This is a genomic window from Streptomyces sp. NPDC057963 (genome assembly GCF_042887155.1).
Classification (GTDB): domain Bacteria; phylum Actinomycetota; class Actinomycetes; order Streptomycetales; family Streptomycetaceae; genus Streptomyces.
In genome coordinates, this window is the sequence record NZ_JBHVPX010000002.1 from 115,024 (window position 1) to 172,694 (window position 57,671).

The following is a 57,671-nucleotide window of genomic DNA, read 5'->3' on the forward strand; positions in this document are numbered from 1 at the left end:
GCGCCTCCAGTGCCGAACCGACGTGGCCCAGCATCCGGTTGAGCGCCGCGCCCACCTGGCCGACCTCGGTCCGGGGGTCGGCCTCGGCCTCCGGAACCCGTTCCAGGGGGGCCACCTCGCCGCTGTGCAACGGGAGTTCGGAGACCAGGGTCGCGGTCGCGGCGACCCGGCGCAGCGGGCGCAGTGCGACGCCGACGATGGCGGCGCCCGCGAGCCCGGCCGCGATCAGACCGGCGCCGGTGACGCAGACCTCGACGAGGATCAGGGTGGTGAGGGCGGAGCTCACCTCGGTGGCGGGGATGCCGACGAGGACGGTCCTGCCGTGCGGGTCCGTGACCGCCTCCACCCGGCTGGAGCCGAGCCCGGGCAGATCGACGGTGCGCGGTTCCTCCCCGGCGGAGAGCTCCGCCGCCTCCAGTGCCGTGCCCTGGGCCGCGGTCATCGGCTGCCCGGCGTCCTCGGCCCAGGGCCCCGGCGTGGTGGTCTCCACGACGACGCGCGAGTCGGTGACCGCGCCGTCCGCCACCACGGCCCCGAAGGCGTCGACGGGCAGCCCGCGCGCGTCCACGAAGGCCAGCGGGTCGAGGCTCTGCGGGACACCGCCGCCGGGCATCGGTCCCCCGCCGGGCGGCTTCGCGGCCCGTACGGCGATGGCGGCCAGCTGGTCGTCGAGCTTGCCGTACATGTAGCTGCGGTAGGCGATGGTGGTGACCGTCCCGATGACCGCGGCGACGACGGCGATCAGCGTGACCGCCGAGACCACCAGCCGGGTCCGCAGCGTCCACGGCCCCCGCCACCCGCGGGGGTGCCTACTCACCGGGCTTGATGAGATATCCCGCCCCGCGCCGGGTGTGGATCATCGACGACCGTCCCGCGTCGATCTTCTTGCGCAGGTACGAGATGTACAGCTCGACGACGTTCGCCTGCCCGCCGAAGTCGTAGTTCCAGACCCGGTCGAGGATCTGCGCCTTGCTCAGCACCCGCCGCGGATTGCGCATCAGGAAGCGCAGCAGCTCGAACTCGGTCGCGGTGAGGTGGATGGACGTCCCGCCCCGGCTCACCTCGTGGCTGTCCTCGTCCAGGGTCAGATCGCCGACCACGAGCGTCGACTCGCTGCGTACGGCCGTCGTGCCGGAGCGCCGGATCAGCCCGCGCAGCCGCGCCACGACCTCCTCCAGGCTGAACGGCTTGGTGACGTAGTCGTCGCCGCCCGCCGTCAGCCCCGCGATCCGGTCCTCCACCGCGTCGCGCGCGGTCAGGAAGAGGACGGGGACCTCGGAGAGCTCCCGCCGGAGTCTGCCGAGCACGGCGAACCCGTCCGTGTCGGGCAGCATCACGTCGAGGACCACCGCGTCGGGCCGGAAGTCGCGCGCCATCCGTACGGCCCCGGCACCGTCCCCGGCGCTGCGCACCTCCCAGCCCTCGTAACGCAGCGCCATGGACAGCAGCTCGGCGAGCGGGGCCTCGTCGTCCACCACCAGCACACGGACGGGGGTGCGGTCCGCCCTCAGCAGTTCGGTACGCCCCTGGGGCGAGGTCGTCGTCGTCATGCCCCAACCCTGTGAGGCTCCCCTGAAAGGGCCCTTACCCGAATCTGTGAATTCCCTGAGAAAGTGACACCCCCGACGGGCCGTCAGCCGGCCGCGAACAGGGCGCGCGCATTCCCGTGACAGACCGCCCGCAGCCAGTCGTCGCCCAGCTCCAGCCGTTCCAGCGCGTGCAGTTGGTGCGCGTACGGATACGGGATGTTCGGGAAGTCCGTGCCCAGCAGGATCCGGTCCCCGAGCGCGGCGAGCCGCCCCCGCTCGGCCACCGGGAACGGGGAGAAGTCCTCCGTGAAGTCCGTGAACGCCATCGTCGTGTCGAGCCGTACCTCGGGGTACGTCTCCGCCAGCGCCAGGAACTCCGCGTACTCCGGCATCCCCAGGTGCGCCACGATCAGCCGCAGCCGCGGGTGCCGGGCGAGCAGCCGGCCGACCGGTTCGGGCCCCGTGTACTTGCCGGGCGCCGGCCCCGAACCGCAGTGCATCACCACCGGGATCCCGGCCTCCGCGAGCAGCCCCCAGACGGGTTCGAGCAGCGGGTCATTCGGGTCGTACGCGCCGACCTGGAGGTGCGACTTGAAGACCCGCGCCCCCGCCTCGACGGCCTCGCGCACATACCGTTCCACGCCCTCCTCCGGGAAGAACGTCGCGGTGTGCAGGCAGTCCGGCACCCGGCGCGCGAAGTCGGCCGCCCAGCCGTTCAGCCAGGCGGCCATCCCCGCCTTGTGCGGGTAGAGCATCGAGGTGAACCGGAGCACGCCGAACGACCGCAGCAGCCCCAGCCGTTCGTCCTCGTCGTGCCGGTACTCGATCGGCCACTCCATCCCGGTCAGCGGCCCCGCGGAGTCGAAGTACGCCCAGACCTTGGCCAGCACCCGCTCCGGCATGAAGTGCGTATGGACATCGATGATCCCGGGCAGCCCCAGCCGCTCCCAAAACCGCACGACGTCATCGGCGTCACCGCTCATCCCACGTCCCTCTCACCGTTCACCACCCGGCCGGTCCGACGATCGACGATCTCAGAACAACCCGTCCTGCACGCCACCGCCCCCGATGTCCGCCACCGGCACCCCCACCCCGGCCCGCGGGTCCGCGGCCACCAGCCCCCACCCGGTCATCAGCCGGGTGTCCAGCACCACCACCCCCGCCGTCTCCGTCGCCAGATGCAGATCCGGCCCGGCCGCCGCCACCAGCCGCCCCGCGACCGTGCCCCCGGCCACCAACTCGGTCACCGCCGAGGCCACCTCGACCACCCCGTCGAGCCCGAACAGCCCGGCATGATCGACCGCCTCGAACGGCAGCCGCTCCAGCGACTCCGGCCACCCGGCCCCCTCCAGCGCCACGGCCCGCCCGTAGAGCTCCGCCACCTCGGCACGCCGCTCCGCCGCCCCCGGCAGCGCCCCGCGCACCGCCCGCTTCCTCGCGTACGGAATCCGGTCCGGCACCCCGAGTGCCGACCGCAGCAGCTCCTCGGTCCGCCGGCACGCCATCAACGGCCCCCGCCCCAGCCAGCTGAACACCACGGCCCCCTGCTCACGCAGCCGCGCCGCCTCCCGCTCCTCGGCGGTGATCCCGACCTTCACCATCCCCGGCCCGAACCAGGCCAGATACACGCGGTACGTCCTCGGGTCGTCGGCGATCGTGTCGGCGGCCACCGAATGCGCCCGGTCCAGCCGCGCGCACTCCGGACACCGCGCCCCCGTGCTCCGCCCCGACACCACGGCCCCCACCGGACACGCATTCCCGCGCGCCCCGACGCACCGCCGCGCCCCCTCGGCCCGGAACCCGAACTCCGTCCCGTACGCCTGCGCACTCACCCGCACGACCGCGCCCCGCCGCCAGCCCAGCACGGGCGGCCCCTGCGCGTCGGGCCACCGCAGCCCGGTGCACTGCCATCCCATAGCCATGAACACCCCTCAGAAAGACGTTGGCGGACGGCAGTGACAGCCCCGCCCCGAGACGGCGGCTCCGCCGCAGCGGTCACGGTCCCGGAGGGCAGCGTCCATTCGGGCCGGCAGCAGTCGCTCGAAGTCAGCGGCCCGGACAGCAGCAGGCCCACCGGCACCCGTCCACGCAGAAGCGTCCTCAGTCGGATGCGAGGAACTCGGCCAGCCGAAGGGTGTCTTCGAGGTAGCGCTCGTAGGGAAACCCGGCCGCGACCAGCCCGGCGCGGAGCTCGTCGTAGAGCGGCTTTCCGGCGGTGTGGAAGGCTTTCCGGCCGGCCTCGGTGAGGCGGACCAGCCGCCGCCGCGCGTGTTCGGGGTCGACGGTGATCTGCACCAGGCCACCCGCTTCGAGCGGTCGTAGCGCCCGGCTGATCGCCGGGTCCGACACCGACAGCGCCTGCGCCAGCCGATGCTGCGTCGCCGGCTCGATGTCCTCCAGCGTGCCCAGAAGTCGTATCTGGCTGTAGGTCAAGCCGTCGGGGTCATCCGTGCGCTGCCGGGCGGCCTCGCCCAGCAGCATGACCACGCGGTGCAGCAGGTCTGCGAGTCCATCATCCACACCACCACTATACCTAACTCTTGACCGGTTAATATTAACTAGGTAAGACTGAGGCATGGATACCTTCTCCTATCTCGCCCAGTCCGCGTTCCCCCTGGTCTGGATCGTGGTGCCGGCCGTCGGAGCCTTCGTACGGACCCGCCGCGCCCAGTCACCCCAGCAGGCGCTGGAAACCTGGCAGCGCTGGTGGGCCATCGGCGCCTTCGGCTGCGGCAGCCTGTGGATGACGGTCGCGTTCCTCGCCTTCCCGGACGTCATGGCCACCGCGATCGGCTTCGACCGGACGCCTTTCATGTTCGAGATCGCCTTCGCCAACCTCGGGCTGGCCGTCATGGGCTTCCGGGCCGCCTCGGCATCCGCGCGCGAGCGCATCACCATCGGGCTCGGCGGCGGGATGTTCCTCTGGGGAGCCGCGGCCGGCCACGTCCACCAGTGGTTCGCCCACGGTGACCACGCCCCCGGCAACACCGGCGGAGTCCTCGTCAACGACCTCCTGATCCCGGCGGTCATGATCATCCTGGCCATGCGATCCCGACGCCTGGCGGCCACACCCCGGCCGACCGCGGACATCGCCACCTGACCGACCTCACCCCCGGCACGGCTGTTCACACGGGCACGGCTGTTCATGCGGGCCCTGGCCCTGTAGCCGCCACCAGCAAACAGCTCTCGCCGCCGCCCAGGCATGGCCAGACGCTCGCCAACGCACAATCCGGCTTGGCCAGGTGGCAATTCCACCCTGTCAGCGATGCTGGAGGTCGATCGGGAGGGGCCACAGCGATGCGGTGGAAGATCCAACGGGGAACGTCCGATCTACGAGAACAGCCGGGTGAACCGGTGGCTCACCGACGTCGAGACGCCGGACGGAAACCGCTGGGAGCACCACGTCGTCAAGCTCCGGCACCTGGCCGTGGCCGCCGTGATCAACGAGCGGCGCGAGGTTCTGACGACGCCGGCACCTGGCGGGCCCGCCACCACCCCCGCTTCGTCGCCGACATCACCGGTGACGGACGCGTCGACGTCATCGGCTACGGCGGCCCCGGAGTGAACGTAGCCCGAAACCTCTACCGCCGCTTCAGCACCCGATAGCCCAGGCCACGGACTCCTGGTCCGAAAACCACCACCCCGGCACGGCAGAGCACCTTCATCTGTCTTCCCGACCGCCTCGGCGGCAGGACGGGGTCGGCTGGCGGGCTCTCGTACTCAACTGTCGCCAGTCCTCAGAGGCGTCCGGCCGACTGGTTACCTTGCGTGATCGTCAGCGGCGTACGGCCCCGGGCCCCGCCGCTCTCCTTGAGGGGCGGCCGGTGTGCGCGACCAGGTCGGGCCCCGTCGTCCCGGGTCAGCGTCTGACGATCCGGTCGAGGACGGTGGCAATGCCGGACTTGATCGCGTCGCGGTGGTGGAGGGGTTCCGCGGGCAGTTCGCTGGTGGGGCGCACGCCCCGGTCGGCGAGGATGTAGAGCAGGCGCAGGGTGCGCAGGCAGTTGCTGATGTGGGCGGGCACCGGGGTGCTGATGCGGTCGGCCCCGAAGCGGTCGGCGATTGGATCGAGCCAGCCGACGGCGTCGCGTTCACTCAGGTCGGTGCGGGTGAGGACGCGCGCGATCGCCCGGGCCAGGCGGTCGTCCTCCAGTTGGTCGTAGACGTGGTCGGTGTGCGCCGTCAGCCTCGCGGTGGCGAGGTTCAGCATCCGCACCGGCGCCACCTCAAGGTGGCAGCCGAAGGCGGCGAGCAGGTCCGCGCCGTGCGCCACCGCGTGAAGCCAGCCGAGGGTCTCGTCGTGACCGCGCAGATCCCGCTCGGCCGGGTACCAGCGCTCGAACGCGTCGACCCAGCCGGCCTTGAAGTCCCCCGCGGCCACCAGCATGTCGAGCACGAGGGGCGCGAAGGTGCGGGCCTCGACCCGCGGGTCGGTGAAACGGGCGGCCATCTGGTCCCCCAGTTCCAGCCGCCGTGACTTCTCGATCGTGCCGCGGGCGATCCAGGTAGCGAGGACGGCGTAGGGCGCGCCGTCCCGGACCAGCGGATCGGGATCTGCCAGCGCACGGGACAATTCCCGGACGAGGTCGTCCATGGGGCGGTCGAAGGGCACGGCGCAGTCGGCGGCCTCGACACTCTTCCAGTCGGTCATGACGGGCAGAATAGGTTCTCGTTGTCGTCGTACGCCTGCGAATTATGTCCGGGCACCCGCTTTGACCTGGCAACTTCCGTGCTGGACCACGTAGTTCTGGCGACAAGGAACGGGCCGCCCTCGAAAGGCCGGCCGGATCGTTCATGAGGTCGGCCGCCAGGACGACGCAGGCCCGGCAGATCGCCCCGGTCCAGCACGCGGACACGGCGGATCGCCTCGGCCCGCGACCCCTCAAGTGGATCCGCGTAACACTCCACCGACTGCAGAACCCGCCGCGGTATCCAGTACGTCCGCCCCTCCTCAGCCCCCTTGACGCACTTCGCCGCCAGCCGTGCTTCCCCCATCCGCGCGCTCCCCGATGCCGGGAGCTCGACGTCCAGGACGCCGGCCCACTCACGGACGCGCAGCCCGGTCCCGCACAGCCCGTCGACGAAGGCGCAGTCCCGGTCCTCGTTGAAGCCCCGCCAGCCTGCCCCGCGCACCACGATGGAGGTCTATGCCGAGGCGAGCGAGGAAGAAGTACGCGACGCAATCGGCAAGCTGTCCGACGCGATGGGCGGCACCGGCTGACAGGGTTGCTGTACTTCGCAGCTGTACGGGTAACGCGAGAGGCCCCCGGGATTTCTCCTGGGGGCCTCTCGCCTGTGTGCACTCGGCAGGATTCGAACCTGCAACCTTCTGATCCGTAGTCAGATGCTCTATCCGTTAAGCTACGAGTGCTTGTGCTTCCCGGTTTTTTCTCCCCGGTCGGCGTTGCGAGAACAACATTACATGACCTGTGCCGTAGCGCGAAATCCATTAGCCAGACCCGCCCCGGCCTGCGGAAACACCATGATCGGCGGGGTGCGTGGGCGGGGTGCCGCGCCCCCTGCGGGGCGGTCGGCGGACAGGGTGGGTCCGCATGCGGCCGGAGCCCCGCGCCGAGGGCTGCGGCACGGGGGCGCGCGTCAGCGGCCCCCTCTCCACGGACGTTCACGCGGTCGCCGCCACGGCGCCCGAGGCGTCAATTTCGACGGTGCCCGATTCACCCTGAGCAGGGGTGGGTGCGGGAGGCGCAGCGGAGGCTTCCGGCCATGACGGGGCGGGCGGGAGTGAACCAGGAGGCGGGTGCGACGGGCGCGGCGCACCGGTAGGCGGTGCGGGTGGCGGTGCGGCGGGAGTCGTCCGGGGGCGGGGTCGGCAAACCTGCCGCGCGGGGTTGGCCGAACCATCCGGCCCCTCGCTTTACGCGATCACGCGGATGCATTGCGCTACGGAGTGTCACGGCTCCGCCGCGGCGCGCAGCTGCGCGGCCCGACGGCGGTGCGTTCCAGCAGCGTCGACCTGAGGAGAAGAACCTTGTCCACACCTCCTGCTCCGCTCCGGGTTGCCCTGGCCAACGGCAGCTTCGAACAGCCCGTTGTCACCGGTGTGGAGATCCTGCCGGACTCCTCACAGACGCAGGCACCCAAGCGGGTCCCGGGCTGGCTCACCACCGCCACCGACCACATGATCGAGCTGTGGCACTCGGGCTTCAACGGAGTACCGGCGGCCGAAGGCGCCCAGTTCGCCGAGCTCAACGCCAATCAGGTCTCCACGCTCTACCAGGACCTGCCCACCACACCGGGTACGAAGCTGTACTGGCGGCTGTACCACCGCGGCCGCCAGGGGGACGACACCATGGCGCTGGACATCGGCGCGCCGGGCGCCGCGGTGCAGCAGAGACGCTTCACCGACGGCAACACCGCCTGGGGCTACTACACCGGCACCTACACCGTCCCGGCAGGCCAGACGCTGACGCGCTTCGCCTTCCGTTCCGTCTCCGCCGCCGGGGGCAACCAGAGCATCGGCAACTTCCTGGACGGCATCTTCTTCGGCACCGCCCCCTACCTGGTGCTCACCAAGACCGCCGCTCCCACGGGACCGCTGGAGGTGGGCGACGTCGTCACCTACCGCATCAATGCCAGGAACGAGGGCGGCGGCGCGGCCGAGAACCTCGTCCTGACCGACGTCATCCCGCAGGGCACGACGTATCTGCCCGGTTCCCTGCGCATCGTCGACGGCCCGAACGCTGGCGCGAAGACCGACGCGCGCGACGGCGACCAGGCGTACTACGACGCCGGGGCCGGCAAGGTCGTCTTCATGCTCGGCAACATCACCACGGCCGGGGAGGGCGGCAGCCTGCCCAACACCGAGACCCTCCCGGCGGGGACCACGGCCGAATACCGGGTCACCATCGACCGGGCCGCCGGCGGCAAGCAGATCAGGAACACCGCCACCGCCTCCTACGAGAACCGGCTCGGCGAGACCCCGGAGCCGCTGACGTCCACCTCCAACGAGCAGCTCACACAGGTCAACCCGGCCGCCGACCTGAGCGTGGTCAAGGCAGCCGACGCGACCACCGTCACCGTCGGCCAGACCGTGACCTACCGCGTCACCGTCCACAACTCGGGCCCGAACCGGGCCACCGGCGTCACCGTCACCGACCGGCTCCCGGACGGTCTCGCCTTCCTGTCCGCCGACGGCCCCGGAAGCTACGACCCGGCCACCGGACGGTGGACCGTGGGCACCCTGGCCGACGGCGCCGGAGCCACCCTCGTGCTGCGGGCCAAGGCCACCGAGGCCGGTCCGATCAGCAACACCGCCACCGTCACCGGCAACGAAAAGGATCCCGACCCCACCGACAACACCGACACCGTCACCATCTGCGTCGAGCCGGCCCCCTCCTGCTGCGACCCCTGCGCCACCCGGAAGTAGCCGGGGACCGGCCCTTGGTCACGTCACCCGTGCGATCAGGCGGGTGAGAACGACTCTGAGAACGGCTCTGAAAACGACTCAGGGAGTTCAGCCAAGATGGGCTGAACTCCCTGGTCAGAGAGCGGAGGCGGAGGGATTTGAACCCTCGATGGGCTTTAAGACCCAAACCGCATTAGCAGTGCGGCGCCATAGACCGGACTAGGCGACGCCTCCAGCACACCTCGCGCGAGCGCGAGTGGTGCGTGCAGATGATGTCACAGCTGAGCACTGCGCCACCAATCGCTGCCTACGGTACTAGGCAGTCGGGCACGAGGGCAAAGCGCCTGCCGTTGCGCAACGCCGTGGCGCGCGAAGCGTTAGTGAGGGCGGAGGCCGTTCGTCCCGCCGAGTCAGTGAGGGCGGAGGCCATTCGTCCCGCCGAAGTGCCCGAGCACAGGAGCCCGTATGTTGCGCCGTCTCGCCCTCACCGCCGCCGCGTCCCTCGCCGCGCTGACCGCCGCCGCGCCGGCCGCGACCGCGGCCGGCGGATCCTTTCCGCTGCCGCTGCCGCTGCCGCTGCTGTCCGGGGACGACGCCCGTACCCGGCTGACGGTGACGGTCTCGGGTTCGGGGGACCCCGCGGCCGAGGGCGTCTTCGAGCTGGAGTGCGGGCCGACGGGCGGCAGCCACCCGGCGGCACAGCCGGCCTGCGACCGGCTGGAGGAGCTGGCGCGGGAGGGCGCGGCCCCGTTCGCGCCGGTGTCCCGGGGCGCGATGTGCACCCAGCAGTTCGGGGGTCCGGCGACCGCCCGGGTCACCGGTACCTGGCGGGGACGGAGCATCGACACGGTCTTCGCCCGGAGCAACGGCTGCGAGATCTCGCGCTGGAACAATCTGCGGCCCGTGCTCCCCAACGTCCGATGAACGGGGGTCCGTACCCCTGTCCGGAGCACCGTATGCACAGAACCTTGGTGAGAGCTCCCCCGCATCCGCCGTCCCACGCCCCGCTCCTGCCTTTAGACTCCTTCCGTGACAGCCCGCGGCCCGAGGGGCAAGATGGGGCCCGCTGTCGGCAAGGTGCGGTAACCAGGGAGGAAGCGTCGTCGTGAGCAGCAGGCCATCCCGAGGCGCTGCTCGCCTCGCAGCCATACTCGATGCACTCCCCGACGGGCTGCTGCTCGTCAACTGCAACGGCACGGTCGTCAACGCCAACACGATCGCCCTCGAAATGTTCGAGACGCCGGGCACCGCACTCGTCGGGCGCGGGCTCCTCGACCTGGTGCCGGAGTTCGACTCCAAACTGATTCCGGGATCGATGCGCCGTCCCGAGTCCGCCGACGACCGGGTCCGCACGAAGCCGACGCGGATGACCGCGCGGCGCACCGACGGCACCGAGTACCCGGTCGAGGTCACCAGCGCCAGCCTGGAAGACGGGCAGGCCGCGTACAAGGACTTCCAGAGCAGCTACAGCGGCAGCTACACGGGTGACGAGCTGCTGATGCTCGTCGTACGGGACCTGTCGGGCACCGTCGACACCGAGGCCGAACTGGCCCGTTCGCAGCGGCAGACCGAGATGATTCTGCGAGCCGCGGCCGAGGGCGTCGTCGGTACGGACACCGACGGCCGGGTCGTCCTGGTCAACCCCGCCGCCGCGCAGATCCTCGGCTTCCGCGCCAGCGATCTGGGCGGCCAGGAGCTGCATCCGCTGATCCTGCACTCGCGGGCGGAGGGCGAACCGTTCCCGTACGAGGAGTCGCCCCTCGCCGACACCCTCAGGTCCGGCCGCAAGCACCGGGTGCGCGGACAGGTGCTGTGGTCCAAGAGCGGTGCGCAGGTGCCGGTCGACCTGACCACCGCCCCGGTCCGGGACGGGGACCAGCTGGTCGGCGCGGTCATGACGTTCACCGACCGCAGGCCGTACGAGGAGCTCGGCGAGCAGCACACGGCCGAGGTCGCCGAACTGACCGCGGGCCACACCACCGAGGTCACGGAACTGACGGAACGGCACAGCGCGGAACTGGCCGACCGGGCCGAGCGCTACACCGCCGAACTGGAAGCACAGGCCGAGCAGCTGGCCGCGCTGACCGCCCGGCACGCCCAGCTCACCGCCGTTCTCGGCGAGTCGCTGCGCGGGCCACTGGAGGAGCTGCGCGGCGAACTCTCCACGCTCGCCGCCGACCCGGCCGGCCAGCTGTGGCCGGAGGCCAACCAGATCCTGCACCACCTGGCCGCGGGCTATGCCCGGATGACCACGCTCGTCGACAACGTGCTCGGCTACCAGCGCCTGGACGCCGGCTCGGAGGACCTGGTCAAGGCGAACGTGCTGCTCGACTCGGTCGTGACGGCCGGTATCGACGCGTCCGTCGAGCTGATCGGTCCCGGGCGCGCCCAGTTCGCGGTGCACGCGCCGCCGATCGAGGCCGAGGTGGACGCGGCCCGGCTGGTGACCGCGCTCGCCCATCTGGTCGCGGACGTCGCCGGGGTCGACTCGACCGGCAAGGCCCGCGTGGTGCCCGGCGGCGGCTACGTCGACTCGACGGTCGTCGTCGCGGCGGCGCAGCGCGGTGAGGTCGTACGGATCGAGGTGCGTGGGCCGTTCGCCGGGGGAGACCCGGTGCACGAGCCGATCGTGCGCGGGATCGTGCGGGCGCACGGCGGCGTGCTCCAGACGCACGAGGTGCCGGGGATGAGCGGCAGCGCGTACGTGCTCGAAGTGCCGTTGGGCGCGGGCTCGGGAACGGTGATGCCACCGGCGCCCGGGGCGGAGCCCGAACCGGAGCCGGGGCCGGAGTCGGAGCCGGTGGCCGGTCAGGGCGGTCCAGGCGGCGGACGGCGGCGGGCGCGGCGGGCGTCCACGGACGCGTTCCTGGAGAGCCCCGTGGGCGGTTCCGGGGCGGGGGCCGACGACGGTTCCGGTGACCGTTCCGGTGACGGTGACACCGCGGCGGCCGAGCCGACGGGGCGGCGCCGGGCGCGCCGTGACCCCGCGGCGCAGGGCGCGCAGGAGACGCAGGGCGCGCACGACATGATTCCCGTCCAGCAGGGCGAGGGCTCGGGGCGCAGGCGGGGGCGGCCGAGCCCGGCCGAGACCGGTGCTCAGCATGCGCTTCCGGCTCAGCTGTCCCAGCTGTCCCAGCTGCCCGAGCAGGGCCGGGGACAGGGCCAGGGGCCCGGAGAACCCGCTGCCGAGCAGCAGCGGCAGGCGCTGGCGCTCCCCGCGGCTTCCGCACCGTCCGAGGGGGCGGTGGTGACGGCTGCCGAGGGCGCTCAGGGTGGCGGTGGCCGTGCGCAGCGTGGCCAGACCGTGCCGCCGCAGGGTGTTCCGGTCGAGGCGCCGGCGCCGGTGCCGACGGGTGGGCACCGGGCGCGCCAGGGCGGCGAGAACCAGTTGGCCCTGCCGGCTTCTCCCGCTGCTTCTTCCGCTGCTTCTTCCGCTGCTTCTTCTGCGGCTTCCCCCGCCGCTTCTCCCTCCCCCTCTCCCTCCGCTTCCGAGGGCCTCCCACAGGCCGGGGACAGGGACAGGGCCGGTGCCGGTGCCGCCGCGGCGCCCCAGCCGACCGGGCGGCGGGCGCGGCGGGCCCTGGCGGCCGCGCAGGAGCGGTCGGCCCAGGCCGAGCCGACCGGGCCCCGTACCCCGTTCGCCCTCCCGCCGGCGGATGCCGACCGGACCCCGGCCCCGGCCGCCGACGCGGACGCCTCGCTGCCCGGACGCCACGACGCCGTTCGCATCGCGCCGGACGAGGACCACACCCCGCCCCAGGCGCACCCCGTACCGACCGGGCGGCGCCGGGCGCGTCATGCGGACGCTCCCCAGCAGGCCGACGCCCCTCAGCAGGCCGACGTTCCCCAGCAGGCCGTGCGGGCCGACGACCTGCCCGGCGCCCGGACCGGCGAGCAGGCCGTCGATCAGCCCACCGCCCGGCCGGGCGGCGAACCGGACTGGCCCGAGGCCGGACACACGACGCACACCACCGGCACCACGGCCGTCGCGGGCGCCGCCGACGCCACCGGCATCGCGGAGAGCCGTCCCCGGAACGCCGCGCCCGGCCCGGACGCGCGCAGGCAGCCACTGCCCGCGGAGGCTCCGGTGCCCGGCGGTTCGTCGGACTCGACGCAGGGCCGCGCGTTCAGCGTGCGGACGCTCGGTCAGGGCGTGCCGTTCGCCCAGCACATCGCGCATCAGCAGAACCAGACGCTCGGCGGAGCCGGACGGCGCCGCAAGCTCGCCGCCCCGCCGGAGGACGAACCCACCCCGCAGGCCGCACTGCCGCAGTCCGCGCCGTCGCCGTCCGCGCCGTCCTCGTCCGGCGCCGGGCAGGGCCCGAACCCGGGTTCGGGGCAGTTGCTCTCCACGCCGGAGGCCGAAGGACGCTCGTACGCCATAGGCGCGCCCGACGAGGGCGCCGAGGGGCCGGAGCCGCTGGACGGTCCGGGTGGCGCGGTCGAGGTCGCCAACCGCCCGTTGCCGCAGCCGGTCGACGACGAGCTGCCCCCCGAGCCGCTGGACAACCCGCGGCGGCTGCTCGTCTGGCCCGCGCCCGACGTCTCCACCCAGCAGGCGCTGAGCGACCGCGGCTACCGGCCGGTGATCGTGCATTCGCGCGAGGAGGTCGACGCCCAGATCGCGGCGTTCCCCGCCGCGCTCTTCGTCGACCCGCTCACCGGTCCCATCACCCGCAAGGCGCTCCAGTCGCTGCGTCAGGCGGCGGTGGCGGCCGAGGTCCCCGTACTGGTGACGGCCGGTCTGGGGCAGGCGTCGCGGGAGGCGGCGTACGGTGCCGACCCGGCCGTGCTCCTCAAGGCGCTCGCCCCGCGCGACAGCGAACAGCACCCGCCGCGGGTGCTGTTGATCGAGGAGCACGAGGAGATCGCGCTGGCGCTGACGGAGACGTTGGAGCGCCGCGGCATGCAGGTCGCGCGGGCCTCCACGGACAACGAGGCGGTGGCGCTCGCCACCCGGATGCGGCCCAATCTGGTGGTGATGGACCTGATGCAGGTCCGCCGCCGCCGGGCCGGGATCGTCGACTGGCTGCGAGCCAACGGCCAGTTGAACCGGACCCCGCTGGTCGTCTACACCTCCGCCGACATGGCCGGGACGGAGCTGCCGAAGCTCAGCTCGGGCGAGACCGTGCTCTTCCTGGCCGAGCGCTCCACCAGCGACGAGGTGCAGTCGCGCATCGTCGACCTGCTCGCGAAGATCGGCACGAACTGACCGGCGGACAAAGGCGGAGTACGACGAGGGCGGTACGGGAGATCCCGTACCGCCCTCGTCGTACTCCCCGGCCCGACCCGCCCTGGCCCGACCCGACGCGACCCGCCCTGGCCCGACCCGACGCGACCCGCCCTGGCCCGACCCGGCCCGATCAGAGCCGGCCCGGCCCGATCAGAGCCGGGTGATGTCCAGCTCGCCCTCCGCGTACTGCTTGCGGATCACCTTCTTGTCGAACTTGCCGACGCTCGTCTTCGGCACCGCCGGAATGATCGTCCAGCGCTCCGGCAGCTGCCACTTGGCGATGCCGGACTCGGCGAGGAAGCCCTTCAGCGCCTCGTAGTCGGCCATGGCCCCGTCCTTCAGCACGACGGTGGCGAGCGGACGCTCGCCCCACTTCTCGTCCGGGACGGCGACGACCGCCGCCTCGGCCACGTCCGGGTGCGCCATGAGGGCGTTCTCCAGCTCGACACTGGAGATCCATTCGCCGCCGGACTTGATGACGTCCTTGGCCCGGTCGGTCAGCGTGAGGAATCCGTCGTCGCTGATCACACCGACGTCACCGGTCTTCAGCCAGCCGTCCTCGCTGAACTTGTCCCCGGGGCGCAGGGCCTCGCCGTCCGCACCCCCGTAGTACGACCCGGCGATCCAGGGGCCGCGCACCTCCAGCTCTCCGGCCGACTCGTTGTCCCACGGCAGCAGCTCGCCGCCGGGGCCGACCAGACGTGCCTCCACGCCGGCCGGGAAGCGGCCCTGGGTGACGCGGTAGGGCCACTCCTCTTCCCCGGTCAGCCCGGCGGGCGGGTTGGCCATGGTGCCGAGCGGTGAGGTCTCCGTCATACCCCAGGCGTGGCAGAGGCGGACGCCGAGCTTGTCGTACGCCTCCATGAGGGAGGGCGGGCAGGCGGCGCCGCCGATGGTGACGCGGGCCATGGAGCTGAGGTCGCGCGGGTTGGCGATGACCTCGGCGAGCAGCCCCTGCCAGATGGTGGGCACCGCGGCGGCGTGGGTCGGCTTCTCGCGCTCGATCATGTCGGCGAGCGGGACGGGCTGCAGGAACCGGTCCGGCATGAGCATGTTGATGCCGGACATGAACGTCGCGTGCGGCAGACCCCATGCGTTCACGTGGAACTGCGGGACGACCACCAGCGTGGTGTCCTTGTCGGTCAGGCCCATCGACTCGGCCATGTTGACCTGCATGGAGTGCAGGTAGATGGAGCGGTGGGAGTAGACGACGCCCTTGGGATCGCCGGTTGTCCCGGAGGTATAGCACATGGCGGCGGCCTGGCGTTCGTCGAGCTCGGGCCAGTCGTAGCTGGTCGGACGGCCGGCGATCAGTTCCTCGTACTCGTGCACCCGGGGCGCCGCGCCGTCCAGGACGGAACGGTCGCCCGGCCCCGTGACGATCACGTGCTCGATCGACGTCAGATGGGGAAGGAGCGGCGCGAGCAGCGGCAGCAGGGAGCCGTTGACGATGACGACCTTGTCGTCGGCGTGCTTGACGATCCAGATCAGCTGCTCGGCGGGGAGGCGGAGGTTGAGGGTGTGGAGGACCGCGCCCATCGAGGGGATCGCGAGATACGCCTCGATGTGTTCGGCGTTGTTCCACATAAGGGTGCTTATGCGCTGGTCGCCGTCGACACCGAGCTCGTCGCGCAGCGCGTTCGCCAGCTGGGTGGCCCGCCGGCCGATCTCGGCGAAGCTGCGCCGCTGCGGCTCGGGCTCGCCGGTCCAGGTCGTGACCTGCGACTTCCCGTGAATGGTCATCCCATGTTCGAGGATGCGGGTGACAGTCAGCGGTACGTCCTGCATGGTGCTCAGCACGGCGTCCTCCCGGTGGGCGCTACGCGGCAGTAGAGTTCCGCTGATTCTGCTCACATACCATTCGGTATGTCACTACTCCGGGCGTACGAATCGGCGCCGATCGGCAACATCACATCCCCTGGCACCGTCACACCCCCCGGCACCGTCACACCGGCGGCACGGTCACATCGGCCGACGCCCTCACATCCGCCGGCGCCCTCACACCGGCCGACACCCTCACCCCCGCCGGCACCATCCCACCGGCCGACACCTCACACCCGCCCGGCGCCCTCACACCCGCCCGGCCCGGCGTCAGCGGACCGGAGCCAGCTCCGGATCCTCCCTGAGCTTGCCGAGCGCGCGCGACACCGCGCTCTTCACGGTACCGACGGACACCCCGAGCACCTCGGCCGTCTGGGCCTCGCTCAGGTCCTCGTAGTACCGCAGGACCACCATCGCCCGCTGCCGGTCGGGAAGCTTCAGCACGGCACGCCACATCGCGTCGTGCAGCGTCTGATGCTCGGCCGGGTCGGGGGCCCCGGGGGCCTCCTGCTCGGGCAGTTCGTCGCAGGCGAACTCGTCGATCTTGCGCTTGCGCCACTGCGAGGTCCGGGTGTTCAGCAGTGCTCGGCGGACATAGCCGTCGAGCGCCCGGTGGTCCTCGATCCGTTCCCAGGCGACATACGTCTTGGTGAGCGCGGTCTGCAGCAGGTCCTCGGCGTCGCTCGGGTTCGCGGTGAGCGAGCGGGCGGCGCGCAGCAGTACGGGTCCCCGTGCCCGTACGAACGAGGAGAACGACGGATACGGGGCGTACGGAGCCCGTGAGGCGTACGAAGGGCGCGAGGCGAACGGCGCGTGCGCTACCTGCGCTGCGTGCGACGTGTGCGTCCCGTGCGCCGTGTACGTCCCGTGCGAGCTGTGCGGGATGTGTCCGGTGATGGCAGCTCCCCCGGAGGTGCCCGTGCAGACTGGCGTGGTCATGGCTCCACGCTAGGAGCGGGCACCGCCCCGGGGATCGGCCCCAGGTCCCGAAACGGCGTCCGCCTCAGGGTGTAGGGGTAGGGCCTGTTCCACCTCCTGTAGGTGGAGTCGTCGTCGTCAGGGCTCAGGGTCGGCCGCCGGGTCAGTCGTCCGCGCCCAGTATCAGCCCCGAGGTGGGCACGCCGGTTCCTGCCGTGACCAAAGTGCGGGCCACCCCGGAGACCTGGTTCACCGACGAGCCCCGGATCTGCCGGACCGCCTCCGCGATGCCGTTCATCCCGTGCAGGTACGCCTCCCCCAGCTGACCGCCGTGCGTGTTCAGGGGCAGCGCGTCGGCCGCGACGAAATCGGCCGCCTCGCCCGGTGCGCAGAAGCCGAACTCCTCCAGCTGCATCAGGACGAACGGGGTGAAGTGGTCGTAGAGGATGCCCACATCGATGTCGGCGGGGGAGAGGCCGGAGTTCCGCCACAGCTGCCGGGCGACCACCCCCGTCTCCGGCAGCCCGGTGAGACCGTCGCGGTAGAAGCTGGTCATCTGCTCCTGCGCCCGCCCGGCCCCCTGGGCGGCGGCGACGATCACGGCGGGCGGCTGCGGCAGATCCCGGGCCCGCTCGGCGCTGGTGACGACGATCGCCTGCCCGCCGTCGGTCTCCTGGCAGCAGTCGAGCAGCCGCAGCGGTTCGACAATCCACCGCGACGCGGCATGGTCGGCCAGGGTGATCGGCTTCCCGTAGAAGTACGCCGCGGGGTTCCGGGCGGCATGGCGGCGGTCGGTGACGGCGACATGGCCGAAGGCGTCCGGCGTCAGGTTGTACGCGTGCAGATAGCGCTGGGCGGCCATGGCGACCCAGGAGGCCGGCGTGAGCAGCCCGAAGGGGAGGTTCCAGCCGAGCGCCGTGCCCTCCGCGGTGGGCTCCCGCTGCTGCACTCCGGAGCCGAATCTGCGCCCGGAGCGTTCGTTGAACGCGCGGTAGCAGACCACGACGTCCGCCGCCCCGCTCGCCACGGCCAGGGCCGCCTGCTGGACGGTGGCGCAGGCCGCCCCGCCGCCGTAGTGGATGCGGGAGAAGAACGACAGCTCACCGATACCGGCCGCCTGGGCGACGGTGATCTCGGGGCTGGTGTCCATGGTGAAGGTGACCAGGCCGTCGACGTCGGCGGGCGTCAGTCCGGCGTCGTCGAGGGCGGCCCGCACCGCCTCGACGGCCAGTTTGAGCTCGCTGCGCCCGGAGTCCTTGGAGAACTCGGTCGCTCCGATCCCCACGACCGCCGCCCTGCCGCCGAGCGAGTCGGCCCTGTGCAGACTCATGCCGCCCCCTCCGGAACGCCGACGGTCACGGTGCCGGTGACATGCCTGCCGAGACCGTTGGTCCCGACGATCTTCACCTCGGCCGTCCCGTCCTCTCCGAGGGCGGTGACCGTGCCGCTCAGGACCATGGTGTCCCCCGGGTAGTTGGGCGCGCCCAGCCTGATGGCGACCTTGCGGAGCACGGCCGACGGGCCGAAGCGGTCGGTGACGTACCGGCCGACCAGGCCGTTGGTCGTCAAAATGTTCATGAAGATGTCCGGGGAGCCCTTCTCCCGGGCGAGTTCCGCGTCGTGGTGCACGTCCTGGTAGTCGCGGGAGGCGAGGGCGCCCGCCACGATCAGGGTGCGGGTCACCGCGATCTCCAGCGGCGCCAGCTCCTCACCGACCTTCACTCCGACCCCTCCTTCACCACCGGCCTTCACTCCGATCCCTCCTTCACCAGCAACCCGCCGAGTTCCTGGAGCACTTCGCTGCCGCATCCCAGGTAGGCGTCGAGCTGACGGCCCCAGAGGAAGTGGCGGTGTACGGGGTGGTCGAGGTCCGCGCCCGTTCCGCCGTGCAGATGCTGTCCGGCGTGCACCACCCGCTTTCCGGCCTCCGACGCCCACCAGGCGGCGGTCAGCGCCTGAGGTCCGTACGGCAGTCCCGTGTCGTACCGCCAGGCCGCCTCGTACGCGGTGACGCGGATCGCCTCGGTGTCCATATGGGCGTCGGCGGCGCGCAGCAGTACCGCCTGCTTGGTGGAGAGCGGGCGCCCGAACTGCTCCCGGGTAGTGGTGTGGGCGACGGCACGGGCGAGCGAACCGGCGCACACCCCGGCCTGCATTCCGGCGAACGCGATCCGGCTCGCGGCCAGCACTGCCTCGTACGCCCCGACGCCCGATTCCCCGCGCGCCCCGGCGCGTGACTCTTCGTGCGCTCCAGCACCCGCGATGCGTGACTCTTCGTGCGCCCCGGCGCCCACGACGCCCGGCTCCCCGCGTGCTCCGGCGCCGACGATGCCCGTACGCCACTCTTCAGGCGCCCCTTCACCACCGAGCCACTCCTCAGGCGGCCCTTCACCACCGAGCCGCTCCCCTCTCGCCCGGTCCAGGACGAGCCGCGCGGCCGACCACGGCGCCGTGGTCTCGACCGGCTCGGTCCCCACCCCCGGATCACCGGTCCGTACGATCCACAGCCCCCGGTCCGAGTCCGCGACGAGGACGAGGGACGCGTCCCGCAGCCACGGCACGTACGGCACGCTGCCGCTCAGCCGTCCCTCGTCGTCCGCCCGCATCCCCCCGCGCGCCGGGAACGCCCCGGTGGCGACGGCCGTGCCGTCCCGCAGCGGAGGCAGCAGCCGCTCCCGCTGCTCGTCCGTACCGTGCGCGGTGACGGCGAGCAGCCCGTACACACAGCTCGCCGCGAACGGCACCTGCGCCGTCGTCCGGCCCTGCTCCTCCAGCAGGAGCACCAGACCCAGCAGCCCGATCTCCTCGACCGCCGCGGTCAGTCCGGCCGTGCACAGCTCCTTCCACAACTCGGCGTCCGTCCCCGTGCCGGCCCCGGCCAGCCGCTCGTGCGTCGACAGATCCCCGAAGATCCGCGCGGCCAGCCCCTGCGCCGCGGTCTGTTCCTCAGTGGGCGCGAAATCCATGTCAGCCCTCGCCTCCCCGGAAGACCGGAAGCTCCAACTCCGGGTCCGTACGGAGGAATTCCAGCCGCACCGGCATTCCCGCCCGCACCTTGTCGTACGGCACCCCGATCACATTGCTCACCATCCGCACCCCCTCCGCCAGCTCGATCAGCGCCACCGCGTACGGGCCGCCCCCGTCAAGGGCGCTGAAGGCGGGAAAGGGCGGGTGGTGCATCACCACATGGCTGAAGACGGTGCCCTCGCCACTCGCCTCGACCGTGTCCCATTCCTGGCTGCCGCACCCGTTGCAGCCGGGCAGCCAGGGAAAGCGCAGCGTCGCGCACGTGCCGCACCGCTGGATCAGCAGCCTGTGCTCGGCGACGCCCTGCCAGAACCCGGCGTTGTCCCGGTTGATCACCGGCCTCGGGCGCAGGCTCCGGCCGCCGGTCCGGGCCGCCCGCTTCACCCCTGCCGGCGCGTACTTGAGGATCCGGAAGCGGTGCGTCCCGGCGGGCTCCCCCTCCGCGCGGACATCCATCCGGGTCGTCACGAAGTAGCCCGTCCCCAGCTTGGTCGTCTTGCACTCCGAGACGGACTCGATCACCGCGTCGAACGTGATCCGGTCGCCCGGCCGCAGCGGACGCAGGTACTCCTGCTCGCAGTCGGTCGCGACCACCGAGGTGCAGCCCGCGCCGTCGAGCAGCCCGAACAGTTCCTCGTACGCCTCGGAGCGGTCGGTGTGCCCCGACAGACCGCCCATCGTCCACGCCTGCAGCATCGTCGGCGGAGCGATCGCATCCGGACCCGTGTAGGCGGGGGCGGTGTCTCCCATCGCCTCGCACCAGTGCCTGATCATCGGCTCGTTGACCGGATCCTTGCCGACGCCCGCGGTCGCGGCGGGCCGCCCTTCGAACTCCTTGAGCCGCTCATACAACTCGTCGCCCTCTTCCCGCCCCTCCAACTGTTCCCGCCCCTCCCATTCCTCCAACTCTTCCCGCCGTTCCCGCGCGCCCGTCACCGCTTGCCCCTCTTCATCCCGAGCCGCATGGTCGCGACGATCTCCCGCTGCACCTCGCTCACTCCGCCCCCAAAGGTGTTGATCTGCGCCGCCCTGTTCATGCGCTCCAGCTCCCCGTCCCCGAAGGAGCCGGGCGAACAGCCCCGGATCGTTCCGGCCTCACCCGTGATCTCCTGGCAGATCCGGTACACCTCGACGGCGCTCTCGGTTCCCACGAACTTCACGCCGCTCGCCTCGCCGGGGGCCAGTGCACCCGCGCCGACATCCCCCACCAGGCGCCAGTTGAGCAGGCGCGTCGCCGCCAGCCGGGCGTACGCCTCGGCCAGCCGGCTCCGCACCCAGGGCTCGTCGACCGGGCGCCGGCCCGTGACCGGGTCGGGGGTGCGGGCGAAGGCGCGTGCCGCCTCGTAGAAGTCCTCGGCCTGCATTCCTATGGCGGCGAGAGCCACCCGCTCATGGTTCAGCTGGTTGGTGATCAGGCCCCAGCCGCCGTTCTCCGCACCGACCAGACGGGTCAGGGGCACCCGTATGCCGTCGTAGTACGTGGACGTCGTGGTCAGCCCGCCCACGGTCTCGATCGGCGTCCAGGAGAACCCGGGGGCGTCCGTCGGGACCAGGATGATCGAGATGCCCTGATGCTTGGGCGCATCCGGGTCCGTACGGCAGGCCAGCCAGATCCAGTCCGCGTGCTGCGCGTTGCTGGTGAAGATCTTCTGCCCGTCGATCACCCAGGAGTCACCGTCCCGCACGGCCCTGGTGCGCAGCGCCGCGAGGTCCGTACCGGCCTCCGGCTCGCTGTACCCGATGGCGAAGACGAGGTCGCCGCTGAGGATCCTGGGCAGGAAGTACGCCTTCTGCTCGTCGGTCCCGTATTTCATCAGCGTCGGTCCGACGGTGTTGAGGGTGACCATCGAAACGGGCGCCCCCGCCCGGTAGGCCTCGTCGAAGAAGACGAACTGCTCGTCGGCTCCGCGGCCCTGGCCGCCGTATTCGACGGGCCAGCCGAGCCCGAGCATTCCGTCGGCACCGATCCGGCGGAGCAGTTGCCGTTGCCCGGCCGGGTCCTCGGCCCCGGGCGGCCCCGTTCTCGCGTCCCTCCTTGGCATCACCTTGTGGAAGTACGTGCGGAGTTCGGCGCGCAGCTGTTGCTGTCGCTCCGTCTGGGCGAGGTGCACGGCGGCTGCCTCCCGGACACAGGCATACGGACACGGGCGTACGGACACGGACACGGGTTCAAGGTTTCTGACTGTCCGTCAGATTCGTACGCGCTGTCAAGGTCGGCGACAACCCGGCACGACCACCGACACCACACGAAGCAGTCGGCGCACGACCACCGACACCACACGAAGCGGCCTGCGGGCACCGGCACCACGAGAAGCGGCCTGCGCACAGGCACCGAAGCACCCTCGCGCAGACCGCTGTTCAACCAGCCGTGGCCCGGCCCCCCGACCGGGCCGAGGCCGGCCCCGGCTCAGCAGAGACGGGTGAAGTTCACAGCGAGATTCTCGTTGTGCTGATCGATCGGGGTGAACGCCGAGCCGTTCACCTGGGCGGAGTTGCTCTGGTTCGATGCTCCGGAACCGACGGCCTGCTGCTGCGACGTGGACTCATTGCCGGAGTTGATGCCGCCGGCGCCGCTGCCGCCGGCCGTGGCAACAGCCGCGTTCGATCCGTCGTTCGCGAACGAGCCGTTGTCGGCCTGGGCCACGCCGCCGAAGAGAGCGGCGGCGAGAGGCAGGGCTACGACAGCGGCGAGGGCACGAGCGGTACGGATGCTTGCCATGTCAATTCCTCCAGGAACCAAAAGTCCGGCTTGTTCCGGGGCAGCCGGCCTACCGCCCCCGCTTGGTCACGACGTCGCGACACCAGGGCTGCCCATCGAATCCCCGGCGAACCACCCGGGCCATCCGATTCCCCCGCAAGCATGAGGAACGTCCGGTAAACCCTCTCGCGCCCCAGAACCCCAGCTCGCACCCCTTCCGCACCCCTCCCATCACCTCCGCCCCACCCGATCCCGCACCCCCCAAGACCCGATCCCACGCCCCCAAGAGAAGAAGCGTTCCGGCACCCCGCGCGCCGACGCTCGCCCCCTTTCCTCCTTCGAACATCTGTACGAAAATAGAAAGATGGCGACCACCGACTGGCAGACCGCCACTCTGGCCCTGGCCCACGCGCTCTCCTCAGCCGAGCGCGGGCTTCCCGTCATCCCGCTCTCCGCCGGAAAGCTCCCCGCCCTGCCCTCTCCGCACCGGAACGAAGTCCGGCCGGTCGCCTGCCGGGGAGCTTGCGGCCTTCCCGGTCACGGCGTCCACGACGCCACCACGAACCCCGCCGCCGTACGCGCCCTCTTCGCTGCCGCCCCCTGGGCCACCGGCTACGGCATCGCCTGCGGCCGCCCCCCGCACTACCTCATCGGCATCGACCTGGACGTCGATTCCACCGGCAGGAACGACTCCGCCGCATCCCTGCGGCGGCTCGCCCTGCACCACCTCTTCACCATCCCGCCGACCGTCACGGTGCTCACACCCAGCGGCGGCCGCCACATCTGGCTGACCGGGCCGCCCGGCGTCGCCGTCCCGAACTCCGCGAGCCGCCTCGCCCCCGGCATCGACGTACGGGGCGCCGGCGGCTACCTGGTCGGCCCCGGCTCCGTCACCGCCCGTGGCACGTACCGGCTCGCCCCGGGCACCGCCGCCCTCCCGCCGGCCCCCTGCCCCCGCGCACTCCTCCACCTGCTCAGGCCCCCCGCGCGCCCTCACCGCCCCGCTCCCCGGCCCGATCAGGGCCAGGGACTGGTCCGGTTCGTCCTCGCGGCACACGAGGGCCGGCGCAACACACGGCTCTTCTGGGCAGCCTGCCGCGCCTACGAACACGGCTTCGGCGACGCCCTGGCGGACGCCCTCACCCACGCCGCCGTCCGCACCGGCCTCACCGAACGCGAGGCCCGCGCCACCATCGCCTCGGCAGCCCGCCTCACCACGGGCCACGGGAACGGGCCCGGGACGACCCCGTACGGGCCATCGGACCCGGCAACGTGACAGGGCACCAAGATTGGCCGCTTTTGGTCTCTCGTAGAACGGAGAACGCACGTACTTAATGGTCCCCACACCGGCGCAGTGCCGCATACGTACGGGGGAACGCGTGGAGGACACCGGAACCGCAGGACGCTCACTGCCCGCACCACCACCACCGCCACCACCGCCGACCGGAACCAGCGTCGACCTCAGGGTCAGCAGGCGGCTGCTGTGGGTGGGCGAGGCGGCCTATCCCCTGCACAACATCACCCGGGTCCACACCTTCGTGCTCAGGCCCAAGCGCATGGAAGCCTTCACCAGCTTCCTGAAATGGCTCGGCATCACGTTCGTGGCGTTCATCCTGCTCCAGAACTCCACGTACGACGACAGCAGCGCGAACGGCTCCTCCGGGGCGTTGTTGCTGCCCGCCGTCGCGGTCGCGATCGGTCTGGTCGTCCACCTCGTGAAGGAACTGTCGGCATCGTCCGAACACGTACTGGCCGTCGAGACCTCCAGCACCTCAACCGCCCTGGTGACGCTGCCCAATCCGGACCAGCTGCGCCAGCTGGTCGTGTACCTCGTCAATGCCATCGAGAACCCGGAGGCCGAGTTCCAGGTACGCGTGGAGCGAGTGCTGGTCAATCCGAAGAACTACCACTTCGGTGACAACGTGAACATGTACGGCGGTCTGTCCAACACAGGGGTGAGCAAGTGAGCAGCGGGAACTCCTACCACTACGGCAACAACATCCACGGCGACAACGTCAATATGTACGGCGGATCGGGCAACACGGGCATCGTCAAGCACCAGTCCCCGGCTCTGCCGGAGGCGATCGGCGAGCTGGTACGGCTCCTCCAAGAGCTGCGCGGCGAGCTCCCGCCCGCGAGCGCCCAGGTCATCGACGGCTCCCTGCCCGCGATCACCCCACACACGAACGCGCCGCAGGAGCGGCACCGCGCCCTGATCGCCGTGGCGACCATCGCCGCGACCGTCGGAGCGCTCGGCCAGCCGGTCGCCGACGCGGTCGACAAGATCCTGGGGCTCCTGGGCGCCCAGTAGGACAACACCCCCGCACCCCGGACCGTTCAGAACGGCCCCGTAGACGCACCGGCCGAACAACGTGTGGACCACGGACCCCATGAGGAAGGGGCGCCCCTGGACGGGACGCCCCTTCCGGTCGGCGCGTTCGCCGACCTGCTGCGGTGGGTGTGGGATTTGAACCCACGGTGACATCGCTGCCACGACGGTTTTCAAGACCGTTCCCTTAGGCCGCTCGGGCAACCCACCCCGCGTCATCGGTCCATGGACCGGGGTTGACGCGAAGACAGCCTAGCCGGTCAGCTGTCGCCCTTGCGCTCCCCCAGGGTGACTTCGGCCGTTGCCGTCCTGCCGTCGCGCTTGTAGGTCACGGTCACCCGGTCGCCGGGCTTGTGGGTCCAGATCTCGCCGATCAGGGTCGGGCCGCTGTCGACCACGGTGTCGTTGAACTTCGTGATGACATCGCCCGCCCTGAGACCGGCCCTGGCCGCGGGGCCGTCCTTCGACACGGCCGCCGTACCGCCCGCGCCCTGGTCGGAGATGACCGCGCCGCCGGTCTTGTCGTCCATCATGACCGTGGCCCCGATCACCGGGTAGACCGGCTGGCCGGTCTTGATCAGCTGCTGGGCGACGTTCGTCGCCTGGTTGATCGGGATCGCGAAACCGAGGCCGATGGAGCCCGCCTGGGTCTGGCCGACACTGCTGCCGCTCGACTGGATGGCGGAGTTGATGCCGATGACCGCGCCGCGCGAATCGAGCAGCGGGCCGCCGGAGTTGCCCGGGTTGATCGACGCGTCGGTCTGCAGGGCGCTCATGTACGAGTTGCTGCCACCGGAACCGTCACCGGAGGCGACCGGCCGGTTCTTGGCGCTGATGATGCCCGTGGTCACCGTGTTGGACAGACCGAACGGGGCGCCGATCGCGATCGTCGAATCGCCGACCGCGACCTGGTCCGAGTTGCCGAGGGACAGCGGGGTGAGCCCCGACGGCGGGTTCTTCAGCTTCAGAACGGCGACGTCGTACCCCTGCGCCCGGCCGACCACCTCGGCGTCGTACTTCTTGCCGTTGGAGAACGTCGCCGTGAGCTGGCCGCTGTCCGCCGCGGAGGCCACCACGTGGTTGTTCGTGAGGATGTGGCCTTCCTTGTCGTACACGAAGCCGGTCCCCGTACCGCCCTCGCCGTCACCGCCCTGCGCATCGATGGTGACGACGCTGGGCAGCGCCTTGGCCGCCACTCCCGCGACCGTGCCGGGGTCGCGCTTGAGGTCCCGCGGGTTGGCCGACGCGGAGACCGTGGTCGAGCCGGAGCCGCTGTTCCGGTCAGCCGCCCAGTAGCCGAGGGCGCCGCCGATACCGCCTGCGACCAGCGCCGCCGCCACCACCGCGGCCAACATCCCTCCCATGCCCCGCTTGCGCGGGCCCTCGGGGGAGTGGAGCTGGGCCGGGGCGCCCCAGACCGGACCGCCGCCGTCCGCGCCGTGGTGCGCGTACGCGGGGACGGCGGGAGGGGGCGGGGGCCAGTCGGCTTCGGCGGCCGACCGGAACCCGGGGGGAGGCGTGGCCGGCAGGGGAGCCGTGTGAGCGGTCGCGGTGGCCGGTTCCCCCGACGGGGGCAACGGCGGCTGCGCGTGGGGCGGCTGCCCCGCATCCGGCGCCTCCGGGTGCGCCGGGGCGGGCGGGGACGCGTGCGTGCTCTCGGGCGACCCCTGAGGAGCGTCGGCCGGCACTGGAGGTACGGACGGAACGGCCTCGGCCGCGGTGCCCTCGTTGCCCTCGTTCTCTGTGCTCACAGCTCTTTACTCCTCGGTTCCACATCATTTTCGGCAAGAGATCCGCTGTGTACGTGTCCTGGGACAGCTTTTCCCAAGGCGCGTCAGGCCACTGTAAGCAGGACCTGTGCATCCGCACACCAATCTTTACATCCGGCAAAACGGACCACCGGCACGGGGCGCACGCAACCGCGGCGCACGCTGTACCCAGCACGCGCTCCTCGGTGACACCATGACGCAGTGACCCACGCACGGCAGCAATCCACGCACCATCCCATCCAGGTCATCGCCCATCGGGGCGCGTCCGACGACGCCCCCGAGCACACCCTGGCCGCATACCGGAAGGCGATCGAGGACGGCGCCGATGCCCTGGAGTGCGATGTACGGCTCACCGCCGACGGTCACCTCGTCTGCGTACACGACCGCCGGGTGAACCGCACCTCCAACGGCCGCGGGGCCGTCTCCGCGCTGGAGCTCTCCGAGCTCGCCGCCCTCGACTTCGGGTCCTGGAAGGACCGCGAGGAGTCGGAGTCCCCGGACTGGGATCCGGTGCCGGGGGAGCTCACCTCCGTACTCACCCTGGAACGGCTGCTCGAACTGGTCGCCGAGACCCGGGCCGCCGGGCGCCCGCTCCAGCTGGCCATCGAGACCAAGCACCCCACCCGCTGGGCCGGCCAGGTCGAGGACCGGCTGCTGCAGCTGCTGAGGCACTTCGAACTCGACGCCCCGCCGGCCGGCGGCCCGTCGCCCATACGGATCATGAGCTTCTCGGCGCGCTCCCTGCACCGCGTCCAGGCCGCGTCCCCCACACTGCCCACCGTCTACCTGATGCAGTTCGTCTCGCCGCGCCTGCGTGACGGGCGACTGCCGGCCGGGGCGCGGATCGCCGGTCCGGGGATGAGGATCGTACGGAGTCACCCCGGCTACATCGAACGCCTGCACCGCGCGGGCCATCGCGCACACGTCTGGACGGTCGACGAACCGGAGGATGTCGAGCTCTGCGTCGATCTCGGCGTCGAGGCCATCATCACCAACCGCCCGAAACAGGTTCTGGCACAACTGGGACGCTCTTGACATTCGTTACACGGAGTACACCGGCGCATTCGAACCGTATTCGATCGTGACGAGTGCGTCATTGGCAGTCGATTGGCCGGTTTCCGGTCCAGCTCAGGGGGGCATCCACTCCGTGGCGTGGGGCAAAGGAGGTCTCGGGGGTGGCGTTGGTGGTGGCACAGGAAGTGCCCACGTCGTCGAGCATGGCCGTACCCCATGGCCCTGCGGGCGTGGGTCAGGCGAGGCACCGGATGCGCGAGCAACTGCGCGGCCACGGGGTGCCGGATTCGGTTGTCGACGATGCTGTATTGATCCTTTCCGAACTACTCAGCAACGCCTGCCGGCACGGCAGGCCGCTGGGACGGCACACGGATGTGGGTGACGGCGACGTCCGCGCCGCGTGGCGCGTGGACAGAGCGGGCGGGCTGACCGTCGAAGTAACGGACGGAGGCGGTCCGACCCGACCGATTCCGGCCACACCGTCGGTGACGGCGCGCGGCGGCCGCGGGCTCAACATCATCGGCGCGCTCGCCGAGGAGTGGGGCGTGCGCGACAGCGTGTCCGGGGAAGTCACCGTCTGGGTCCTCGTCAGCGAGGGGCACGGGCGGATGGCCGGGGTACCGGCCGTGCCGGGGCTCGACGGGCTGAGCTTCGCGGACGCCTTCGACGACGTGGGCTGACGTCCCCGTACGGGCACGGACGTGCGCGAGGGCCGCGCCAGGGCACCGCACCGGCACTCCTGCCGGCGGGCGGGCGCGCAGGCAGGCGGCGGGCGTACGCCACGGGCGTTCCGCACCCCCGCGTCACCGGGCGGCGCCGGCACATGTGTCCCGGACGCGACACGGGCGGCTAGGCTCGCGGCCCAGACCGCACTGTCGCAATCGGGAGAAAGCCCACCATGGCCAAGAAGCGCCCTCAGACCAAGGCCGGGAAGCAGCAACTCAAGGACGGCGAGATCCCGGTGGTCGGGGCTCGTGAGCCCTGCCCGTGCGGTTCGGGCCGCCGCTACAAGGCGTGCCACGGCCGCGCGGCCGCCCAGGCCGTGACCGAGCTGGTCCACCGCCCCTTCGAGGGTCTGGCCGGTGAGTGCGACTGGGTCGCTCTGCGCGAGCTGGTGCCCGCCGCCACGGTCGAGCTGGCGCTGAAGGACGGGCTGCCCGAGGGCGTGCCCTCCGTCACGATGGCGACCGTCCTGCCGATGGCATGGCCGGCACTCCGCCGCGACGACGGTTCGGTGCTGCTCGCCCTGCAGAACGACACCCCGTCCGGCGACCTCAGCCGCGACCTCGCGGACACGCTGCAGCGGGCGCTGGCCGCCGAGCCCGGTTCGCCCGTGACGGCCCGGCGCGCACCGGCCGACGGTCCGCGGCTGCAGGACGTACTCGACCCCGGTGCGGCGTTCGAGCCCGTGGTCCACTCCGGCTTCGAGTTCTGGGTCCCGGACGCGGAGAACGCCGCGCCCGAGGTCGCCGCGTCCCTGGAGCGCGCGAACGAGGCGGCGCTCCCGACGACGCGGCTCTCCGGTGTCGACGCCGCGTACTGGTGCGAGACCCCCGAGAAGAACCACCTGCGCTGGGTCATGCCCCACCCCGAGGAGCGGCTCCTCGACGCGCTCGCCCGGCTGCACGCCGCAGGCACCTCCTCGTTGGGCGAGGGGACGCGGCTGGTCGGCTCCTTCCGGGCGCACGGGCTGATGGTCCCGGTCTGGGATCTGCCGAGCGCGATGGGAGCCGCGGAGTGCGAGAAGCCCGCGGCCGAACTCGCCGAGCGGCTGACCGCGGCGCTGGCCTCGGACGCGCCGCTCACCGCCGAGGAGCGGCGGGCCCGCGGCGGGCTCACCAACCGCCAAGTGACGCTCAGCTGACAGTGACGACTCCGGGGGCCGCAAGGTGACACGCGTCACAACTCCCCGTACTCATAGGTAAATCACTGTCCGAATACGCGAGATCGAATTTGCGAACGGCAGATCTCTTGTTACCGTTCTAGAAGCCCGGTCGCTGGTGCATCCCCCGTCGCCAGCGATCGGGCATCCTCATTTCCGGGTACGGCGCACAGCGCATAGCAGGGCGCGCGAGCCCGCGCACGAACCCCGCGGGTACGGCTCGAAGCCATCTCACTCCCCCCTGCCCCCCTCGGTCCCTCGACGACCGGACCCGGCCCCCCGATGCCTCTGCCCGCCGTCAACCCGACGAGCCAGCAACCGGGTTGACGACACGTCCGCCCCGGTCGAGGTCCGTCCGATCGAGATCCGCCTCGGTCGAGATCCACGCCGATCGAGGCCGGACACCAGAAATGCTCTGCGGATAATCTTTCCCGACATTAGTCGAATAGATTTTCGAAAAATCTATCGGGAAGTCTTCGGAAGATCCGTCAGAAAGCCCTGAGTCAACGACGTTTGCAGCGGCAGATTCTTCATGGACCGACGGGAGATCGAAGACGGGGAGAACCGGGGCGGAGAGAGGGTCCGGGAAATACGCACGGCCTCATCCGCATACTCCCGTCACCCCCGTCGACGTCTGTCGGCTTCGCCCGAATTCCTGACGGGCCGACGGGGATATCGACGGAGATATCGACACCCAGGCACCACATGCCCCTTTTGTTCCGGCACCTCGGGCCGACCCACGTCCGAGCGAGTGAGTCGGCCTCGGCGGGCGAGCCGGCCTGCGCAAGTGAACCGGCCTCAGCGAGTGGGCCGACCTCAGCGAGTGAACCGGCCTCAGCCTCAGTAGGCGAGCCGACTGCCGCCGTCCGGTGCGCCATTGCTCGCCTCGACCAGCGCGTCGAGCACCGCCCCCACATCCGGCAGCCACGGCGCGGCAGGCCCGGCGGCGACGGCTCCCCGGTTCGAGCCCGGCCGGGGGCCCGGCGCGGGAGCCCGTTCCCAGCGCACCTGCCCCGCCCCCACCTCGGACGGCGGAAGGACGAGATAGCCGCCCTCGCCGTGGAATCGCAGCGAACTGGGCACCCAGTCCTGGGCGTGCAGCAGCTCGCCGAGCCGTTCGAGGGTGTACGGGGCGACCAGCAGCGACCACCTGGTCGGCGTCGCCACCACGGGGCCGAGCCGCGTGCCCATCCGGTCCAGGTCGGCCAGCGCACGGGCGGCGGCCACGGCCGGCAGGCTCAGCGCGCACGGGGCGCGCCCGCCGGTGGCCAGCACGATCGGAGCGGTGGGCCGGTTCGTCCACCACCACCGCACCATGCGCTCGTCGGTGGTCGCCGCGAGGAGACCGGGGTCGAAGGGATGTGCGCCGGGTACGACGCACTCGGGATCGGGGCAGGCGCAACCACGGCCGCGGTCACTGCGGCCACCGGCCGCCTCCAGTCCCACTCCGGGGAGCACGGGCCACTGCCATGCCGTGGCACAGGTCAGGACCGCGTCGAGCTGGGCGGGCCTTCCCTTGCGCCGGAGCCGGAGCCTGCGTCGCCTTCCGAGGATCTCGCGCATGAGCGCTCGTTCCTTTCCGTTGAACGCCGAGGGTCCACATCACATCACGCGCCCGTCACAGCGCGCGCCTATCTCTTCACTGTGCGTACATGCTCTTCGAATCTGCGGTACGGGCGGGTCGTCGGTACCGAGCATGGGCCGAGCCTGGTCGAGCAGGGGCGGGACGGGTCCGGACACAATCGCGGCGGGGAGCGGCGCACGCATCGCGCCTGTCGCCCCAGGGTGCAGACCCCGCCACTCGGGGGTGGGGCGTGGCCGTCACAGAAGAGGACGCCCGGGCCCACTGCCGGGTTCCGGGGCGATCAGAACTGCCCCTGGCCATCATCGATTACGTACCCAGCATGCCCGAAATGACGCTTCCTCCGGGACTTCACCCCGAGAACACCCCCTTGTCGAGCACGCCCAGTCGACCGCAAATAACCGCCCCGGGGTGCATTTTTCAGCCAACTTAGCATCCGCTCGGACACCACAAATCCCGTACGGACAATGCTGGACATCGCCTTACTTGTGCGTGTACATGTGGACGCTACGTGTACATGTGGATGCACTGATAGCGGCGCAGAATGACATGGGGGTTTGCGATGCTATTCGACGAATCGCACCGGTGGGAAAGCCGACTGTCATGAGCGCCCCGCACCTGCCGAAAGTGGCTGGAATCGATCCCATGGTTCCTGTTTCAGCGCACACTGCCGGTTCTCTGTCCGGAGTACCGGCCGCCCCCGGATCATTCGTCCACGACCGGCTGGCCGGCTGGGTCTCCGATCTCACCACGCTGCACGAACACACCGAGCGACTGGCCAGAACCAGCACGCTCGACGACGCACTGCACGAACTGCTGGACGCCGGAGCCGCCCTTGTCGGCGCCCGCCGCGGGCTGGTCGTCTTCGAACCGTCCGACCGCCGCGGCCCCACCAGCACCATCGGCCTCGGACTCGCCCACGCCGAGCTCGGACACATCGAGACGGTGCCGCGCAGCGCCACCTCCTACGGCCGGATCCTCGAAGGGCTCCCGGACACCGAAGGGGCGCGGACCACCCCCGACCTGCTCGGTGACACCGCTCTCGACCCCCGCCGCCGCGAGGTCGCCGCCCGACTCGGCTACGCCGCCAGCTACGCCCTGCCGCTCACCGCCGAAGCGACCGGCAGGCTCGGTGCCGCCGTCTGGCTGTACGACGAACCCGCCGAACCACTGGAACGCCAACGCCATCTCGTCGACCTCTACGCCGGACACGCCGGCGAGCATCTGGCCAGGCTGCTGGAGCTGGAGCGCGCCAGGGCCGATGTCGCCACCGTCACGGAGGAGTTGCTGCCCACCCGGCTGCCCCGGGTCACCGGCGTGCAGCTGGCCGTACGCCACCACGCGGCCCCGCTGGGGGGCGGCGACTGGTACGACGCGCTGGCCCTGCCGGAGGGCGCGCTCGGTCTCGCCGTGGGCTCGGTGAGCGGCTCCGGGCCCCGCGCCCTGGCCGCCATGGGCCGGCTGCGTGCCGGTCTGCGGGCGTACGCCGTTATGGAGGGCGAGGATCCGGTCGCCGTGCTCTCGGACCTGGAACTGCTGCTGCGGCTGACCGAACCCGCCCGTTCCGCGACCGCCCTGTTCGCCTACTGCGAACCCGCCCGCCGCAAGATCCTGCTGGCCGGTGCGGGCCACACCCCGCCACTCGTGATCGGCGACCGGCGCACCGAGTTCATCGAGACCTCGGTCTCCGCGCCGCTGGGCATGCTCGCCTGCTGGGAGGCGCCCAGCGTGGAGATCACCCCGGCGCCCGGCGAGACCGTACTCCTCTACACCGACGGGCTGCTGCGCCGTACCGGCGACTCGACGGACCGGGCCTTCGCACGGCTCCACTCGGCGGCGGCACGGGTGCCGAAGGCACTGCGCGACGACGCCGGATCCGTCGCCGACCATGTGCTGCGGACCGTCCTGCCGGACGGTCTCGACCAGGACGACAGCGCGGAGGACGTGGTCGTTCTGGCCGCGCGCTTCGACTGAGGGCTGCGCGTCCCGCCCCGCCCCGCCCCGGCCGGCCGGGGCGGGATCCGGGCCACGTCCCCGGCCCGTCCCGGCCAGGCCGTGTAACAGGTCTTCCGTCCCTGTGCCCCCTTCCGTACACCCGTACGATGGACGGGGTCCAGTGTCGTATCAAGGAGAGACAAGTCGTGGCTGAGGAGCTCACCCCGGAGACCCCGGAGACCGAAGAAGAAGCGACGGTCAAGCAGCGGAAGAACGGCCTGTACCCGGGCGTCTCCGATGAACTCGCCGCGAACATGAAGTCCGGTTGGGCCGATACGGAACTCCACGGCCTCGAACCGATCGCCCAGGCCGAGCACACCGCCGCCCGCCGCGCCGCGCTCTCCGCGCGCTTCCCCGGTGAGCGCCTGGTCGTCCCCGCGGGCAACCTGAGGACCCGCTCCAACGACACCGAATACGCCTTCCGCGCCTCCACCGAGTACGCGTACCTCACCGGTGACCAGACCCAGGACGGCGTCCTCGTCCTGGAGCCGACCCGGGACGGGCACGAGGCGACCATCCACCTGCTGCCGCGCTCCAACCGCGAGAACGGCGAGTTCTGGCTCGACGGCCAGGGCGAGCTGTGGGTGGGCCGCCGCCACTCCCTCACCGAAGCCGAGCAGCTGCTGGGCATCCCGGCGAAGGACGTCCGCGAGCTCCCGGCCGCGCTGGCCGAGGCCACCGGCCCGGTCCGCAACGTCCGCGGCCACGACTCCGGCATCGAGGCCGCGCTGACCGACAAGGTCACCGCCGAGCGCGACGAGGAACTGCGCGTCTTCCTCTCCGAGGCCCGCCTGGTCAAGGACGCCTTCGAGATCGCCGAACTGGAGAAGGCCTGCGACGCCACCGCACGCGGCTTCGAGGACGTCGTGAAGGTCCTCGACAAGGCCGAGGCGACGAGCGAGCGCTACATCGAGGGCACCTTCTTCCTGCGCGCCCGCATCGAGGGCAACGACATCGGCTACGGCTCGATCTGCGCCGCCGGCCCGCACGCCACCACCCTGCACTGGGTGCGCAACGACGGCCCGGTGCGCTCCGGCGACCTGCTGCTGCTCGACGCCGGTGTGGAGACCAATGACCTCTACACCGCCGATGTGACCCGCACCCTTCCGATCAGCGGCACGTTCACGCCGCTGCAGCGGAAGATCTACGACGCGGTGTACGAGGCGCAGGAAGCGGGTATCGCGGCCGTCAAGCCCGGTGCCGACTTCCGCGACTTCCACGACGCGGCACAGCGCGTACTCACCGAGAAGCTCGTCGAGTGGGGCCTTTTGGGCGACCTGTCCGTGGAGAAGGTCCTGGAGCTGGGCCTCCAGCGCCGCTGGACGCTGCACGGCACCGGCCACATGCTCGGCATGGACGTCCACGACTGCGCCGCCGCGCGCACCGAGACGTACGTCAGCGGGACGCTGGAGCCCGGTGTCTGCCTCACGGTCGAGCCCGGTCTGTACTTCCAGACCGACGACCTGACCGTGCCCGAGGAGTACCGGGGCATCGGCGTCCGGATCGAGGACGACATCCTCGTCACCGAGGACGGGAACCGGAACCTCTCCGACAAGCTGCCGCGCCGGGCCGACGAGGTCGAGGCATGGATGGCTCAGCTCAAGGGCTGAGTCTCAGAGGCCGGGTCTCAGGGGCTGCTTCTCAAAGGCTGAGTCCCAAGGGCCGGGTCCCGGGGCTCCTGGGGGCTCCGAGGGCCGAAAAAAGGGGCCCGACAGGCCCGGCAGGCCCGGTAACCGGTCTTCCACGCGTCGAAGGACGCCCCGCTCAGGACACCATGAGCAGGGCGTCCTTCCGCCATTTCAGGACCTTGTCGAAGCTCACCACGGCACCGCGTCCGGGACGGTTGCGGAAGTGGACGTGATCGGCGAGCTGCTCGATCAGACAGAGCCCCCGGCCGTCCTCCGCGCCGAGCGGCGGGTACTGGGGATCGTGCTGCCGCGCGGACGAGCGCAGCGTGCGCCGGGCGGGGAAGCCCGGTCCCGAATCGGCGACTTCGATACGGCACTTCTCGCCGTCCAGATACGCGGTGACCCGGTACTGTCCGGAGGCCGTCCCGGGCAGCTCTTCCCATACGTCCCACGGATCCCGGCCGACGCTCTGTTCGCCTTGGACCTTGTGGTCGCCACCGTGTTCAACGGCGTTCGCACAGGCCTCGGTGAGCGCGACCGACAGGTCGAAGGAGATCTCCGGATCGACGCCCGCGGTCTCCATCGTGCCCAGCAGGAAACGACGGGCGAGCGGAACGCTCGCAGCCTCACGCCGCAAATGGAGGGACCACCAGATGCTCATGCTCCAGCCTCCTGGCTGCGGCTCGACATACCGATACGTATTGCCGCGCGGGGCCGTTCGTAAGCGCGCACCGGATGTGACACCGCTCATTCGGCGGATACCAGCGTTCCCCGCACCCGTGTATGCCCGACCCGGCCGATCGTCCCGACCGGCGCCCGGATCCGGCCACGGCACCCCCGTCCCCCACCCAACCGGGCGGAAGGCGACCTTCCGGACCTGCCGCACGGAAGCCCGGGGCACGGTGCGATGATGGCCCCGCCATGTCTATGCCTGTCGCACGCGCCGGAGCCGGTCTGCGGCTCCTGAGGGCCGCGGTGTTCACCGCGGTCTGCGTCGCGCTGTCCGCGGCAGGCCACTCCCTGGCATCCTGCGCGGCTGTCCCCTGGTGGACGCTGCTCGCCGGCTTGCTGGGGGTCTTCGCGGTGGCGGCACCGCTTGCCGGACGCGAGCGCTCGCTGCCGTCCATCGCCACCGCGCTGGCCGGCGGACAGCTCGCCCTGCACACCCTCTTCGGCCTGGGTACGCACACCGCCCCGACGGGCACCGCCGCGGGCGACGACTCGCTGATCAGGTTCGCGGCAAGCCTCGTCTGCGGCATGGGACCGGCGCAGCTGAACGCCGCCGAAGCGCACCGCATCGTCACCACCGCGGGCATCGACCCGGCGTCGGTGGCGGCCCGCGGACACCAGCACATGGCCTCCGCCGCCGGCTCGGACCCGGCCGGCCTCACCGGTCCGCTGCCCAGCCTGCCGATGCTGCTCGGCCACCTGCTGGCCGCCGTGGCTACCGGCTGGCTGCTGCGGCGCGGCGAGATCGCCCTGTTCCGGCTCGCCCGGCTGTCCGCGCACGGCGCCCAGCAGGTCGCGGCCGGCGCCCGGCTGCGCGCGCTGCGCGCCGCGCTCGCGCTCGTGAACGCCCTGCGCGCCGGACTGCCCGGCGCCCCGGCGACCGGGCCGCGCACCCTCCGTACCTCGGTCGACACCCCGGCCCCCGCCACCGGGGACCCGTTGCAGCACATGGTGATCAGGCGCGGGCCGCCCCCCGCATACGCACGCGCAGCCTGACGCGACAACCGCCACCCGATGCACGTGCCACTCGACGCACGTACCGCTCGACGCACAAGCGCCACACGGCGCGTACGCGTCGGTGCCGTACGCGTCGTGCACACACGCCGCATAGGGGGAAGAGGTGTCGCAATGCCGTCGCGCATCCGCGCGCCGGACCACCTTTCGTGCTTCCGTGGAGTGATTCCTGTCATGAACGTTTCCCGCATCGCCCTCGCCGGCGGCATCGCCGCGTCCACCGTGCTGATCCTCGCCGGTACGGCCTCCGCGCACGTCAGCGTGCAGCCGCAGGGTGAGGCCGCCAAGGGCGGTTACGCCACCGTCAACTTCAAGGTCCCCAACGAGCGCGACAACGCCTCGACGACCAAGGTCGAGGTCAACTTCCCGACCGATCACCCGCTGGCCTCGGTCATGCCGCAGGCCGTGCCCGGCTGGGACATCGAGGTCGCCAAGAGCAAGCTGGCCAAGCCTCTGGAGATGCACGGCCAGAAGATCAACGAGGCCGTCTCCAAGGTCACCTGGACGGCCACGGGCGACAAGGACGGGCGCGGTATCCGGCCGGGCAGCTTCCAGCAGTTCCCGCTCTCCATCGGCCAGCTCCCCGAGAACGCCGACCAGCTGGTGTTCAAGGCCATCCAGACGTACGACAACAAGGAAGTCGTCCGCTGGATCGAGGAGCAGAAGGACGGTGCCGACGAGCCCGAGAGCCCGGCACCGGTCCTCAAGCTGACCGCGGCGACCGCCGGTGAGCACGGCGCCGGCGCCGACGACAAGAGCGGTGCCGACGCCGCCGCGCAGGCGGCGGGCAAGCAGACGGCGGCCGCGTCGGACGAGTCCTCCAGTGACACCACGGCCCGCGTCCTCGGCATCGTCGGCATCGTCATCGGTATCGCGGGGGTGGCCTTCGGCGTCCTCGCGGGCCGGCGCCGCACCGCCTGATCCGGAGCCCCACGGGTCCGGGAGCCCCACGGGTCCCGGGCCCCGACGCTCCCACGGCCCACAGCCGTACCGGTCCCGAGACCCCACCGGTTCCACAGCCCCACCGCCCCATCGACCCACCAGGAATCAGTGCTCCATGCGTAAGAAAACTGTGCTGGCCGCGGCGTTCGCCGCCGCGGCCGCACTCACCCTGTCCGCCTGCGGCAGCAGCGACGACGGCGCGAAGAAACCCATCGCCGATGTGTCCGTCGAGGCCAAGACCAAGGCCGCGACGGTACTCGACCAGCCGTTCACCAAGCCCGACCTCGTCCTCACCGACACCCACGGCGAGAAGTACGACCTCCGTGCGCGGACCAAGGGCAAGCCGACACTGATCTACTTCGGCTACACCAACTGCCCCGACGTCTGCCCGCTCATCATGAGCAACATCGCCATCGCCAAGAAGTCCCTGCCCAAGGCCGACCAGGACAAGCTCCAGGTGGTCTTCGTGACCACCGACCCCGAGCGCGACACGCCGTCCTCGCTGGGCACCTGGCTCAAGTCCCAGGACGCCTCCTTCATCGGCCTCACCGGCGACTTCCCGACCATCCAGGCGGGCGCGCGCCAGATCGGCATCGGCATCGACGCCCCGAAGAAGGAGAAGGACGGCACGATCGTCTCGATGCACGGATCCCAGGTCATCGCGTTCTCCCCGAAGACCGACAAGGGCTACCTCGTATACAGCGAGGACACCTCGCCCGACGACTACACCAAGGACCTCCCCAAGATCATCAAGGGGGAGAACCCGTGAACCGCCGCACCACCCTCATGGGTGTCGTCGCCCTCGCCACCGGGCTGATGCTGGCGGGGTGCTCGTCCTCGGACAGCAAGCCCGAGCTGAAGGTGAGCGGCGCGTTCATGCCGCAGCCCGTCAGCGACATGGCGGCCGGTTTCCTCGTCATACGGAACAGCGGGGACACCTCCGACCGGCTCACCTCCGTCACCAGCCCGCTCTCGGACGACATCACGATCCACGAGACGAAGAACCAGACGATGCGCATGGTGTCGTCCTTCGAGGTGCCCGCGGGCGGCGAGCTGGATCTGGAGCGCGGCGGGAACCACATCATGTTCATGAAGCTCAAGCAGCGGCCCAAGCAGGGCGAGAAGGTATCTGTGGAGCTGCACTTCGAGAAGGCCGACCCGATAAAGATCGACCTTCCCGTGAAGGAGACCACCCACAACCCGAAGAAGCAGTGAGGGCCTGACTCGCCATGACAGCCACCACCGTCCCGCACTTCGGACCGCCCCCGGCCGCTCCCGCACCGCGCCGGCCGCTCGCCGCGGCCGCGCTCCTGGCCGCCCTCGTCGGCATGGTGTTCGGCCTGCTGCTGGGCGGCGCGGGCCCCGCGTCCGCGCATGCCGCGCTCACCGGGAGCGATCCGCAGGACGGGGCGGTGGTCGGCACCGCTCCCAAGGAGATCACGCTCACCTTCTCCGAACAGGTCGCCATGAGCGACGGCTCCGTCCGGGTCCTGGACCCCGACGGCAAACGCGCCGACACCGGCGCCGCACCACGTGATCTGCAGAGCGGCTCCACCGTGAAGTACGGGGTCACGCTGCACGCCGGGCTGCCCGACGGCACGTACACCGTTGCCTGGCAGGCCGTCTCGGCGGACAGCCACCCCGTCTCGGGCGCCTTCACCTTCTCCATCGGGGCCCCCTCCAAGACCAAGGTCGCCCTCCCGGCCGACGAGGCGGGGGGCGGCCTCGTCGGCACCCTCTACGGCGTCGCGCGCTATGCCGCGTACGCCGGTTTCATCCTGCTGGCGGGAGGCGCGGCCTTCGTGCTGGCCTGCTGGCAGCGCGGGGCGGGTGCACGGCCGCTGCAACACCTGGTCGTACGCGGCTGGATGACCCTCACCGTGGCCACCCTGGCCATGCTCCTCCTGCGCAACCCGTACACCGGCTCCGGGAAACTGGGGGACGCCTTCGACCTCGACGGTCTGAAGGCTGTCCTCGACACCAAGCCCGGCGCGGCGCTCGTATCCCGGCTCCTGCTGCTCGGCGCTTCCGCACTCTTCATCGCCGTGCTGTTCGGGGCGTACGCGAAGCGCGAGGACGAGCGCGAGAAGAAGGACCTCACCTTCGGACTGGCCATCGGCGGCACCGTGATCGCCGCCGGGATCGCCGGGACCTGGGCACTCGCCGAACACGCCTCGACCGGGCTCCAGCCGGGCATCGCCATGCCGATCGACATCCTCCACCTGCTGGCCGTCGCGGCGTGGCTGGGTGGGCTGACGGCCCTGCTGGTCGCGCTGTACCGGACGCCGGACATCGGAGCGACGGCCGTACGGCGCTTCTCCCGTGTCGCGTTCGGCAGCGTGCTCGTGCTCACCGCCACCGGGGTCTACCAGTCCTGGCGCCAGGTCGGCACCTGGTCCGCCCTGACCGGCACGGGGTACGGGCAGCTGCTGCTCGTGAAGGTGGGGCTCGTCGCCGTCCTGGTCGGGATCGCCTGGTTCTCACGCCGCTGGACCGCGCGACTGGTCATGAACGGAGCCGCCGCGGCGGAAGAGGAAACCGGGGCCGGGCTGGAGACCAGGGCCGAGGCGAAGACCGGGGCCGAGGCGAAGGCCGGGGCCGAGGCGAAGGCCGGGGCCGAGGCGAAGGCCGGGGCCGGGGTGGAAGAAGAGGAGGCCGCCCCGGTGACGCCGTCGCCCGCCTCCGGGGACCCCGCACGGGCGGCCCAGCTCGCCCGGCAGCGGGCCGCCGTGGCCACCGCCGAGAAGAAGCGGGTCCGCGATGCCGACCCCGAGCGGTCCGGGCTGCGCCGTTCGGTACTGGCGGAGGTCGCAGTCGCCGTGGCGCTGCTGGCCGTGGCGACCGTACTGACCTCGACCGAGCCGGGACGTACCGAGGAGGAAGCGGCCCGCGGCTCCACGGCGGCAACCGCCCCCGCAGCCACGGGCCCGGTCAACCTGACGCTGCCCTTCGACACCGGCGGCAAGAACGGCAAGGGAACCGTGCGGATGGACATCGACCCCGCCCGTACCGGCACCAATGAGCTCCACCTCTGGATCGACAGCACCGACGGAAAGGCCATGGACGTCCCCGAACTGAAGCTCGCCTTCACTCTGGAGTCCAAGGACATCGGCCCGCTTCCCGTCGCCCCTGTCCGGCTCACCGAGGGCCACTGGACCGCGAGCGGCGTCCAGATCCCCATGGCGGGCGACTGGAAGGTCGCAGTGACCGTACGGACGTCGGACATCGATCAGACGACCATCGACAAGAACGTGAAGATCGGCTGAGCAGGATCGTGAGCGGAAAAAGCAGCAGGACCTCCCCCGACAACCGGAAGACCTCCGCAGGCGGCGCGAAGACCTCCGCAGGCGGCGCGCCCCCCACCGGCGGCAGAGAGCCCGCCGCGGGCAGCGGGGACGGCGGAGCCCGCGGCAGCGGCGCCATCTCCCGCCGGCGGCTGCTCGGCAGCGCCGGCGTGGCCGGTGCGACCGGGCTGGTCCTGGGCGCGGCGGGCGGTGCGACCGGCTATGCCGCGACCCGGCCCGGCAAGCCGACCGCACTGACCGAGGTCGGGTCCACCCAGGTGATGTTTCACGGGAAACATCAACCGGGGATCACCACTCCGCTTCAGGCCCGCGGCCATCTCGTCGCCTTCGATCTGGCTCCCGGTGCGGGACGGAAGGAAGCGGCCGCCCTGATGCGCCGCTGGTCGGCCGTGGCCCGGCGCCTGATGGCCGGCGAACCCGCCGGCAGCGGCGCGGCGGACGGCGCCGCCCATGACACCGGCATCGCGCTGGATGCCGGACCGTCCTCGCTGACCGTCACCTTCGGCTTCGGCCGCACCTTCTTCGATCGCACCGGCCTGGTCGGCCACCAGCCACCGGGGCTCGACCCGCTGCCGCCGTTCTCCTCCGACCACCTCGACACCAAGCGCTCCGACGGTGACCTCTGGGTCCAGATCGGCGCCGACGACGCACTCGTCGCCTTCCACGCGCTGCGCGCCGTACAGAAGGAGGCCGCCCCGGCAGCCAGGGTCCGCTGGCAGATGAACGGCTTCAACCGCAGCCCCGGCGCCACCGCGCAGCCGATGACCGCCCGCAACCTGATGGGCCAGATCGACGGCACCGCCAACCCCAAGCCCGCCGAGAGCGACTTCGACCGGCGCGTCTTCGTCCCCGAAGGGACGGATCAGAAGTACGACTGGCTGGCCGGTGGCTCGTATGCCGTCGTACGCCGGATCAGGATGCTGCTCGACGACTGGGAGAAGCTCCCGGTGGAACGACAGGAGCAGGTCATAGGGCGCCGCAAGAAGGACGGCGCTCCGCTGAGCGGCGGAACCGAGACCACCGCGATGGACCTCGACAAGGCGGGCGCCGACGGCAAGCTCCTGATCCCGGACAACGCCCACGCCCGGATCTCCTCCCCCGAGAAGAACAGCGGCGCGGCCATGCTGCGGCGCCCCTTCTCGTACCACGACGGCATCGCGGCGGACGGCACGCCGGACGCGGGGCTGCTGTTCGTCTGCTGGCAGGCGGATCCGCTGCGGGGGTTCGTCCCGGTGCAGCGGAAGCTGGACCGGGGGGATGCCCTGTCGCCGTTCATCCGGCACGAGGCCAGCGGCCTGTTCGCGGTGCCGGGTGGCGCGGCGGACGGCGAGTACGTGGGGCAGCGGCTCTTGGAGTCCTGAGCGACCCGGGCGCATTAGGGTGACGGTATGTCCGCCACGCGCTACGCATATCTCGGCCCCGAAGGCACCTTCACCGAGGTCGCCCTCCGTACGCTCCCGGAAGCTGCCACCCGCGAACTCGTCCCGATGGTCTCCGTACCGGTGGCTCTGGACGCGGTGCGCAACGGGGAGGCCGCGGCAGCGCTCGTACCGATCGAGAACTCCGTGGAGGGCGGCATCACCGCGACGCTCGACGAGCTGACCACCGGCGAACCGCTGATGATCTACCGCGAGGTGCTGCTCTCCATCACCTTCGCGCTGCTGGTGCGGCCCGGTACCAAACTGACCGACATCAAGTCGGTCACCGCGCACCCGGCCGCGCAGCCGCAGGTGCGCAACTGGATGGCCGCCCATCTCCCGGACGCCGTGTGGGAGTCCGCGGCCTCCAACGCCGACGGTGCCCGGCTGGTGCAGGAGGGGCGGTACGACGCCGCCTTCGCCGGTGAGTTCGCGGCGGCGACCTACGGCCTCGAACCGCTGGTGACCGAGATCCATGACGCGGTGAACGCGCAGACCCGGTTCGTCCTGGTGGGCCGCCCGGCCCGGCCGGCGGCGCCGACGGGCGCGGACAAGACGTCGGTGGTCATCTGGCTGGGCGAGGACCACCCCGGTGCGTTGCTCGAACTGCTCCAGGAGTTCGCGGTGCGCGGGGTGAACCTGATGCTGATCCAGTCGCGGCCGACGGGTGCCGGAATCGGGAACTACTGCTTCGCCGTGGACGCCGAGGGCCACATCGCGGACCGTCGCGTCGGCGAGGCGTTGATGGGGCTGAAGCGGATCTGCCCGAAGGTGCGGTTCCTCGGGTCGTACCCGCGTGCCGGGGTGGCACTGCAGGAGGTACGGCCGCTGCGGGCGGGTACGTCGGACGCGGAGTTCATGGAAGCCTCCGACTGGCTGGCCCGCAATCTGGACGGGCGGGGCTGAGGGCTCGGCTGTATGGGGCGCGGCACGGGGCCGACAGCCGTGAGCGCCGACCATGCCGGGCGGGGCTGACGGCTCAGGGGTTGAACGCTCAGGGGGCGGCGGTTCCGGAGGTCGGTTGTTCCCGGGGCCAGTGGTTCCGGGGCTGACCACTCAGGGGGCCAGTGGTTTCAGGGGCGGCGATTCCGGGGGCCGGCGGCCCGCCCCGGCCCGGATGCTGATGCGTCCGCACCACCGGCGCGGCGTGCGCGCACAGCCGACAGTATTAACTGCCGATTTTCGCCATCCACAGAGTTATCCACAGAGCCGGCTCTCGACCTGGGGACAAGTCGACACTCGATGGAGCTCCAATGCGACATGGTCGACATATCGCCCCAGTTTCCTCAGAAGCGTCCACAGGCCAGAAGGTCACCTGGGTCGTCCCGTGTCACTCCAATTCCGTTGATCAACTCTTCAAAATGGAAAATTCCCACCTGAACGAGCACCTGAAGTGGGTTTGAACGGGGAATCCGTGAGCCCTCAAGTGGCTTTGAGAATGCCCGACCCCAGTGTCCACAGATTTTCTTCACAGCCTGTGGATAACTCCGGGAACTGCCCGCACCTGTGGACAAGCAACGATCAACTCCCCTTCCTCGCACGGAAGATGCGTCAAGACGACCGATGCCTTCTGCACCTTTTAGGGGAATAAACTCTTTTTATTGACGACTAAGTTCAGCCGAGATCAACCGAGACCAACTCCGGCGATTCCACATCTTCCAGCATTGCCAATTCCGGCAATTCGGACAAAGTGACACGCTTGGCCATATCGGTTCGAGCCGGAGAAGCGCGCACCGGTAGCCTGGAGGGGTGATTGACCTTCGCCTGCTTCGTGAGGACCCCGACCGTGTTCGCGCCTCCCAGCGCGCCCGTGGAGAGGACGTCGAGCTCGTCGACGCCCTTCTCTCCGCCGACGAGCGGCGCAGGTCGTCCGGCGTCCGCTTCGACGAACTCCGCTCCGAGCAGAAAGCGCTCGGCAAGCTCATCCCCAAGGCTTCGCCCGAGGAGCGCGCCGAGCTCCTGAAGAAGGCCGAGCAGCTGAAGGCCGACGTCAAGGCGGCCGACGCGGCGCAGGTCGAGGCCGACGCGGAGGCCAAGCGCCTGATGCTCCGGCTCGGCAACATCGTCCACGAGGACGTGCCGATCGGCGGCGAGGAGGACTTCGTCGTCCTGGAGACGCACGGCACGATCCGTGACTTCGGGGCCGAGGGCTTCGAGCCCAGGGACCACCTGGAGCTCGGCGAGATGCTCGGCGCCATCGACATGGAACGTGGCGCCAAGGTCTCCGGCTCGCGCTTCTACTACCTGACGGGTGTCGGCGCGCTGCTGGAGCTGGCCCTCGTCAACGCGGCGATCGCCCAGGCCACCGAGGCCGGCTTCGTCCCGATGCTCACGCCGGCGCTGGTCCGCCCGCGCGCCATGGAGGGCACCGGCTTCCTCGGCCAGGCCGCGGAGAACGTGTACCACCTGGAGAAGGACGACTACTACCTGGTCGGCACCTCCGAGGTCCCGCTCGCCGCTTACCACATGGACGAGATCATCGACGCCGACAAGCTGCCGCTGCGGTACGCGGGCTTCTCGCCGTGCTACCGCCGTGAAGCCGGTACGTACGGCAAGGACACCCGGGGCATCTTCCGCGTCCACCAGTTCGACAAGGTGGAGATGTTCTCGTACGTCGACCCGGCGGACGCCGAGGCCGAGCACCGCAGGCTCCTGGACTGGGAGAAGCAGTGGCTCACCGCTCTTGAGCTGCCCTTCCAGGTGATCGATGTCGCCTCCGGCGATCTGGGGGCCTCGGCCGCCCGGAAGTTCGACTGCGAGGCGTGGATCCCGACGCAGGGCAAGTACCGCGAGCTGACGTCCGCGTCGAACTGCAACAGCTTCCAGGCGCGCCGGCTGTCCGTCCGGATGCGCGACTCCCATGACGGCAAGAAGGTTCTCCAGCCGCTGGCCACGCTGAACGGCACGCTCTGCGCCGTACCGCGCACGATCGTGGCGATCCTGGAGAACCACCAGCTGGCCGACGGTTCGGTGCGGGTGCCAGAGGTGCTCCGTCCGTACCTGGGCGGGCGCGAGGTTCTGGAGCCGGTCGCCAAGTGACCTTTCCGTACAAGCTCGTCGCGACCGATCTCGACGGCACGCTCCTGCGTAACGACGACACGGTCTCCGAGCGCACCCGTGCGGCGCTGGCCGCGGTCACCGCGGCCGGTGCCGCACACATCATCGTCACCGGCCGCGCGGTCCCGTGGACCCGGCACATCCTGGACGACCTGGGCTACGAGGGGCTCGCGGTCTGCGGCCAGGGCGCGCAGGTCTACCACGCGGGCGAGCGCAAGCTGCTGACCTCGCTGACGCTGGACCGGCAGCTCGCCGGTCTCGCGCTGTCCAAGGTCGAGGCCGAGGTCGGCCCATTGGCGCTGGCGGCCAGCCGTGACGGGCTCGACGGCGACGTGCTGGTCGGCCCCGGCTACCGCGTCCAGGAAGGGCCGCTTCCGGCTGTCTTCGCCGAGGACCCGGCCGAGCTGTGGTCGGCTCCCCTGAACAAGGTCTACATCCAGCACCCCGACCTCGACGACGACGCGTTGGCGAAGGCCGCGCGAGCCGCTGTCGGGAACCTGGTGGACGTGGTCATGGCCGGTCCGGGCGTGGTGGAGATCCTGCCTCTGGGGCTGAGCAAGGCGACCGGACTCTCGCTGGCCGCGCGCCGCCTGGGTGTGAAGGCCGTGGACACCCTGGCCTTCGGTGACATGCCGAACGACATCCCGATGTTCGCCTGGGCGCAGCGGGGTGTGGCCATGGCCAACGCACATGAGGATCTGAAGGCCGTGGCTCAGGAGATCACCGCGTCCAACGAGGACGACGGCATCGCTGTGGTGCTCGAACAGCTGCTGTAGTCCGTACGGGCTCGGGCGGCACAGGTACGGTCTCCGACCGCTCCCGTCGCCGGAGACCGGGTCTGCCGGAGACCGGGCCCGTACCGGCGGTCGGCAGTGCTATTGCTGTTGCTGTTGCTGTTGCTGTTGCTGCGGAGGATGCGCGGATCGAACGCGCGCGGGGTTCACGGCCCCGACGACGGCTTAGCAAGCCGCTGCCTTACCACTCGGCCAATCCTCCGGGAGGGCGGCCGCGCGTTGCGCGGAAGAACCGCCCCGGGCGTCCTGCTCCGATCGGCACGGCGGAGTCGTCGGTGACTACTCCGGTGCCGGCTCGGGCCCGCCCTGCTGGGAACTCGACAGACTCGGACTCTCGGTCATCGTCGCGCTCCTCTCCCGGCCTGTGGCGTGCTTGTCGGCTCGCTGCTGGTCGCACCGGGGCGTTCCGCACCGGCGTCGGCATGTGCTGCACCCACTACTGTGCCCGGCACGCTCTTTCGGTGCCACCCGTTTTCCGGGCATCACCGAAAGACCGCGAACACCGGTCGGATCAGCGCTGCTTGCTGACTCGGCGGCTCAGATCCTTCAGTTGGCGGGCGAGATCGTCCATCCTGCCGTCGATACGGACGAGGTCCTCGGACACGTGCCCCAGCCGCACGCTCATGGCGCCGACGACCTGATGGGTGATGTCCAGTCTCCGGTCGAGGCTGTCGAGCCGGAGCGACATCCGGTTGAGGACGGGCCCGAGCTCCTGAAGCGCGGCGCCCACTCCGGCGAGGCAGCTCTCGATCCGGGGGACGCGGTGTTCGAGCGAGGCGTAGCCCGCGCGCAGGTCCTGCTCGGCTTCGAGCAGATACGTACGGACGCAGCGGGCGATGTCGCTGTCGCGAAGAAGCATCGCGATGTTGAGGACAGTTCTGCGGATGTAGAGGGTGAGCCGAGTGGCGGCCTGTGGATAACTTCCGCCCCCTCACCGCCCCAACGCGCCCTGCCCAACGAACCGATAACCGTACAGTCACGCGTACTGCTGTCCGAAACGCGTCAACCCCCGCCCGGCAGGCGAGGGTTGACGTCGACAGGGGTGACCGGGATCGCAGAGTCAGCCACGGAGCCCCGAGAAGGTGTCCGGAGACGGGCCCCCGGTCACTCCTCCCCGGCCAGCTTCAGCGTGCGCAGCTTCTGCCCCGCGTACCAGGTCGCCACCACCGTGACCGCCGTCAGCAGGACCGTCGCGACCGGCAGCCCGACGTCGGAGGTGATCGTGCCCGCCCCGGCGACCTTCTCGGCCACCGCGAGGGACCACTGCTGAACGCTGAGCGTGCGCGCCCCCGGCACCAGGGTGCCGAACAGGGCCTCCCACACCAGCGCGTAGACGAGGCCGAAGACGACCGCGTGCCGGCTGACGGTGCCCAGCAGCAGGAACAGCGAGCTGTACGCGATCGAGGCGACCAGTGCCGCGATGGTGTACGCCACCGCGATCTGCTGGCCGTTGCCGTTGAGGATCAGCCCCGCGATCAGCGTGGGCAGTGCGGAAAAGACCATCGTGACGGCGATGGCCACGATCAGCTTGGTGAAGATGATCGTCGGCCGCTTCACCGGCTTGGCCAGCAGATAGACGATCGATCCGTCGTCGATCTCGGGACCGATGGCTCCGGTTCCGGCGATCACACCGATCAGCGGCACCATCGTGGCGATGGCGAAGCCGCCCAGCACATCCGAGGCGACCTGGTCATCGGCTCCGGCGAAGGTCCGTACCGCCACGGCGATGATCACCAGCAGTGCCGGCAGGACGAAGAGGATGGCGGCCCGGCGCCGGCCGAGCAGGGCCCGGTAGGTGAGCCGGGCGACTGTGGGGTCGTACATGACGCTTCACAGCTCCTTTCAGGCCACTACTCAGGCCGCTACGAGATAGGAAAAGACCGATTCGAGGGACTCGTCGGACGGCGAAACGGTCAGAAGGCGAATTCCGTGCTCACGTGCGACCTTGGGCAGCAGCTCGGTGAAGCGTCCGAAATCGACCGCCTGGATGCGCAGGGCCTGTTCGCCGAGGTCCACCTCGATACCGGCCGTCGACGGGTCGGCGATGAGCGCGGCGGCGAGGGCGCGGTCGTCACTGGAACGTACGAGATAGCGGTGCGGGCGGTCCGTCATCAGCCGGCGGATCTTCCGGAAGTCACCGGACGCCGCGTGCCGCCCCGCCACGATCACCTCGATGTGCGAGGCGAGTTGTTCCACCTCTTCGAGGATGTGGGAGGAGAAGAGCACGGTACGGCCCTGGGCCCCCATCCGCCGCAGCAGCTCCATCAGCTGCATCCGCTGGCGCGGGTCCATCCCGTTGAACGGCTCGTCGAGCAGCAGCACCGACGGTTCGTGGACCAGGGCGGACGCCATCTTCACGCGCTGGCGCATGCCCTTGCTGTACGTCGAGATCTTGCGGTCCTGCGCGTACTCCATCTCGACCGTGGCCAGCGCCTTCTGCGCCTCCGCGTCCCCGAGCCCCTGCAACTCGGCGTTGGCGACGACGAATTCGCGGCCGGTCAGGAAGTCGTACATCCCTTCCCGCTCCGGCACGATCCCGATCTCCTTGTACACCGCTTCGTTGCGCCAGATCGCCTGGCCGTCGAGCGTGACGGTCCCCGTCGACGGTGCGAGGAAACCGGCCATCATGTTGATCAGCGTGGACTTCCCCGCGCCGTTGGGGCCGAGCAGCCCGGTGACACCCGGGCCCACCGTCATGCTCACGTCGTTGACGGCGACCACATTGCCGAACCAGCGCGAGGTGTGGTCGATCTCGATGGTGGTCACAGCCCGACCCTCCGGTAGCGGCGCATCAGTACGGCGTACGAGCCGGCGATGAGCGCGAGAACAACGATCAGATAGACCAGGCCGGCCCCCGCTCCCGGGCCTTCCCCTCCGGGGAAGGCCGTATTGGCCCCGAGGAACGCGGTCTGCACACCGTCGATCAGCGTGATGGGGGAGAAGAGCCCCAGCCACTCGATGGCCCCGGCGGAATCCGTCTGCCAGGCAATGGCCTGGACCGTGGAGACCGCACCGTAGGAGATGGTCAGCACGGCGATCACCGCGGCGACACCGAAACCGCGGCGCGGCGTCAGCGCGGCCATCACCAGCCCGAGTCCGGCGAAGAGCACGGAGAGCAGCGCCACCGAGACCATCCCCTGTCCGAACCCCTTGGTCTGCTCGACGAAGTCGAACTTCCCGAGCAGCGCGCCCGCATAGAGGATGACGAGCGGCGCCCCGGTGAGGATGAAGAGCGCGGATGCCATGGCCGCCAGCTTCGCGACGACGTAGTCGCCCCGCTCGATCGGCCGTGAGAAATACAGCGGCACGCTCTTGAAGCGCAGGTCCCGGGAGACCGACTGCGGTGCCTGCGCGGCCAGGAAGAGGCCGATGACGGCCTGCAGGTAGATCGCGAACGCCGTGTACTTGATCGGCAGTGCCGTGCTCCCCGGGGTGGCGATGGCGACGGCGACGATGATCGCCGCGATCATGCACATCACTCCGAAGAGCAGCATCGGCAGCACCTTGGACTTGGCGGAACGCCCCAGTCCGAAGGAGCCCCGCAGGGACTGCGAGTAGAGCGAGCGCCGCGCGTAGCCGCGGCCCAGCCGCTTGCCGTCGTAGGAGCGGTATCCGATGTTGTGGATCCGGGAGGTCTCGCTCCCGCTCACGGCTCCGGTCTCAGTGCTCATCACCGACCGCTCCCCTTCTGCTGTACGGCCCCGGCGCCCGCGGACGCGGTCTGTGCCACGGCCGCGGCCTGCGGATCCCCTTCGGTGTGGAAGACCTCGGCGATGTGGTGGCGACGCTGCTCCATCCGTACGAGACCGAGTCCGAGCCCGGCGACGCTGTCGCGCACGATGTCGTACGTCTCCTCGCCGGTCGCCTCGATCAGCAGGATGTGGCCCGCGCCGGGAAGCCCCTGTCCGTCGAGGCCGTCGTGGCCCACGAGCGTGACTCCGGCTCCGGTGAGGGCCCGGCGCAGCGCGTCGGTGCCGTCCGGGTGGGTGTCGCTGTCGGTGACCTCGACCGCGAGGGTCGTGGTGGTCTGGGTGAAGTCGCTGGTGGAGCTGGAGCGCAGGAGCGCGCCGCCGTCGATGACGACGACGTGGTCACAGGTGCGTTCGAGCTCGCCCAGGAGGTGCGAGGTGACCAGGACCGAGATGCCGAAGTCCGTGTACACGCGGCGGATCAGCCCGAGCATCTCGTCGCGGCCGACCGGGTCCAGACCGTTGGTCGGCTCGTCGAGCAGGACCAGCTGCGGGTCGTGGACCAGCGCCTGGGCCAGCTTCACGCGCTGCTTCATGCCGGTCGAGTAGCCGCCGATGGGGCGGTAGCGCTCTTCGTAGAGACCGACGTGGCGCAGTGTGTCCGCGGTGCGCTCACGTGCGGCCGTCGGTGGCAGTCCGGACATCCGCGCCATGTGGACGACGAACTCGGTGGCCGAGACGTCCGGTGGCAGGCAGTCGTGCTCGGGCATGTAGCCGACCCGTTCCCGGATGGCGGCGCCACTGGTGGCGACGTCGAGCCCAAGCACCGCGGCCCGGCCTTCGGTGGCGGGGGACAGACCCAGCAGGATCTTGATCAATGTGGACTTGCCGGCTCCGTTGGAACCCACCAGGCCGGTCACACCGGGTCCGATGTCCAGGGAGAGCCGGTCAAGCGCGGTCACCCGGGGGAACCGCTTGCTCAGGCTTTCGGTCGCGATCACAGTCACGTCCTCGACGATAGTGGCGCGGGCCACAGCGGACGTCAGCCCAGGCGGTTGGATCCGCATCAGTCTCCAGGCGTACGGACCCGTAGGGGGCCACCACAGGGGAGGAGTACCGGGGTCGGGGGCCGGGCGCCCCGGAGTTGTCCACAGGTCTCCGCACGCCTCTTGACGCAGTCGCCGGACATTGTCACATTCATCAGTGTCACGTTACGGACACGTACCGCACACGGCAGGGAACGGACGGTGGCATGACCTCGGCAGTGAAGGACGAACGGGCCCCGGAGCTGCGGGGGTTCAGAGAGGTGCAGCGTCTCGCGTACGACTGTGCGGAGGCGGTGGCCGCCCGGCTCCGGCCGGGAGTGACCGAGCGCGAGGCGGCCCGGATGCAGCGCGACTGGCTGCGCGAGCGCGGGGTGCGGGACTGGTTCCACCTCCCCTTCGCCTGGTTCGGGGACCGCACGGCCTTCGCCGGCTTCAAGGTGCCCCTGCAGTTCTTCCCGACCAACCGGAAGCTGGAGCCGGGGATGCCGTTCATCCTCGACATGGCCCCGGTGTACAAGGGCTTCACGGCGGACATCGGCTACTCCGGCTGCCTCGGGCTCAATCCCCTGCACGACAAGCTCCTGGCCGATCTGGAGGTCCACCGCGAGCTGATTCTGCGCGAGGTGCGGGAGCGGCGTTCGCTGCGCGAGATCTACGAGGACGTCGAACGCCTGATGATCAAGCAAGGGTATGCCAACAGGCATCGCGCCTACCCCTTCGGCGTCATCGCCCACAAGGTCGACCGCGTCATCGAGCGCCGCTGGTCGCCACGTGTGTTCGGCTTCGGAACCCAGTCGCTCAAGGGACTCCTGGGCGACGCGGTGCACGGACACCGGGACGGCTGGTCGCCGCTGTGGAGTCCGTACCGCTTCTCCGACCACCCGCCGCAGCCCGGTCTGTGGGCGGTCGAACCCCACCTCGGATTCCGGGGTACGGGCGCCAAGTTCGAGGAGATCCTGGTGGTCACCGACTCCAAGGACCCCGAGCAGAGCGCCTTCTGGCTGGACGACGATCTGCCGCACGTGCGGCGCTGGGCCGAGGAGAGGGTGGCGGCATGAGTCCGCAGAGTCTGCCGGAGGCGCGCGAGCGCCGGGTTCGCACGGGCGGAATCGAGCTGTGCGTAGCCGAGTTGGGCGACGAGGCGCGGCCGACGATCGTCCTCGTCCACGGCTACCCGGACAGCAAGGAGGTCTGGACGGACGTGGCGCGGCGGCTGGCCGATCAGTGGCACGTCGTGCTGTACGACGTGCGCGGGCACGGCCGGTCCTCAGCGCCGAAGCCGCTGCGCGGCGGCTTCACCCTGGAGAAGCTCACCGATGACTTCCTGGCCGTCGCCGACGCGGTGAGCCCGGACCGGCCGGTGCATCTGGTGGGGCACGACTGGGGGTCGGTCCAGTCCTGGGAATTCGTCACGGTCAGGCGGACCGAGGGCCGGATCGCCTCGTTCACCTCGATGTCCGGGCCGTCCCTGGACCACTTCGGGCACTGGATCAAGCAGCGGATGACCCGGCCCACCCCGCGCCGGGTCGGTCAGCTGCTGGGCCAGGGAGCCAAGTCCTGGTACGTCTACATGCTGCATACTCCGGTGCTGCCCGAGCTCGCCTGGCGCGGCCCGCTCGGCAGGCAGTGGCCGAGGATCCTCCAGCGGCTGGAGAAGGTGCCCGCGGGCGACTACCCGACGTCCTCCCTGCCCAGCGATGCCGCGCACGGCGCCTGGCTCTACCGCGACAACGTCCGGACCCGGCTGCGCAGGCCCCGCACCGACGCCTACGCGCACGTACCGGTCCAGCTGATCACACCGACCGACGACATCTTCCTGTCGCGGAAGCTGTACGACCAGTTGGAGCTGTGGGCACCTCAGTTGCTGCGCCGTTCCCTGCCGGGCAAGCACTGGGTGCCACGCACCAGGCCGGACCGGCTCGCCTCCTGGATCGGCGAGTTCGCCGCCGCCAACGAGGAGGCACTGGCGGACGGCCGGCCGGTGCAGGACACCGCGCCGACCGGGGCGTACGCGGACCGGTTCGGCGGGCAGCTGGTCCTGGTGACGGGCGCGGCCGGCGGCATCGGCCGGGCCACCGCGTTCGCCTTCGCCGAGGCGGGCGCCCGGGTGGTGGCCGTGGACCGGGACGGGGAGGGAGCGGCCAGGACGGCGGAGATGGCCCGGCTGATCGGCTCCCCCGCGGCCTGGGGCGAAGCGGTCGACGTCAGCGACGAGCAGGCGATGGAGAAGCTCGCCGAGAAGGTCGCCGCCGAGTACGGCATCGTCGACGTCCTGGTCAACAACGCCGGGATCGGCCTGTCCGGCTCCTTCCTGGAGACGACGAGCGAGGACTGGAAGAACGTCCTCGACGTCAATCTGTGGGGGGTCATCCACGGCTGCCGGATCTTCGGCGGGCAGATGGCCGAACGCGGCCAGGGCGGCCACATCGTCAACACGGCTTCCGCGGCCGCCTACCAGCCCTCCCGGGCCCTGCCCGCGTACAGCACCTCCAAGGCGGCCGTGCTGATGCTCAGCGAGTGCCTGCGGGCCGAGCTCGCCGACCGGTCGATCGGGGTCAGCGCGATCTGCCCCGGCATCGTCAACACGAACATCACCGCGACCACGCACTTCGCCGGTGCCGACGCCGCGGAGGAGAAGCGGCTGCGGAAGCGGACCGGCCGCCTGTACGGGCTCCGCAACTACCCACCGGAGAGGGTCGCCGACGCGATCCTCAAGGCGGTGGTGCGCAACCAGGCCGTCGTGCCGGTGACTCCGGAGGCCCGCGGCGCCCGGTTCCTGTCCCGGTTCAGCCCCGGTGCGCTGCGCGGGATCGCCCGGCTGAAGCCGCCGCTGTGAGCGGCCGGGAGCCGCTGCCGGCGGCAGCCGGCCGCTCCGCCGCCGAGTACCGGATCGAGGACCTGGCGCATGCGAGCGGCGCCACGGTCCGTACGATCCGCGCCTACCAGGACCGCGGCCTGCTGCCGACACCGGAGCGGCGCGGCCGGGCCAATGTGTACCGCGACACCCACCTCGCCCGGCTCCGGCAGATCGCCGATCTGCTGGACCGCGGCTACACCCTGGCCAGCATCAAGGAACTTCTGGAGGCATGGGACACGGGCCGCGGTCTGGGCGGGGTGCTCGGGCTCGTCGCGGAGGTGCACGGCCCCTGGACGGACGAGCAGGCCGACCGGATCACCCGGGCCGAGCTGAACGCCAGGTTCGGCGGCAGCCCGGACGACGAGGCGGTCGCCGAGGCGGTGGACCTCGGTGTACTCGAACGGGTCCCGGGGCGAGAGGACGAATTCCTGGTCCCCAGCCCGCAAGAGCTCGCCGTCGCCGTCGAGTTGCACGCCGCCGGTGTCCCTCTCAGCGCAATCTCCGTCCATCTGAGGGAACTTCGCGGCCAGGTCGAGCAGATCGCCTCGCGGTTCCTGGAGTTCACCACCGAGCACGTCTTCGCGCGCTATCTGGGTCATCGTCCACCGACGGACTCGGACGCAGCGGAGGCGGCCACCATGGTGCGCAGGCTGCGCCCGCTCGCCCAGCAGACGGTGGACGCCGAACTCGCGCGGGCGATGCGGACGTTCGCCACCCGGCATCTGCGGCACCACCTCGGCACGGATACCCCGCTCGCTCCGGAGGTCTCGGTGTCCGGAACGCGCGCAGTGGACCTGCCGGCTCAGACGATCCGGGCCGTACAACGCCTGGTTGGACCGCAGAACGTCTCTGCGTTCGTCGCGGCCGCTGCGGAACGCGAGGTCCAGTCAAGGACATTGGACACGCTTGCCGCATCTCGCAATAAAATAATGCCAATTGATCAAATCGGTTGATTCCTCGGTGACTTGTCCACAGAATCGCCAAGTAGCCTGTGGATAACTCGTGTTGGCTGTGGATCAAACCTGTGGACGAAAATTGCCACAGCAAATAAAATTGCTGTGGCGAATCGGGGTGAAATTCGGATGCCCCCAGCAGACCGTCGACGGCACTCTGACGGAATGGACGAAAAACGCACCGTCAAGGTGTCCAAGTACCTCTCGAAGCACCTGCGGCACCAGCCGGAACGGATCGGCATCACGCTCGACCCCCACGGCTGGGTGCCGATCGACGATCTGCTGCGCGCCCTGGCCCGCAACAACTTTCCCCTCATCCGGAGTGAGCTCGATCATGTAGTGGCCGCCAACGACAAACAGCGCTTCGCCGTCGAGAACGGCCGCATTCGTGCGAGCCAGGGCCACACCGTCCCCGTGGATCTCGCTCTCCCGCCGGCCGAGCCGCCCGCGTACCTCTACCACGGCACGGTGGGCAGCGCACTGGACGCGATCCGCGGCGAGGGCCTGCGCCCCATGAACCGCACGCACGTCCACCTCTCGCCCGACCGCGAGACCGCGACCAGGGTCGGTGCCCGACGCGGCCGCCCCGTGGTCCTGTCCGTGGACTCGGGCGCCATGCACCGTGCGGGCCACACCTTCTGCGTCAGCGCCAACGGTGTCTGGCTCACCGCCGCCGTACCGCCCGCGTTCCTGCGCTTCCGCGACTGATCCCCCGACCGGCCCGCCGAGGCCCGGTGCGCCGCCACGGACACGGGCCCGCCCATGTCGGCCCCGTATGGTCGTCGTCATGCGTCTGAGCACTGTGATTCTGCCGATCCACCGCTGGAGCGAGGGCCAAAAGCTCTGGCAGCGCGCCGAGGAGCTGGAGTTCCACGCCGCCTACACCTACGACCACCTGGCCTGGCGGACCTTCCGCGACGGACCGTGGTTCGGCGCGGTACCGACCCTCACCGCCGCTGCCGCCGCCACCCAGCGGCTGCGCCTGGGCACCCTCGTCACCTCCCCGAACTTCCGGCACCCCGTCACGCTGGCCAAGGACCTCATCACGCTGGACGACGTCTCCCACGGACGCGTCACCCTCGGCATCGGCGCCGGCGGCAACGGATTCGACGCCACGACGCTGCGCCGGAGCGACGAGGAGGCGTGGACGCCGCGCGAACGAGCCGATCACTTCGACGAGTTCGTCCCGCTGCTCGACCAGCTGTTGCGCGAGCCCTCGGTGACGCACGAAGGCCGTTTCTACGCGGCGAACGAGGCCCGGAACATTCCCGGCTGTGTGCAGCGGCCCCGGCTGCCCTTCGCGGTGGCCGCCACCGGGCCGCGCGGAATGAAGCTCGCCGCGCGGTACGGCCAGGCCTGGGTCACCACGGGCGACCCGAAGCTGTACGAAGCGGGAACCCCGGAGCAGTCCGTGGAGGCCATCCGCGGGCAGCTCACCAAGCTGGGCACGGCCTGCGAGTCCCTCGGCAGGGACGTCACCGAGCTGGACAAGGTCCTTCTCACCGGCTTCACGCCGGACCGCCCGCTGGGGTCCTTCGACGCCTTCGTGGATTTCGCCGGCACCCACTTCGAGCTGGGCTTCACGGAGATTGTCATCCATTGGCCGATCCCCGACTCCGACTTCGCCGCGGACGAGAAGGTCTTCGAACGCATCGCCACCGAGGGCCTGGCCCAGCTCAGCCGCTGACCGGGCGCCCGGCGCGGGCCGGGCTTGACCAGGCTGGACCGGACCGGGCTGGGCTGGACCGGCGCGGGTCGGCACGACTGGCACGGGCCGGGCTGGACCCGGATGGACCCGGCTCGAAACCGGCTGGGTCCGGTCCCGGCCCGGCCCCGGCCCGGCTCCTGTACAAGCGCCCAACGGGCCCGGGGCGCCCCCTCGGGCCCGTTGGCATATGTGCCAGGCATGTTCCCCGGTCAGCGGCGCGCAGCCTCATATGTGCGCCCCTCCGCACGACCGTGCACCGTCGTACGCGAGAATGGGCGTGTGACCTCAGCTACCGACTCGCCTTCGCCTGCCGCTCCCCGGCTGATCGCCACCGACCTGGACGGCACCCTTCTGCGCGACGACAAGACCGTCTCGGACCGTACGATCGCCGCGCTCGCCGCGGCCGAGGAGGCCGGGATCGAGGTCTTCTTCGTCACCGGACGCCCGGCCCGCTGGATGGATGTCGTCAGCGACCATGTCCACGGCCACGGCCTGGCGATCTGCGCGAACGGCGCCGCGGTCGCCGATCTCCACGCGGACGGCAAGCTGGTCGAGGTCCGCCCGCTGGAGCGCGACATCGCCCTCGACGTCGTACACACCCTGCGCGCCGCCGCCCCCGGCACCTCCTTCGCCGTCGAGCTGACCACGGGCATCCACTACGAACCGGCCTACCCGCCCTTCCACCTGGACTCGGGTGCCACCGTCGCCGTTGCCGAGAAGCTGCTCCACGAGGAGGCGCCGGGCACCGGCGCCCCCGTGCTGAAGCTCCTCGCCCACCACGCCGAACTGACTCCGGACGACTTCCTCGCCCTGGCCCGTACGGCAGCCGGCGACCGGGCCTCCTTCACCCGGTCCAGCCCCACGGCCCTGCTCGAAATCAGTGGCCCCGGGGTTTCCAAGGCCAGCACCCTCGCACTCTGCTGCGCCGAGCGCGGCATCTCGCCCGCCGAGGTCGTCGCCTTCGGCGACATGCCCAACGATGTGGAGATGCTCAGCTGGGCAGGCACGTCGTACGCGATGGGCAACGCCCACCCGGCCGCCCTCGCCGCCGCGTCCGGCCGGACCACCACCAACGGCGACGACGGCGTCGCCGTCGTCATCGAACGGATCCTCGCCGAACGCCGGATGCCCGGCGTTCAGCACTGATCCCACCGCCGGGGCACGGCCTTCGGCCCCTTCGCCGGGGGCCGGGCCGCCAGGCCGCCGGACCACTGAGGGTCGGGCTCCTGAATTCCGCAGGACTGAATTCCCAGGGCTGAATTCCCGGGCCCTGAGTTCCCGGCCGCCTCAGATCGGCGCTTCCCACACCACCGTCGTGCCGCCCCCGTCCTCCCCGATGCCGGGCCCGAACCAGCTCGCGCCGCCGAG

50 protein-coding genes, 4 tRNA genes and 2 pseudogenes (2 of these 56 only partly in view) are annotated in these 57,671 nt (G+C 70.8%); 29 read left to right on the plus strand and 27 right to left on the minus strand.

Annotation, left to right across the window (positions count from 1 at the left end; genetic code table 11):
- From ACFVT1_RS04240 to ACFVT1_RS04260, 5 genes are all read right to left on the minus strand, one after another.
- Positions 1-817: the 5' portion of a sensor histidine kinase gene (locus ACFVT1_RS04240; protein WP_389792407.1), read on the minus strand. 743 nt of this gene lie to the left of the window's left edge; 817 of the gene's 1,560 nt are visible here — the first part of the coding sequence; the start codon lies at positions 815-817; its stop codon lies beyond the left edge, outside the window.
- Positions 810-1,550, minus strand: coding sequence for a response regulator transcription factor (locus ACFVT1_RS04245; protein WP_389792408.1), 741 nt, complete (start codon positions 1,548-1,550; stop codon positions 810-812). Before ACFVT1_RS04245 ends, ACFVT1_RS04240 begins: the two co-directional genes overlap by 8 nt.
- 83 nt (positions 1,551-1,633) lie before the next feature.
- Positions 1,634-2,512, minus strand: a complete 879-nt coding sequence (locus tag ACFVT1_RS04250) for an amidohydrolase family protein (RefSeq protein WP_389792409.1) — start codon at positions 2,510-2,512, stop codon at positions 1,634-1,636.
- A 51-nt stretch (positions 2,513-2,563) separates the two neighbouring features.
- Positions 2,564-3,451, minus strand: coding sequence for a DUF2797 domain-containing protein (locus ACFVT1_RS04255; protein ID WP_389792411.1), 888 nt, complete (start codon positions 3,449-3,451; stop codon positions 2,564-2,566).
- Between the two features lie 178 nt (positions 3,452-3,629).
- Positions 3,630-4,049, minus strand: coding sequence for a MarR family winged helix-turn-helix transcriptional regulator (locus tag ACFVT1_RS04260; protein ID WP_389792413.1), 420 nt, complete (start codon positions 4,047-4,049; stop codon positions 3,630-3,632).
- Positions 4,050-4,104: 55 nt separating this feature from the next.
- On the opposite strand from ACFVT1_RS04260, the gene ACFVT1_RS04265 reads away from it, so the two are divergent.
- The 3 genes and pseudogenes from ACFVT1_RS04265 to ACFVT1_RS04275 form a co-directional block, all read left to right on the plus strand.
- Positions 4,105-4,629 carry a DUF6790 family protein gene (locus ACFVT1_RS04265; RefSeq protein ID WP_389792415.1) on the plus strand — a complete coding sequence of 175 codons (525 nt, stop codon included), beginning with the start codon at positions 4,105-4,107 and terminating at the stop codon, positions 4,627-4,629.
- 197 nt (positions 4,630-4,826) lie between these two features.
- Positions 4,827-4,992 (plus strand): annotated as a pseudogene (locus ACFVT1_RS04270) (NUDIX hydrolase); the annotation flags it as partial.
- Positions 4,992-5,135, plus strand: a pseudogene (locus ACFVT1_RS04275) (VCBS repeat-containing protein); the annotation flags it as partial. The pseudogenes ACFVT1_RS04270 and ACFVT1_RS04275, both read left to right, overlap by 1 nt.
- A 253-nt stretch (positions 5,136-5,388) precedes the next feature.
- On the opposite strand, the gene ACFVT1_RS04280 reads toward ACFVT1_RS04275, so the two are convergent.
- Positions 5,389-6,180: a DUF2785 domain-containing protein gene (locus ACFVT1_RS04280; RefSeq protein ID WP_389792417.1), complete on the minus strand. Its 792-nt coding sequence runs from the start codon at positions 6,178-6,180 to the stop codon at positions 5,389-5,391.
- Positions 6,181-6,827: 647 nt separating this feature from the next.
- Positions 6,828-6,900: transfer RNA gene (locus tag ACFVT1_RS04285), tRNA-Arg, on the minus strand.
- Positions 6,901-7,518: 618 nt separating this feature from the next.
- On the opposite strand from ACFVT1_RS04285, the gene ACFVT1_RS04290 reads away from it, so the two are divergent.
- A complete protein-coding gene (locus tag ACFVT1_RS04290) occupies positions 7,519-8,916 on the plus strand; it encodes a hypothetical protein (RefSeq protein WP_389792419.1) in 1,398 nt (465 codons plus the stop codon).
- Between the two features lie 122 nt (positions 8,917-9,038).
- On the opposite strand, the gene ACFVT1_RS04295 is transcribed toward ACFVT1_RS04290, so the two are convergent.
- Positions 9,039-9,129: transfer RNA gene (locus ACFVT1_RS04295), tRNA-Ser, on the minus strand.
- A gap of 231 nt (positions 9,130-9,360) precedes the next feature.
- Between ACFVT1_RS04295 and ACFVT1_RS04300 the strand changes: the two genes are divergently transcribed.
- Positions 9,361-9,819: an SSI family serine proteinase inhibitor gene (locus ACFVT1_RS04300; RefSeq protein ID WP_389792420.1), complete on the plus strand. Its 459-nt coding sequence runs from the start codon at positions 9,361-9,363 to the stop codon at positions 9,817-9,819.
- A 181-nt stretch (positions 9,820-10,000) separates the two neighbouring features.
- Positions 10,001-14,107, plus strand: a complete 4,107-nt coding sequence (locus ACFVT1_RS04305; RefSeq protein ID WP_389792422.1) for a PAS domain-containing protein — start codon at positions 10,001-10,003, stop codon at positions 14,105-14,107.
- Between the two features lie 171 nt (positions 14,108-14,278).
- On the opposite strand, the gene ACFVT1_RS04310 is transcribed toward ACFVT1_RS04305, so the two are convergent.
- From ACFVT1_RS04310 to ACFVT1_RS04345, 8 genes are all read right to left on the minus strand, one after another.
- On the minus strand, positions 14,279-15,928 hold the full coding sequence (locus tag ACFVT1_RS04310) for a long-chain fatty acid--CoA ligase (RefSeq protein WP_389792424.1): 1,650 nt from the start codon (positions 15,926-15,928) through the stop codon (positions 14,279-14,281).
- 291 nt (positions 15,929-16,219) lie between these two features.
- Positions 16,220-16,888, minus strand: coding sequence for a SigE family RNA polymerase sigma factor (locus ACFVT1_RS04315; protein ID WP_389792425.1), 669 nt, complete (start codon positions 16,886-16,888; stop codon positions 16,220-16,222).
- Positions 16,889-17,030: 142 nt separating this feature from the next.
- The gene (locus tag ACFVT1_RS04320; RefSeq protein WP_389792427.1) at positions 17,031-18,197 is read right to left on the minus strand and encodes a lipid-transfer protein; all 1,167 of its coding nucleotides are present in this window, start codon (positions 18,195-18,197) and stop codon (positions 17,031-17,033) included.
- Positions 18,194-18,589, minus strand: coding sequence for a MaoC family dehydratase (locus tag ACFVT1_RS04325; protein WP_389792429.1), 396 nt, complete (start codon positions 18,587-18,589; stop codon positions 18,194-18,196). The genes ACFVT1_RS04320 and ACFVT1_RS04325 overlap by 4 nt, the downstream gene beginning before the upstream one ends.
- A 26-nt stretch (positions 18,590-18,615) precedes the next feature.
- Positions 18,616-19,833 (minus strand): acyl-CoA dehydrogenase family protein, encoded by a 1,218-nt coding sequence (locus ACFVT1_RS04330; RefSeq protein WP_389792431.1) that lies wholly within the window; start codon positions 19,831-19,833, stop codon positions 18,616-18,618.
- Between the two features lies 1 nt (position 19,834).
- Positions 19,835-20,800, minus strand: coding sequence for a bifunctional MaoC family dehydratase N-terminal/OB-fold nucleic acid binding domain-containing protein (locus ACFVT1_RS04335; RefSeq protein ID WP_389793334.1), 966 nt, complete (start codon positions 20,798-20,800; stop codon positions 19,835-19,837).
- 26 nt (positions 20,801-20,826) lie between these two features.
- Positions 20,827-22,005, minus strand: a complete 1,179-nt coding sequence (locus ACFVT1_RS04340) for an acyl-CoA dehydrogenase family protein (protein ID WP_389792433.1) — start codon at positions 22,003-22,005, stop codon at positions 20,827-20,829.
- 296 nt (positions 22,006-22,301) lie between these two features.
- A complete protein-coding gene (locus ACFVT1_RS04345; protein ID WP_389792435.1) occupies positions 22,302-22,613 on the minus strand; it encodes a hypothetical protein in 312 nt (103 codons plus the stop codon).
- Positions 22,614-22,956: 343 nt separating this feature from the next.
- Between ACFVT1_RS04345 and ACFVT1_RS04350 the strand changes: the two genes are divergently transcribed.
- From ACFVT1_RS04350 to ACFVT1_RS04360, 3 genes are all read left to right on the plus strand, one after another.
- A complete protein-coding gene (locus ACFVT1_RS04350) occupies positions 22,957-23,868 on the plus strand; it encodes a bifunctional DNA primase/polymerase (RefSeq protein ID WP_389792437.1) in 912 nt (303 codons plus the stop codon).
- Between the two features lie 103 nt (positions 23,869-23,971).
- Positions 23,972-24,559 (plus strand): DUF6232 family protein, encoded by a 588-nt coding sequence (locus tag ACFVT1_RS04355; RefSeq protein WP_389792439.1) that lies wholly within the window; start codon positions 23,972-23,974, stop codon positions 24,557-24,559.
- Positions 24,556-24,903, plus strand: coding sequence for a hypothetical protein (locus tag ACFVT1_RS04360; protein ID WP_389792441.1), 348 nt, complete (start codon positions 24,556-24,558; stop codon positions 24,901-24,903). The genes ACFVT1_RS04355 and ACFVT1_RS04360 overlap by 4 nt, the downstream gene beginning before the upstream one ends.
- Positions 24,904-25,044: 141 nt before the next feature.
- Here the strand turns inward: ACFVT1_RS04360 and ACFVT1_RS04365 are convergent.
- Positions 25,045-25,131: transfer RNA gene (locus ACFVT1_RS04365), tRNA-Ser, on the minus strand.
- Positions 25,132-25,181: 50 nt separating this feature from the next.
- Positions 25,182-26,672, minus strand: coding sequence for a S1C family serine protease (locus tag ACFVT1_RS04370; RefSeq protein ID WP_389792443.1), 1,491 nt, complete (start codon positions 26,670-26,672; stop codon positions 25,182-25,184).
- Positions 26,673-26,891: 219 nt separating this feature from the next.
- On the opposite strand from ACFVT1_RS04370, the gene ACFVT1_RS04375 reads away from it, so the two are divergent.
- From ACFVT1_RS04375 to ACFVT1_RS04385, 3 genes are all read left to right on the plus strand, one after another.
- Positions 26,892-27,725, plus strand: a complete 834-nt coding sequence (locus ACFVT1_RS04375; protein WP_389792445.1) for a glycerophosphodiester phosphodiesterase — start codon at positions 26,892-26,894, stop codon at positions 27,723-27,725.
- Between the two features lie 53 nt (positions 27,726-27,778).
- Positions 27,779-28,384 (plus strand): ATP-binding protein, encoded by a 606-nt coding sequence (locus ACFVT1_RS04380; protein ID WP_389792447.1) that lies wholly within the window; start codon positions 27,779-27,781, stop codon positions 28,382-28,384.
- A 218-nt stretch (positions 28,385-28,602) separates the two neighbouring features.
- Positions 28,603-29,568, plus strand: a complete 966-nt coding sequence (locus tag ACFVT1_RS04385; protein ID WP_362201595.1) for a DUF5926 family protein — start codon at positions 28,603-28,605, stop codon at positions 29,566-29,568.
- Between the two features lie 858 nt (positions 29,569-30,426).
- Here ACFVT1_RS04385 and ACFVT1_RS04390 read toward each other — a convergent pair.
- Positions 30,427-31,149: a bifunctional DNA primase/polymerase gene (locus tag ACFVT1_RS04390; RefSeq protein WP_389792449.1), complete on the minus strand. Its 723-nt coding sequence runs from the start codon at positions 31,147-31,149 to the stop codon at positions 30,427-30,429.
- A 664-nt stretch (positions 31,150-31,813) separates the two neighbouring features.
- Here ACFVT1_RS04390 and ACFVT1_RS04395 point away from each other — a divergent pair.
- Entirely contained in the window at positions 31,814-33,142 is a 1,329-nt protein-coding gene (locus ACFVT1_RS04395) for a PP2C family protein-serine/threonine phosphatase (RefSeq protein ID WP_389792451.1), read from the plus strand.
- 167 nt (positions 33,143-33,309) lie between these two features.
- Positions 33,310-34,773 (plus strand): aminopeptidase P family protein, encoded by a 1,464-nt coding sequence (locus tag ACFVT1_RS04400; protein ID WP_389792452.1) that lies wholly within the window; start codon positions 33,310-33,312, stop codon positions 34,771-34,773.
- Between the two features lie 154 nt (positions 34,774-34,927).
- Here ACFVT1_RS04400 and ACFVT1_RS04405 read toward each other — a convergent pair whose 3' ends face one another.
- On the minus strand, positions 34,928-35,452 hold the full coding sequence (locus tag ACFVT1_RS04405) for an ATP-binding protein (RefSeq protein WP_389792454.1): 525 nt from the start codon (positions 35,450-35,452) through the stop codon (positions 34,928-34,930).
- Positions 35,453-35,712: 260 nt separating this feature from the next.
- Here ACFVT1_RS04405 and ACFVT1_RS04410 point away from each other — a divergent pair, with 260 nt between their 5' ends.
- The 9 genes from ACFVT1_RS04410 (at position 35,713) to ACFVT1_RS04450 (ending at position 46,032) form a co-directional block, all read left to right on the plus strand.
- Positions 35,713-36,516 carry a hypothetical protein gene (locus ACFVT1_RS04410; protein ID WP_389792456.1) on the plus strand — a complete coding sequence of 268 codons (804 nt, stop codon included), beginning with the start codon at positions 35,713-35,715 and terminating at the stop codon, positions 36,514-36,516.
- A 192-nt stretch (positions 36,517-36,708) separates the two neighbouring features.
- A complete protein-coding gene (locus tag ACFVT1_RS04415; RefSeq protein WP_389792457.1) occupies positions 36,709-37,455 on the plus strand; it encodes a YcnI family protein in 747 nt (248 codons plus the stop codon).
- A gap of 136 nt (positions 37,456-37,591) precedes the next feature.
- Entirely contained in the window at positions 37,592-38,245 is a 654-nt protein-coding gene (locus ACFVT1_RS04420; RefSeq protein WP_389792459.1) for an SCO family protein, read from the plus strand.
- Positions 38,242-38,691 carry a copper chaperone PCu(A)C gene (locus tag ACFVT1_RS04425; RefSeq protein ID WP_389792461.1) on the plus strand — a complete coding sequence of 150 codons (450 nt, stop codon included), beginning with the start codon at positions 38,242-38,244 and terminating at the stop codon, positions 38,689-38,691. The genes ACFVT1_RS04420 and ACFVT1_RS04425 overlap by 4 nt, the downstream gene beginning before the upstream one ends.
- A 14-nt stretch (positions 38,692-38,705) precedes the next feature.
- Entirely contained in the window at positions 38,706-40,742 is a 2,037-nt protein-coding gene (locus tag ACFVT1_RS04430) for a copper resistance CopC/CopD family protein (protein ID WP_389792463.1), read from the plus strand.
- Between the two features lie 155 nt (positions 40,743-40,897).
- Positions 40,898-42,142 (plus strand): iron uptake transporter deferrochelatase/peroxidase subunit, encoded by a 1,245-nt coding sequence (efeB, locus tag ACFVT1_RS04435; protein WP_389793335.1) that lies wholly within the window; start codon positions 40,898-40,900, stop codon positions 42,140-42,142.
- Positions 42,143-42,169: 27 nt separating this feature from the next.
- Positions 42,170-43,105, plus strand: a complete 936-nt coding sequence (pheA, locus tag ACFVT1_RS04440; RefSeq protein ID WP_389792465.1) for a prephenate dehydratase — start codon at positions 42,170-42,172, stop codon at positions 43,103-43,105.
- Between the two features lie 843 nt (positions 43,106-43,948).
- A complete protein-coding gene (gene serS / locus ACFVT1_RS04445; protein ID WP_389792467.1) occupies positions 43,949-45,238 on the plus strand; it encodes a serine--tRNA ligase in 1,290 nt (429 codons plus the stop codon).
- On the plus strand, positions 45,235-46,032 hold the full coding sequence (locus ACFVT1_RS04450) for an HAD family hydrolase (protein WP_389792468.1): 798 nt from the start codon (positions 45,235-45,237) through the stop codon (positions 46,030-46,032). The genes serS and ACFVT1_RS04450 overlap by 4 nt, the downstream gene beginning before the upstream one ends.
- Before the next feature lie 132 nt (positions 46,033-46,164).
- Here ACFVT1_RS04450 and ACFVT1_RS04455 read toward each other — a convergent pair.
- The 6 genes from ACFVT1_RS04455 to ACFVT1_RS04480 form a co-directional block, all read right to left on the minus strand.
- Positions 46,165-46,252, minus strand: a tRNA-Ser gene (locus ACFVT1_RS04455).
- Positions 46,253-46,561: 309 nt separating this feature from the next.
- Positions 46,562-46,909, minus strand: coding sequence for a hypothetical protein (locus ACFVT1_RS04460; RefSeq protein ID WP_389792469.1), 348 nt, complete (start codon positions 46,907-46,909; stop codon positions 46,562-46,564).
- Between the two features lie 245 nt (positions 46,910-47,154).
- Positions 47,155-47,874, minus strand: coding sequence for an ABC transporter permease (locus ACFVT1_RS04465; RefSeq protein ID WP_389792471.1), 720 nt, complete (start codon positions 47,872-47,874; stop codon positions 47,155-47,157).
- Positions 47,875-47,904: 30 nt separating this feature from the next.
- Positions 47,905-48,816: an ABC transporter ATP-binding protein gene (locus ACFVT1_RS04470; protein WP_389792473.1), complete on the minus strand. Its 912-nt coding sequence runs from the start codon at positions 48,814-48,816 to the stop codon at positions 47,905-47,907.
- Complete coding sequence (locus ACFVT1_RS04475) at positions 48,813-49,721, minus strand: ABC transporter permease (RefSeq protein WP_362201639.1); 909 nt, start codon at positions 49,719-49,721, stop codon at positions 48,813-48,815. The genes ACFVT1_RS04470 and ACFVT1_RS04475 overlap by 4 nt, the downstream gene beginning before the upstream one ends.
- Positions 49,721-50,773 (minus strand): ABC transporter ATP-binding protein, encoded by a 1,053-nt coding sequence (locus ACFVT1_RS04480; protein ID WP_389792475.1) that lies wholly within the window; start codon positions 50,771-50,773, stop codon positions 49,721-49,723. The genes ACFVT1_RS04475 and ACFVT1_RS04480 overlap by 1 nt, the downstream gene beginning before the upstream one ends.
- A 218-nt stretch (positions 50,774-50,991) precedes the next feature.
- Here ACFVT1_RS04480 and ACFVT1_RS04485 point away from each other — a divergent pair, with 218 nt between their 5' ends.
- The 6 genes from ACFVT1_RS04485 to ACFVT1_RS04510 all read left to right on the plus strand — a co-directional run bounded on the left by ACFVT1_RS04485 (position 50,992) and on the right by ACFVT1_RS04510 (position 57,449).
- Positions 50,992-51,843, plus strand: a complete 852-nt coding sequence (locus ACFVT1_RS04485) for a M24 family metallopeptidase (RefSeq protein WP_389792477.1) — start codon at positions 50,992-50,994, stop codon at positions 51,841-51,843.
- A complete protein-coding gene (locus ACFVT1_RS04490; protein ID WP_389792479.1) occupies positions 51,840-53,621 on the plus strand; it encodes an SDR family oxidoreductase in 1,782 nt (593 codons plus the stop codon). Before ACFVT1_RS04485 ends, ACFVT1_RS04490 begins: the two co-directional genes overlap by 4 nt.
- Complete coding sequence (locus tag ACFVT1_RS04495) at positions 53,618-54,595, plus strand: MerR family transcriptional regulator (protein WP_389792481.1); 978 nt, start codon at positions 53,618-53,620, stop codon at positions 54,593-54,595. Before ACFVT1_RS04490 ends, ACFVT1_RS04495 begins: the two co-directional genes overlap by 4 nt.
- A 165-nt stretch (positions 54,596-54,760) precedes the next feature.
- Positions 54,761-55,303 carry an RNA 2'-phosphotransferase gene (locus tag ACFVT1_RS04500; RefSeq protein WP_389792483.1) on the plus strand — a complete coding sequence of 181 codons (543 nt, stop codon included), beginning with the start codon at positions 54,761-54,763 and terminating at the stop codon, positions 55,301-55,303.
- A 79-nt stretch (positions 55,304-55,382) separates the two neighbouring features.
- Positions 55,383-56,282: an LLM class flavin-dependent oxidoreductase gene (locus ACFVT1_RS04505; RefSeq protein WP_389792484.1), complete on the plus strand. Its 900-nt coding sequence runs from the start codon at positions 55,383-55,385 to the stop codon at positions 56,280-56,282.
- 300 nt (positions 56,283-56,582) lie between these two features.
- Positions 56,583-57,449, plus strand: a complete 867-nt coding sequence (locus ACFVT1_RS04510; protein WP_389792486.1) for a Cof-type HAD-IIB family hydrolase — start codon at positions 56,583-56,585, stop codon at positions 57,447-57,449.
- Positions 57,450-57,590: 141 nt separating this feature from the next.
- On the opposite strand, the gene ACFVT1_RS04515 is transcribed toward ACFVT1_RS04510, so the two are convergent.
- Positions 57,591-57,671 carry the 3' end of a GAF domain-containing sensor histidine kinase gene (locus tag ACFVT1_RS04515; protein ID WP_389792488.1) on the minus strand. It continues 1,626 nt past the right edge of the window, so only the last 81 of its 1,707 coding nucleotides appear in the window; its start codon lies off the right edge, out of view; it ends in the stop codon at positions 57,591-57,593.

What these genes read in the sequence shown, in the direction of transcription:
- ACFVT1_RS04245 (WP_389792408.1), bottom strand. Translation starts at nt 1,550, where the DNA reads ATGACGACGACGACCTCGCCCCAGGGGCGTACCGAACTGCTGAGGGCG.
- ACFVT1_RS04250 (WP_389792409.1), bottom strand. Translation starts at nt 2,512, where the DNA reads ATGAGCGGTGACGCCGATGACGTCGTGCGGTTTTGGGAGCGGCTGGGG.
- ACFVT1_RS04255 (WP_389792411.1), bottom strand. Translation starts at nt 3,451, where the DNA reads ATGGCTATGGGATGGCAGTGCACCGGGCTGCGGTGGCCCGACGCGCAG.
- ACFVT1_RS04265 (WP_389792415.1), top strand. Translation starts at nt 4,105, where the DNA reads ATGGATACCTTCTCCTATCTCGCCCAGTCCGCGTTCCCCCTGGTCTGG.
- ACFVT1_RS04280 (WP_389792417.1), bottom strand. Translation starts at nt 6,180, where the DNA reads ATGACCGACTGGAAGAGTGTCGAGGCCGCCGACTGCGCCGTGCCCTTC.
- ACFVT1_RS04300 (WP_389792420.1), top strand. Translation starts at nt 9,361, where the DNA reads ATGTTGCGCCGTCTCGCCCTCACCGCCGCCGCGTCCCTCGCCGCGCTG.
- ACFVT1_RS04315 (WP_389792425.1), bottom strand. Translation starts at nt 16,888, where the DNA reads ATGACCACGCCAGTCTGCACGGGCACCTCCGGGGGAGCTGCCATCACC.
- ACFVT1_RS04320 (WP_389792427.1), bottom strand. Translation starts at nt 18,197, where the DNA reads ATGAGTCTGCACAGGGCCGACTCGCTCGGCGGCAGGGCGGCGGTCGTG.
- ACFVT1_RS04330 (WP_389792431.1), bottom strand. Translation starts at nt 19,833, where the DNA reads ATGGATTTCGCGCCCACTGAGGAACAGACCGCGGCGCAGGGGCTGGCC.
- ACFVT1_RS04345 (WP_389792435.1), bottom strand. Translation starts at nt 22,613, where the DNA reads ATGGCAAGCATCCGTACCGCTCGTGCCCTCGCCGCTGTCGTAGCCCTG.
- ACFVT1_RS04350 (WP_389792437.1), top strand. Translation starts at nt 22,957, where the DNA reads ATGGCGACCACCGACTGGCAGACCGCCACTCTGGCCCTGGCCCACGCG.
- ACFVT1_RS04385 (WP_362201595.1), top strand. Translation starts at nt 28,603, where the DNA reads ATGGCCAAGAAGCGCCCTCAGACCAAGGCCGGGAAGCAGCAACTCAAG.
- ACFVT1_RS04390 (WP_389792449.1), bottom strand. Translation starts at nt 31,149, where the DNA reads ATGCGCGAGATCCTCGGAAGGCGACGCAGGCTCCGGCTCCGGCGCAAG.
- ACFVT1_RS04395 (WP_389792451.1), top strand. Translation starts at nt 31,814, where the DNA reads ATGGTTCCTGTTTCAGCGCACACTGCCGGTTCTCTGTCCGGAGTACCG.
- ACFVT1_RS04405 (WP_389792454.1), bottom strand. Translation starts at nt 35,452, where the DNA reads ATGAGCATCTGGTGGTCCCTCCATTTGCGGCGTGAGGCTGCGAGCGTT.
- ACFVT1_RS04410 (WP_389792456.1), top strand. Translation starts at nt 35,713, where the DNA reads ATGTCTATGCCTGTCGCACGCGCCGGAGCCGGTCTGCGGCTCCTGAGG.
- ACFVT1_RS04415 (WP_389792457.1), top strand. Translation starts at nt 36,709, where the DNA reads ATGAACGTTTCCCGCATCGCCCTCGCCGGCGGCATCGCCGCGTCCACC.
- ACFVT1_RS04420 (WP_389792459.1), top strand. Translation starts at nt 37,592, where the DNA reads ATGCGTAAGAAAACTGTGCTGGCCGCGGCGTTCGCCGCCGCGGCCGCA.
- ACFVT1_RS04430 (WP_389792463.1), top strand. Translation starts at nt 38,706, where the DNA reads ATGACAGCCACCACCGTCCCGCACTTCGGACCGCCCCCGGCCGCTCCC.
- pheA (WP_389792465.1), top strand. Translation starts at nt 42,170, where the DNA reads ATGTCCGCCACGCGCTACGCATATCTCGGCCCCGAAGGCACCTTCACC.
- ACFVT1_RS04460 (WP_389792469.1), bottom strand. Translation starts at nt 46,909, where the DNA reads ATGCTTCTTCGCGACAGCGACATCGCCCGCTGCGTCCGTACGTATCTG.
- ACFVT1_RS04465 (WP_389792471.1), bottom strand. Translation starts at nt 47,874, where the DNA reads ATGTACGACCCCACAGTCGCCCGGCTCACCTACCGGGCCCTGCTCGGC.
- ACFVT1_RS04475 (WP_362201639.1), bottom strand. Translation starts at nt 49,721, where the DNA reads ATGAGCACTGAGACCGGAGCCGTGAGCGGGAGCGAGACCTCCCGGATC.
- ACFVT1_RS04485 (WP_389792477.1), top strand. Translation starts at nt 50,992, where the DNA reads ATGACCTCGGCAGTGAAGGACGAACGGGCCCCGGAGCTGCGGGGGTTC.
- ACFVT1_RS04490 (WP_389792479.1), top strand. Translation starts at nt 51,840, where the DNA reads ATGAGTCCGCAGAGTCTGCCGGAGGCGCGCGAGCGCCGGGTTCGCACG.
- ACFVT1_RS04500 (WP_389792483.1), top strand. Translation starts at nt 54,761, where the DNA reads ATGGACGAAAAACGCACCGTCAAGGTGTCCAAGTACCTCTCGAAGCAC.
- ACFVT1_RS04505 (WP_389792484.1), top strand. Translation starts at nt 55,383, where the DNA reads ATGCGTCTGAGCACTGTGATTCTGCCGATCCACCGCTGGAGCGAGGGC.